Source organism: Neorhizobium sp. R1-B, from assembly GCF_004368875.1.
Taxonomy (GTDB): Bacteria; Pseudomonadota; Alphaproteobacteria; order Rhizobiales; family Rhizobiaceae; genus Neorhizobium; species Neorhizobium huautlense.
In genome coordinates this window covers 343,212-400,158 of sequence record NZ_SOEM01000004.1, presented here as the reverse complement: position 1 = coordinate 400,158, position 56,947 = coordinate 343,212, and the positions used below count along the sequence as shown (strand labels likewise).

General features: G+C 61.7%; 53 protein-coding genes (2 of these 53 only partly in view). 10 read left to right on the top strand and 43 right to left on the bottom strand.

The features are described from left to right. The 8 genes from EDE05_RS08910 to EDE05_RS08875 all read right to left on the bottom strand — a co-directional run. Positions 1–1,188: the 5' portion of a mannitol dehydrogenase family protein gene (locus EDE05_RS08910; protein WP_132409387.1), read on the bottom strand. The gene continues 294 nt to the left of window position 1, outside the view; the window shows 1,188 of its 1,482 coding nt (coding positions 1–1,188); the start codon lies at positions 1,186–1,188; its stop codon lies beyond the left edge, outside the window. 166 nt (positions 1,189–1,354) lie between these two features. Then, entirely contained in the window at positions 1,355–2,359 is a 1,005-nt protein-coding gene (locus tag EDE05_RS08905; RefSeq protein WP_105371530.1) for an ABC transporter ATP-binding protein, read from the bottom strand. Positions 2,360–2,370: 11 nt separating this feature from the next. After that, positions 2,371–3,195: a carbohydrate ABC transporter permease gene (locus EDE05_RS08900; protein ID WP_105371529.1), complete on the bottom strand. Its 825-nt coding sequence runs from the start codon at positions 3,193–3,195 to the stop codon at positions 2,371–2,373. 9 nt (positions 3,196–3,204) lie between these two features. After that, positions 3,205–4,077, bottom strand: coding sequence for a sugar ABC transporter permease (locus EDE05_RS08895; RefSeq protein ID WP_105371528.1), 873 nt, complete (start codon positions 4,075–4,077; stop codon positions 3,205–3,207). 146 nt (positions 4,078–4,223) lie between these two features. Then, on the bottom strand, positions 4,224–5,549 hold the full coding sequence (locus EDE05_RS08890; protein ID WP_105371527.1) for a sugar ABC transporter substrate-binding protein: 1,326 nt from the start codon (positions 5,547–5,549) through the stop codon (positions 4,224–4,226). Positions 5,550–5,694: 145 nt separating this feature from the next. Continuing rightward, a complete protein-coding gene (locus tag EDE05_RS08885) occupies positions 5,695–6,648 on the bottom strand; it encodes a sugar-binding transcriptional regulator (protein WP_132409389.1) in 954 nt (317 codons plus the stop codon). A 77-nt stretch (positions 6,649–6,725) separates the two neighbouring features. Next, complete coding sequence (locus EDE05_RS08880; protein ID WP_132409391.1) at positions 6,726–8,573, bottom strand: ABC transporter ATP-binding protein; 1,848 nt, start codon at positions 8,571–8,573, stop codon at positions 6,726–6,728. A 26-nt stretch (positions 8,574–8,599) separates the two neighbouring features. After that, on the bottom strand, positions 8,600–9,763 hold the full coding sequence (locus EDE05_RS08875) for a M20 aminoacylase family protein (RefSeq protein WP_132409393.1): 1,164 nt from the start codon (positions 9,761–9,763) through the stop codon (positions 8,600–8,602). Positions 9,764–10,087: 324 nt separating this feature from the next. On the opposite strand from EDE05_RS08875, the gene EDE05_RS08870 reads away from it, so the two are divergent. The 4 genes from EDE05_RS08870 to EDE05_RS08855 all read left to right on the top strand — a co-directional run bounded on the left by EDE05_RS08870 (position 10,088) and on the right by EDE05_RS08855 (position 14,133). Continuing rightward, entirely contained in the window at positions 10,088–11,797 is a 1,710-nt protein-coding gene (locus tag EDE05_RS08870) for a peptide ABC transporter substrate-binding protein (protein ID WP_132409395.1), read from the top strand. A gap of 77 nt (positions 11,798–11,874) precedes the next feature. After that, complete coding sequence (locus tag EDE05_RS08865) at positions 11,875–12,885, top strand: ABC transporter permease (protein ID WP_132409397.1); 1,011 nt, start codon at positions 11,875–11,877, stop codon at positions 12,883–12,885. After that, a complete protein-coding gene (locus tag EDE05_RS08860) occupies positions 12,878–13,804 on the top strand; it encodes an ABC transporter permease (protein ID WP_105371522.1) in 927 nt (308 codons plus the stop codon). The genes EDE05_RS08865 and EDE05_RS08860 overlap by 8 nt, the downstream gene beginning before the upstream one ends. 131 nt (positions 13,805–13,935) lie before the next feature. Continuing rightward, the gene (locus tag EDE05_RS08855) at positions 13,936–14,133 is read left to right on the top strand and encodes a CsbD family protein (protein WP_105371521.1); all 198 of its coding nucleotides are present in this window, start codon (positions 13,936–13,938) and stop codon (positions 14,131–14,133) included. Between the two features lie 242 nt (positions 14,134–14,375). On the opposite strand, the gene EDE05_RS08850 is transcribed toward EDE05_RS08855, so the two are convergent. After that, a complete protein-coding gene (locus EDE05_RS08850; RefSeq protein WP_245422809.1) occupies positions 14,376–15,380 on the bottom strand; it encodes a sensor histidine kinase in 1,005 nt (334 codons plus the stop codon). A gap of 193 nt (positions 15,381–15,573) precedes the next feature. After that, a complete protein-coding gene (locus EDE05_RS08845) occupies positions 15,574–16,368 on the bottom strand; it encodes a response regulator (RefSeq protein ID WP_105371520.1) in 795 nt (264 codons plus the stop codon). A 169-nt stretch (positions 16,369–16,537) separates the two neighbouring features. Here EDE05_RS08845 and EDE05_RS08840 point away from each other — a divergent pair, with 169 nt between their 5' ends. Together EDE05_RS08840 and EDE05_RS08835 are read left to right on the top strand one after the other, a co-directional pair. Next, a complete protein-coding gene (locus EDE05_RS08840; RefSeq protein ID WP_105371591.1) occupies positions 16,538–16,720 on the top strand; it encodes a NepR family anti-sigma factor in 183 nt (60 codons plus the stop codon). After that, the gene (locus EDE05_RS08835) at positions 16,717–17,283 is read left to right on the top strand and encodes an RNA polymerase sigma factor (RefSeq protein WP_105371519.1); all 567 of its coding nucleotides are present in this window, start codon (positions 16,717–16,719) and stop codon (positions 17,281–17,283) included. Before EDE05_RS08840 ends, EDE05_RS08835 begins: the two co-directional genes overlap by 4 nt. A gap of 58 nt (positions 17,284–17,341) precedes the next feature. Here EDE05_RS08835 and EDE05_RS08830 read toward each other — a convergent pair whose 3' ends face one another. The 21 genes from EDE05_RS08830 to EDE05_RS08730 all read right to left on the bottom strand — a co-directional run bounded on the left by EDE05_RS08830 (position 17,342) and on the right by EDE05_RS08730 (position 39,183). Continuing rightward, a complete protein-coding gene (locus EDE05_RS08830) occupies positions 17,342–17,797 on the bottom strand; it encodes a hypothetical protein (RefSeq protein ID WP_105371518.1) in 456 nt (151 codons plus the stop codon). Continuing rightward, positions 17,797–18,144, bottom strand: a complete 348-nt coding sequence (locus EDE05_RS08825) for a DUF883 family protein (RefSeq protein ID WP_105371517.1) — start codon at positions 18,142–18,144, stop codon at positions 17,797–17,799. The genes EDE05_RS08830 and EDE05_RS08825 overlap by 1 nt, the downstream gene beginning before the upstream one ends. A gap of 279 nt (positions 18,145–18,423) precedes the next feature. Then, on the bottom strand, positions 18,424–19,821 hold the full coding sequence (locus EDE05_RS08820) for an amidase (protein ID WP_132409399.1): 1,398 nt from the start codon (positions 19,819–19,821) through the stop codon (positions 18,424–18,426). Between the two features lie 22 nt (positions 19,822–19,843). Continuing rightward, a complete protein-coding gene (locus tag EDE05_RS08815; RefSeq protein ID WP_132409401.1) occupies positions 19,844–20,662 on the bottom strand; it encodes an ABC transporter permease in 819 nt (272 codons plus the stop codon). Continuing rightward, a complete protein-coding gene (locus tag EDE05_RS08810) occupies positions 20,659–21,609 on the bottom strand; it encodes an ABC transporter permease (protein WP_132409403.1) in 951 nt (316 codons plus the stop codon). Before EDE05_RS08810 ends, EDE05_RS08815 begins: the two co-directional genes overlap by 4 nt. A gap of 270 nt (positions 21,610–21,879) precedes the next feature. Next, the gene (locus EDE05_RS08805) at positions 21,880–23,409 is read right to left on the bottom strand and encodes an ABC transporter substrate-binding protein (protein WP_132409405.1); all 1,530 of its coding nucleotides are present in this window, start codon (positions 23,407–23,409) and stop codon (positions 21,880–21,882) included. Between the two features lie 141 nt (positions 23,410–23,550). Continuing rightward, positions 23,551–24,480, bottom strand: a complete 930-nt coding sequence (locus EDE05_RS08800; protein WP_132409407.1) for a LysR family transcriptional regulator — start codon at positions 24,478–24,480, stop codon at positions 23,551–23,553. A gap of 29 nt (positions 24,481–24,509) precedes the next feature. Then, positions 24,510–25,259: an ABC transporter ATP-binding protein gene (locus EDE05_RS08795; RefSeq protein WP_105371511.1), complete on the bottom strand. Its 750-nt coding sequence runs from the start codon at positions 25,257–25,259 to the stop codon at positions 24,510–24,512. Then, a complete protein-coding gene (locus EDE05_RS08790) occupies positions 25,256–26,101 on the bottom strand; it encodes an ABC transporter ATP-binding protein (RefSeq protein ID WP_112799212.1) in 846 nt (281 codons plus the stop codon). Before EDE05_RS08790 ends, EDE05_RS08795 begins: the two co-directional genes overlap by 4 nt. Further along, the gene (locus EDE05_RS08785; RefSeq protein WP_105371509.1) at positions 26,098–27,030 is read right to left on the bottom strand and encodes an ABC transporter permease; all 933 of its coding nucleotides are present in this window, start codon (positions 27,028–27,030) and stop codon (positions 26,098–26,100) included. Before EDE05_RS08785 ends, EDE05_RS08790 begins: the two co-directional genes overlap by 4 nt. Continuing rightward, entirely contained in the window at positions 27,027–28,094 is a 1,068-nt protein-coding gene (locus tag EDE05_RS08780; protein WP_105371508.1) for an ABC transporter permease, read from the bottom strand. Before EDE05_RS08780 ends, EDE05_RS08785 begins: the two co-directional genes overlap by 4 nt. Positions 28,095–28,111: 17 nt before the next feature. Then, positions 28,112–29,755: an ABC transporter substrate-binding protein gene (locus tag EDE05_RS08775; protein ID WP_132409409.1), complete on the bottom strand. Its 1,644-nt coding sequence runs from the start codon at positions 29,753–29,755 to the stop codon at positions 28,112–28,114. 47 nt (positions 29,756–29,802) lie between these two features. Then, positions 29,803–30,852, bottom strand: a complete 1,050-nt coding sequence (locus EDE05_RS08770) for a dipeptidase (RefSeq protein ID WP_105371506.1) — start codon at positions 30,850–30,852, stop codon at positions 29,803–29,805. A gap of 88 nt (positions 30,853–30,940) precedes the next feature. Then, positions 30,941–31,618, bottom strand: coding sequence for a phosphoribosyltransferase (locus EDE05_RS08765; protein WP_105371505.1), 678 nt, complete (start codon positions 31,616–31,618; stop codon positions 30,941–30,943). 9 nt (positions 31,619–31,627) lie between these two features. Beyond that, positions 31,628–33,415: an adenine deaminase C-terminal domain-containing protein gene (locus EDE05_RS08760; RefSeq protein WP_165924126.1), complete on the bottom strand. Its 1,788-nt coding sequence runs from the start codon at positions 33,413–33,415 to the stop codon at positions 31,628–31,630. Next, positions 33,412–34,335 carry a nucleoside hydrolase gene (locus tag EDE05_RS08755; protein WP_105371504.1) on the bottom strand — a complete coding sequence of 308 codons (924 nt, stop codon included), beginning with the start codon at positions 34,333–34,335 and terminating at the stop codon, positions 33,412–33,414. Before EDE05_RS08755 ends, EDE05_RS08760 begins: the two co-directional genes overlap by 4 nt. 12 nt (positions 34,336–34,347) lie before the next feature. Further along, positions 34,348–35,373 carry an ABC transporter ATP-binding protein gene (locus tag EDE05_RS08750; RefSeq protein WP_134100653.1) on the bottom strand — a complete coding sequence of 342 codons (1,026 nt, stop codon included), beginning with the start codon at positions 35,371–35,373 and terminating at the stop codon, positions 34,348–34,350. Then, complete coding sequence (locus tag EDE05_RS08745; RefSeq protein WP_105371502.1) at positions 35,366–36,148, bottom strand: ABC transporter permease; 783 nt, start codon at positions 36,146–36,148, stop codon at positions 35,366–35,368. Before EDE05_RS08745 ends, EDE05_RS08750 begins: the two co-directional genes overlap by 8 nt. Next, entirely contained in the window at positions 36,145–36,987 is an 843-nt protein-coding gene (locus EDE05_RS08740; protein ID WP_105371501.1) for an ABC transporter permease, read from the bottom strand. Before EDE05_RS08740 ends, EDE05_RS08745 begins: the two co-directional genes overlap by 4 nt. 106 nt (positions 36,988–37,093) lie before the next feature. Further along, complete coding sequence (locus tag EDE05_RS08735) at positions 37,094–38,116, bottom strand: ABC transporter substrate-binding protein (protein WP_105371500.1); 1,023 nt, start codon at positions 38,114–38,116, stop codon at positions 37,094–37,096. Further along, positions 38,113–39,183, bottom strand: a complete 1,071-nt coding sequence (locus tag EDE05_RS08730; RefSeq protein ID WP_165924127.1) for a LacI family DNA-binding transcriptional regulator — start codon at positions 39,181–39,183, stop codon at positions 38,113–38,115. The genes EDE05_RS08735 and EDE05_RS08730 overlap by 4 nt, the downstream gene beginning before the upstream one ends. Before the next feature lie 145 nt (positions 39,184–39,328). Between EDE05_RS08730 and EDE05_RS08725 the strand changes: the two genes are divergently transcribed. Then, complete coding sequence (locus EDE05_RS08725) at positions 39,329–40,756, top strand: amidase (RefSeq protein WP_105371499.1); 1,428 nt, start codon at positions 39,329–39,331, stop codon at positions 40,754–40,756. A 257-nt stretch (positions 40,757–41,013) separates the two neighbouring features. On the opposite strand, the gene EDE05_RS08720 is transcribed toward EDE05_RS08725, so the two are convergent. Further along, positions 41,014–41,937, bottom strand: a complete 924-nt coding sequence (locus tag EDE05_RS08720) for a LysR family transcriptional regulator (protein WP_105371588.1) — start codon at positions 41,935–41,937, stop codon at positions 41,014–41,016. Positions 41,938–42,037: 100 nt separating this feature from the next. Here EDE05_RS08720 and EDE05_RS08715 point away from each other — a divergent pair, with 100 nt between their 5' ends. From EDE05_RS08715 to EDE05_RS08705, 3 genes are all read left to right on the top strand, one after another. Continuing rightward, complete coding sequence (locus EDE05_RS08715) at positions 42,038–43,213, top strand: acyl-CoA dehydrogenase (protein WP_105371498.1); 1,176 nt, start codon at positions 42,038–42,040, stop codon at positions 43,211–43,213. Between the two features lie 182 nt (positions 43,214–43,395). After that, positions 43,396–44,832 carry an NAD-dependent succinate-semialdehyde dehydrogenase gene (locus EDE05_RS08710; RefSeq protein ID WP_132409413.1) on the top strand — a complete coding sequence of 479 codons (1,437 nt, stop codon included), beginning with the start codon at positions 43,396–43,398 and terminating at the stop codon, positions 44,830–44,832. A gap of 128 nt (positions 44,833–44,960) precedes the next feature. After that, positions 44,961–46,067 (top strand): DNA alkylation repair protein, encoded by a 1,107-nt coding sequence (locus EDE05_RS08705; RefSeq protein WP_134100650.1) that lies wholly within the window; start codon positions 44,961–44,963, stop codon positions 46,065–46,067. A 19-nt stretch (positions 46,068–46,086) separates the two neighbouring features. Here EDE05_RS08705 and EDE05_RS08700 read toward each other — a convergent pair whose 3' ends face one another. The 11 genes from EDE05_RS08700 to EDE05_RS08650 all read right to left on the bottom strand — a co-directional run. Then, positions 46,087–46,701 (bottom strand): N-acetylmuramoyl-L-alanine amidase, encoded by a 615-nt coding sequence (locus tag EDE05_RS08700; protein WP_105371495.1) that lies wholly within the window; start codon positions 46,699–46,701, stop codon positions 46,087–46,089. A gap of 197 nt (positions 46,702–46,898) precedes the next feature. Continuing rightward, positions 46,899–47,921: a sulfate/molybdate ABC transporter ATP-binding protein gene (locus EDE05_RS08695; protein ID WP_105371494.1), complete on the bottom strand. Its 1,023-nt coding sequence runs from the start codon at positions 47,919–47,921 to the stop codon at positions 46,899–46,901. Next, complete coding sequence (gene cysW / locus EDE05_RS08690; protein WP_112799242.1) at positions 47,918–48,805, bottom strand: sulfate ABC transporter permease subunit CysW; 888 nt, start codon at positions 48,803–48,805, stop codon at positions 47,918–47,920. The genes EDE05_RS08695 and cysW overlap by 4 nt, the downstream gene beginning before the upstream one ends. Before the next feature lie 2 nt (positions 48,806–48,807). Continuing rightward, entirely contained in the window at positions 48,808–49,629 is an 822-nt protein-coding gene (gene cysT, locus EDE05_RS08685; RefSeq protein WP_105371492.1) for a sulfate ABC transporter permease subunit CysT, read from the bottom strand. A gap of 79 nt (positions 49,630–49,708) precedes the next feature. After that, positions 49,709–50,707: a thiosulfate ABC transporter substrate-binding protein CysP gene (gene cysP / locus EDE05_RS08680; RefSeq protein ID WP_105371491.1), complete on the bottom strand. Its 999-nt coding sequence runs from the start codon at positions 50,705–50,707 to the stop codon at positions 49,709–49,711. 215 nt (positions 50,708–50,922) lie between these two features. Further along, positions 50,923–51,162: a hypothetical protein gene (locus EDE05_RS08675; RefSeq protein ID WP_105371490.1), complete on the bottom strand. Its 240-nt coding sequence runs from the start codon at positions 51,160–51,162 to the stop codon at positions 50,923–50,925. 585 nt (positions 51,163–51,747) lie between these two features. Next, positions 51,748–52,635: a 3-hydroxyisobutyrate dehydrogenase gene (mmsB, locus tag EDE05_RS08670; protein ID WP_105371489.1), complete on the bottom strand. Its 888-nt coding sequence runs from the start codon at positions 52,633–52,635 to the stop codon at positions 51,748–51,750. An 80-nt stretch (positions 52,636–52,715) separates the two neighbouring features. Continuing rightward, on the bottom strand, positions 52,716–53,795 hold the full coding sequence (locus tag EDE05_RS08665; RefSeq protein WP_105371488.1) for an enoyl-CoA hydratase/isomerase family protein: 1,080 nt from the start codon (positions 53,793–53,795) through the stop codon (positions 52,716–52,718). A gap of 221 nt (positions 53,796–54,016) precedes the next feature. Further along, the gene (locus EDE05_RS08660; RefSeq protein WP_132409415.1) at positions 54,017–55,612 is read right to left on the bottom strand and encodes a GMC family oxidoreductase; all 1,596 of its coding nucleotides are present in this window, start codon (positions 55,610–55,612) and stop codon (positions 54,017–54,019) included. A 13-nt stretch (positions 55,613–55,625) separates the two neighbouring features. Continuing rightward, on the bottom strand, positions 55,626–56,624 hold the full coding sequence (locus tag EDE05_RS08655) for a branched-chain amino acid ABC transporter permease (protein ID WP_105371487.1): 999 nt from the start codon (positions 56,622–56,624) through the stop codon (positions 55,626–55,628). 1 nt (position 56,625) lies between these two features. Then, positions 56,626–56,947, bottom strand: partial view of a branched-chain amino acid ABC transporter permease gene (locus EDE05_RS08650; RefSeq protein WP_105371486.1) — the 3' end only. 566 nt of this gene lie beyond the right edge of the window; 322 of the gene's 888 nt are visible here — the last part of the coding sequence; the start codon falls outside the window, past its right edge; its stop codon occupies positions 56,626–56,628.

The window sequence follows — 56,947 nt, the reverse complement described above, 5'->3', positions numbered from 1 at the left end:
GCCCTTGGCGAGCCGGTCGCGGGTGGACGGCAGGATGAATTTCGGCTGCCGGTTGGAACCGTCCTGCGCCAGCCGCGGAATGGTGTCGCCGATCTTCGGGTTGAGGAAACGGCGCTCGATCAGGCCGTAATAGTCGTTGAGATCGATATCGGGCACCGGCGGCACGATCGGGATGATCTCGTCCTTTTCCAGCTTGGCGAGGAACGCGCGGATCAGCGGATGCTCCATCGCCTCATGCACGAAATGGATGTCGAGAAGTGCTGCCGGATAGGCGATTGCCGCGTGGCCGCCATTCAGGATGCGGATCTTCATCAGCTCGTAGGGCGCAACATCGGGCACGAACTGGACGCCGACCTCTTCCAGCCGCGGCCGGCCGGAGGGAAAATTGTCCTCCATCACCCATTGCTTGAACTCTTCGCAGAAGACCGGCCAGTTGTCGTCGATATCGAAATCGTTCCTGAGGATGTCGATCTCGCGCTGGCCGGTCGCGGGCGTGATGCGGTCGACCATCGAATTGGGAAACGCGACGTTGTCGTGGATCCAGCGGGCAAAGTCCGGATCGGCAAGTTTTGCGAGCCCGATGACGGTGTTCTCCGTCACCTCGCCGTTTCCGGGAATGTTGTCGCAGGACATGATGGTGAAGGGCGCAATACCCCTCGCCTTCCGCTCTCTGAGGCCGGCAAGGATGAGGCCGAAGACGGTTTTCGGACTATTGGGATTCCTGCTGTCCTCGACGATCGCCGGATGGGCCGGGTTGAAGTGGCCGGCGGCATCGATGAAATAGCCCCCTTCGGTAATCGTCATCGAGACGATTCGGATCGTCGGGTCTGCGAGCTTCTCGATCAGCGCCGCGGTTTCGCCCGGAGCGATGATATCGGTCATTGGCGCGGTGACGCGGGCGGCGGTCCTGTTGTTGTCCTGTTCGACGACGGTAGTGAGGAAATCCTGGGCCGCGAGCTTGTCGCGCATCGCCGCATCGGATGGCATGACGCCCGCGCCGATGATCGCCCAGTCATGTGCCTTGCCGGTGTTGAACAGGTCGTCGAGGTAGATCGCCTGATGGGCACGGTGGAAATTGCCCACCCCGAAATGCAGGATGCCGGGGGTCAAACTCTTCGGATCATAGGCCGGCACGGCGGCGGTGCGCGCCACGTCTTTCAAGCTCGCCAGCGAAAGTTTTACCGTCATTATCTTAACTCCAGTATGGCCTGAGAAATCCCAAGCCAATAATTCAGACCAAGACCTGGACCCCGATTGAAAGCCGCGGTCGGCAGGCGTCTTGCACTCCCCTCGCCGTCATCCTCGGGATTGTCCCGAGGATGACGGTGGAGAACACAGCGCCCCCGTCGCAATCTTATCCCCGGATCGCCAGCCCCTTGTCGTCGAAACGATGCAGCTTGGACTCGTCCGGGGTCATGTAGACCGTATCGCCATGATAGGCGCCGAACTCGCCGTCGCAGCGCGCGGTGATGGGACCGATGCCGTCGACATCGAGGTGCAGGAACGTATCGGCGCCGAGATGTTCGGCGACCTTCACGGTGCCGCGCCAGGTGCCACTGTCCTTCGAGAGGCCGAGGTGTTCCGGACGGATGCCGGCGGTCCTGGCGCTCCTCGACTGGGCATAGGCTCCGTCGATGAAATTCATCTTTGGCGAACCGATGAAGCCGGCGACGAAGAGGTTGCGCGGCGACTTGTAAAGGTCGAGCGGCGAGCCGACCTGCTCGATATTTCCGCGGTTCAAGACGACGATCTTGTCGGCCATGGTCATGGCCTCCACCTGGTCATGGGTGACGTAGACCATCGTCGTCTTAAGCTGATGATGCAGATCGCTGATTTCGAGCCGCATCGTGCCGCGCAGGGCCGCGTCGAGGTTCGACAGGGGCTCATCGAACAGGAAGGCAGAGGGTTCGCGCACGATGGCGCGGCCGATCGCGACACGCTGGCGCTGGCCGCCGGAAAGCTGCGAGGGGCGGCGCTCCAGATAGTCGGTGAGGTTCAGAACGCGGGCGGCGGCCTCTACCTTCTTGTCGATCGCCGACTGCTCCATCTTCGCCATCTTCAGCGGGAAGGCGATGTTCTTCCTGACGCTCATATGCGGATAAAGCGCATAGGACTGGAAGACCATAGCCAGGCCGCGCTCGGCGGGTGCTGCGTGGGTGACGTCCTTGCCGTCGATCAGGATCTGGCCGCCGGAAACGTCTTCGAGACCGGCAATCAGCCGCAGCAGCGTGGACTTGCCGCAGCCCGACGGGCCTACGAAAACGACGAATTCGCCGTCGTTGATCTCGAGGTCGATCGAAGGGATGACCTTCGCTTCGCCGAAGACCTTCGACACTTGTCTGAGCGTGATGCTGCCCATATCCGTATTCCTTACTTAACCGCGCCGAAGGTCAGGCCGCGAACGAGTTGTTTCTGGCTGAACCAGCCGAGGATGAGGATCGGCGCGATCGCCATGGTCGAGGCCGCCGATAGTTTCGCCCAGAAGAGGCCTTGCGGACTGGAGAACGAGGCGATGAAGGCCGTCAGCGGCGCCGCATTGGTTGTCGACAACCGGATCGTCCAGAAGGCTTCGTTCCAGGCGAGGATGATGTTCAAGAGCAGCGTCGAGGCAATGCCGGGCACCGCCATCGGCGTCAGCACGTAGACGATCTCCTGCCAGAGGCCAGCGCCGTCCATGCGTGCCGCTTCCAGGATCTCGCCCGGAATCTCGCGGAAATAGGTGTAGAGCATCCACACGACGATCGGTAGGTTGATCAGCGTCAGCATGACGGTGAGCCCGATGCGAGTGTCGAGCAGCCCGAAATCGCGGAACATCAGGTAGATCGGCACCAGCACCGCCACCGCCGGCATCATCTTGGTGGAGAGCATCCACATCAGGATGTCCTTGGTCCGCTTGGTCGGCGAGAATGCCATGGCCCAGGCCGACGGGATCGCGATGATCAGCGCCAGGATGGTCGAACCGACCGCCAGCACGACCGAGTTCATGAACGGCTTGAAATAGTCGCGTTGCGTCTGCACCGTCACATAGTTCTCGAACGTGCCGGACGGGATCAGGCTGAAGCCGGCGATCGCTTCCGGCTCCGTCTTCACGCTGGTGATCAGCGTGTAGAGGATCGGGAAGAAGATGATGAGGGCGACGATCCAGGCAAAAACCGTGGCGGTGACCTTGTGTCTTGTCGTGACATTGCGAGCCATATCCGTCTCCTATCGATCCAGGTTCTTGCCGACGGCGCGCATCAGGAAGAAGGCGACGATATTGGCGAGAACGACCGCGATGATGCCGCCTGCCGAGGCGCCGCCAACGTCGTAGCCGAGAAGCGCCGTGCGGTAGATCAGGAAGGCGAGGTTGGTGGAGGCATAACCCGGGCCGCCATTGGTGGTGACGAGGATTTCCGCGTAAACCCCAAGCAGGAAGATCGTCTGGATCAGGATGACGACCGTGATGGCGCGGGCGAGATGCGGCAGCACCAGATAGATGAAGCGGTTGAAGAAATTGGCCCCGTCCATCTCCGCCGCTTCCTTCTGTTCGCCGTCGAGCGACTGCAGCGCAGTGAGCAGGATCAGGGTGGCGAAAGGCAGCCATTGCCAGGCGACGATGACGACGATCGAAAACAGCGGATATTGCGCGAACCAGTCGACGGGCCGGAGACCGAAGAACTTGGCGATATCCGCCAGCACACCATAGCCCGGATGCATGATCATGTTCTTCCAGATCAGCGCCGCGACCGGCGGCATGACGAAGAAGGGCGAGATCACCAGGATGCGGACGATGCCCTGGCCGAAGATCGGCTGGTCGAGCAGAAGCGCGATCGCAATACCGCCCACCACGGTGATCAGCAGCACCCCGCCGACGATGACCAGCGTATTCCAGATCGACTGGAAGAAGGCCGGATCGGTATAGAAATACTCGTAGTTGAAGAAACCGGTGAAGCTCACATTGGCGGGATTGAGCAGATTGTAGTTCTGGAACGAGAACCACAATGTCATCGCCAGGGGAACGATCATCCAGACGAGAAGAAGCAAGACGGAGGGCGCCATCATCAGGCGCGCCAACGTTTTCGTGTTTTGCGTTGCCATATCGACGCCCTCCCTCTGTTGCCCCGCGCCTTTTTTCTTTGGGAAGGAGACCGGCGCAGGAACATCGCTGCCTTTGTTGTATCAGTGACGGATTGTAGCTTGACCGCCCGGTGGAAAAGAGGACCGGGCGGCCGATGCTCGGGAGGTTACTTGATGTAGCCGGCGCGGGTCATTTCGCGCTTGGTGGCCGACTGGGCCTGTGCGAGCGCATCATCCACCGAGGACTGCCCGGCGACCACCGCGGAGAAGAGCTGGCCGACATTCGTGCCGATCGCCTGGAATTCAGGGATCGCGACGAACTGGCCGCCGGTGTAGGGCACCGGCTTGACAGTCGGCTTGGTGATGTCGGCCGCACCCATCGCTGCAAGCGTCGGAGCCGCGAAGGCTGCGGCCTTCTTGTATTCGGCGTTGTTGTAGAGCGAGGTGCGGGTGCCCGGAGGAACGTTCGCCCAGCCTTCCTTGGACGCGACGAGCTGGGTGTATTCCTTGCTGGTCGCCCAGGAGATGAACTTCTGAGCCGCGTCGCCCTTCTTGGAGGAGGTCGGGACGGCAAGGTTCCAGGACCACAGCCAGTTGCCGTGGTTGTTGACGCCTTCCTTGCTCGGGAAGAGCGCATAGCCCACCTTGTCGGCAACGGTCGAATCCTTCGGATTGGAAACGAAGGAAGCCGCAACCGTGGCGTCCATCCACATGCCGCACTTGCCCTGCTGGAACAGCGTCAGGTTCTCGTTGAAGCCGTTCGAGGAAGCGCCCGACGGACCGGCATCCTTCATCAGATCGACGTAGAACTGAAGAGCGGCCTTCCATTCCGGCTGGTCGAACTGCGGGTTCCACTTTTCGTCGAACCAGCGGCCGCCGAAGGAATTGGTTAGTGCCGTAACAAAGGCCATGTTCTCGCCCCAACCGGCCTTGCCGCGCAGGCAGATGCCGTTGATGTCGTTGGCGCGGTCGGTGATCTTGCGGGCAGCATCGCCGATGAATTCCCAGGTCGGGTTTTCCGGCATCTTGAGGCCCGCTTTGTCGAACAGGTCCTTGCGGTACATGATCATCGCGGACTCGCCATAGAACGGCGCGGCGTAAAGCTTTCCGTCGACCGTCAGACCGCCCTTGATCGCCGGCAGTATGTCGTTGGCGTCGTATTTGTCGCCGAGCTTGTTGAGCTCCAGCAGCCAGCCCTGTTTCGCCCAGATCGGCACTTCGTAGTTGCCGATCGTGAGGATGTCGTACTGGCCGCCCTTGGTGGCGATGTCGGTGGTGACGCGCTCACGCAGCACGTTCTCTTCCAGCGTGACCCAGTTGATCTCGATATCCGGATTGGCCTTGGTGAACTCCGAAGTCAGGCCCTGCATGCGGACCATATCGCCGTTGTTGACGGTAGCAATCGTGAGAGTTTCAGCCGAAGCCGCGGTGGAGAAAATGCCGGCAAACGCCAGCGCCGAGCAGGCGCCCAGCAAAACCGTCTTCAATGTCATATCTTCCTCCCAGAAGATGAGTAACGAGCATTCGCTTTGCTCGTGGGCAATTACTCATCAACCCACACAGAAAGTCAATCGCCTTTCGTCGCTGCACTGCAGCGGAGACGGGACATGCCATTGATTCAACAGTGGATAATTTTGCTCAAGCGGAGAGCAATTGCTCTGCAGTGGCTTCATCCGTGATGATGCCATTGATGATTTTGCCCTTCAGGGCGCCGGAAATTGCCGCAAACTTTTTTCTGCCCAGGGCGATTCCGATAACCGAGGACCTTTCGCGGGATGGGATCGGCACACTGGCGACGCGATCATTGATGGAATTGCCGAGCAACTGCCCTTCGCGATCGTAAATCCAGCCGCAGATCTCGCCGGCAGCGCCGCTCTTGACCAGGTCCAGCATCTCCTCCTTGCCGAGGAACCCGTCGATGCACAGAGGACCGTCGACGCCCAGTTCGCCGATGCCGACGAATGTGACGTCCGCCTGAGCGCCGAGTTCCAGTGTTGAACGAACCAGCGCTTGGCCGTGCAGCGTTTCGCGCTCCGCCGCCGACGAACAGAGGACCGGCAGCGGCATCGGGAAATGCCGTGCCTTGATCGCGTCCGCCATGGAGAAGATGACGTTGTAGTAAGCGGCCGAGCCGTCCGGGCCGATATTGCCGGTGAGCGAGACGATCCGGTGCTGCAGACATTCCATCGGCGGCAATTGGTCGACGGCCGCTTTCAGCGTACGGCCTGTTCCGATGGCGATGATGATCGGGTCCGGACGCTTGAGCCAGCGCTCGATCTCGGCAGCAGCCGCTTCGGCGATGCCGACCGTGCTGGAGACGCCGGCAGGATCGCTCGGCACGACCTCCGAATGGCGCAGGCCGTATTTCTTGCGCAGCGCTTCGGCAAGTTCCAGGCAGGCCGCTATCGGATGATCGAGACGCACCTTGATGAGACGTTCGGCAACGGCGAGCGAGACCAGCCGCTGTGCCGATTGCCTCGAGATGCTCATGGCCGCGGCAATCTCGTCCTGGGTGCGCCCCGCAACATAATAGAGCCACCCGGCCCGCGCCGCATCATCGAGCCGTCCTTGCGTATCAGACCGTTTTGCCATGGCAGAAAATCTCCTCCGCGCGTTGCTGCCACGTTTTGCGAGTTTCTGTCAAACGGGTGTAAAGGCGATAGGAAACCTCAAGCCACCTGCACCAGATGCCCCTCGCCCACTTCACGATATTCCCGTCTCGGCGGCACGTAGCCGACGGGGCGGATCGGGCTCTTGATTTCGTCCGTCGACATGTTGCGCTTGACCCTGCGGCGCGAGGGATCGGGGATCGGCACGGCCGACATCAGCTTGCGGGTGTAGGGATGTTGCGGATTTTCAAATACCGCCGCCCGCGGGCCAATCTCGACGATTTCGCCAAGATACATGACGGCAACCCGGTGGCTGACCCGCTCCACCACCGCCATGTCGTGGGAAATGAACAGGAAAGCGAGGTTCAAGCTCTGCTGCAGGTCCAAAAGCAGATTGCAGACCTGCGCCTTGATCGACACGTCGAGTGCGGAGACCGCCTCGTCCGCCACGATCACCTTCGGATCGAGCATCAGCGCCCGGGCGATCGCAATGCGCTGGCGTTGGCCGCCTGAGAATTCGTGCGGAAAGCGTTTCATCATGTCGGCGGAAAGGCCGACCTTGTCCATCAGGCTCGCCGCCTTGTCGCGCGCCTGTTGCTTGGTCCCGAGATTGTGCTCGATGAACGGCTCCATCACCGCCGACCCGATGCTCATGCGCGGGTTGAGCGAGGCGAAGGGATCCTGGAAGACCATCTGGATCGAACGGCGCATCTTGCGCAGCGTCGGCTGGTCGAGCTTCATCACCTCATAGCCGTCGAGCATCACCTCGCCGCTGGTCGGCGTGATGAGACGCGTGACCGAGCGGCCGGTGGTCGACTTGCCGCAGCCCGATTCGCCGACGAGCGACAGCGTTTCGCCTTCGAAGAGGTTGAAGGAAACCTTCTCCACCGCGTGCACGGCGCCGCTTTTGCGGCCGAAAAGGCCGGAATGGATGTCGAAGCGGGTGGTTAGATCCTTGACATCGAGGATCGGCGTCTTTCCCTTGGCGACCGTGTCCGAGACATCCGCTAGCGCCTGCTGTTCGCCGGTTTTCACGTCGATGATCGGGAACCGCAAGGGAAGCTTACGCTCGCCCATCGACCCGAGCCGCGGCACGGCAGATAGGAGCGCCCGCGTATAGGGGTGTTTGCCGCGATGGAAGATATCGTCGGTTTCCCCCGTCTCGACGGCGTCACCCCGATACATGACGATGGTCCGGTCGGCGACTTCGGCGACGACACCCATGTCGTGGGTGATGAAGAGAACCGACATGCCCTCCTCTTCCTGCAGCACCTTGATGAGGTCGAGGATCTGGCCCTGGATGGTGACGTCGAGCGCCGTGGTCGGCTCGTCGGCGATCAGAAGCTTCGGCTTGGAGGCGAGCGCCATAGCAATCATCACGCGCTGGCGCATGCCACCCGAAAACTGGTGCGGATATTCGTCGAAACGGCTTTTCGCGTTCGGAATCCGCACCTTTTCGAGCAGGCGGATCACCTCCGCCTTGGCTTCGGCCTTGGAAATCTCCGTGTGGACGGTGAGAGCTTCGGCGATCTGCTTGCCGATCGGAAAGATCGGGTTGAGCGAGGTCATCGGCTCCTGGAAGATCATCGAGATGTCGTTGCCGCGCACCTGCCGCATCTGCTCTTCGGGAAGGGACAGAAGCTCCCGGCCGTTGAGGAAGACCTGTCCTTCGATCCGGCTCGAATTCTTCGGCAGGAGCCGCATGATCGAAAGCGACGTGACGCTTTTTCCCGAGCCGGATTCACCGACGATCGCCACCGTTTCACGCGGCGCCACGTCGAAGGAAATATTGCGGACCACCGTGCGCCATTCGTCGTTCACGCGAAACGAGGTTGACAGATTACGCACCGAAAGGACCGGGGTCACCGAACCGCCGCCCTGTTCCATTGCAGTTCCCGAAAGCAGCATGGAAAATTCTCCTTGAGGTTCGGATGTCAGGCGGCGAGTGCTGTTTCGGCGAGCGTCACCCAATAGCTGACGCCGTAGGGAATGGCCTCGTCGTTGAAATCATAAGCCGCATTGTGGAGGCTTGCGGTATCGCCGTTGCCGATGAAGATGAAAGCGCCGGGACGGGTTTCCAGCATGTAGGAGAAATCTTCCGCTCCCATATGCGGCGGAACATTGGTGTGCACGGCTCTGGAGCCCGCAACCTTGCTGGCGATCTCCACCGCGAAATCGGTCTCCTCGTCATGATTGAAGGTGACGGGGTATCCGCGGCTATAGACGATCTCCGCGGTCGCGCCATGGGCGATTGCGGTCGACTGGGCTACTTCCGTCAGTCGTTTTTCGGCAAAATCACGGGTTTCCGGAAGCAGGGTACGCACCGTGCCGGCCAGCTTGACATAGGCGGGAATGACGTTGCTCGCCTCGCCGCCGTGGATCGATGCGACGGTCACCACGAGCGACTTCAGAGGATCGGTCTCCCGTGAGACGATCGACTGCAGCGCAACGACGATATGCGAAGCCGCGAGCACCGGATCGATCGAAAGATGCGGCTGCGCGGCATGGCTGCCGCGGCCATGGACGGTGATCTCGAACGTGTCGGCAGCCGCCATGGTCGAACCCTTGCGGATCGCAAAGCTGCCGACCGGCAAGCGCGGCTCGTTGTGCATGCCGAATACCTGGGCGATGCCGAACCTCTCCATCAGGCCGTCGTTGATCATCGCCAGCGCGCCGGCGCCACCCTCCTCCGCCGGCTGAAAGATTACCGCCACCGAACCCTTGAAATTGCGGGTTTCGGCGAGATATTGGGCAGCACCGAGCAGCATCGCCGTATGGCCGTCATGACCGCAGGAATGTGCCTTGCCGGGCGTCTTGGAAGCCCATGGTTTGCCGCTTGTTTCGAGGATCGGCAGCGCATCCATGTCGGCCCGGAAGCCTATGACAGGCCCCTCGCCCTGGTTACCCTTGATGACGGCAACGACTCCGGTCTGGCCGATGCCCGTTTCGACAAGGTCGCATCCGAAGGATCTCAGCTTTTCGGCAACGAATTTGGAGGTCTCGTGAACGTCGTAGAGCAGCTCCGGATTCTGGTGCAGATGGCGCCTCCATTCGGCGACTTGATCCTGCATTTCCGCGACGCGATTGATGACTGGCATGATCGAGACCTCGTTGTCTTTCTCTGTTTCCCACTCTGTTCGGGGCGGATATTGCGACGCATAAAGCAGGTTTTGCAAGCTTCAATTTTCCGACTTGAACGGAAAATAGGCCTATGCTTAGATGGCTCAAATTTTGATCATGCTCGCGTCAGGCGACACGGTTTAACTTGTTTTGAAGATAATTTTCGAGGAGGATAGAAGGAAAAATCGTCCTGCGAAGTCAACAAGTTACAAAAAGCCTTCGCGGACCCCAGGCTCCAAATTCCGGCATGACCGGAAGGCCGTCAACACAACTCATAAGAGAACGACAAGGGGAATAATAGCATGAAAAACCGCAAACTTCTTCTGGCTGGCACGGTTGCCGCGCTTGCCTTCGCCGGCTCCGCCGCCCATGCCGAGCGAGGCACCGACGGCGACCTGAAGATCCTCTTCTGGCAGGCCGTCTCCACCCTCAATCCGTACCTCTCAGGCGGTACCAAGGAAGTCTATTCATCCTCCATGGTGATCGAACCGCTCGCCCGTTACGACGAGAAGGGTGAACTCGTGCCGATGCTGGTCACCGAGATCCCGACGATCGAGAACGGTGGCGTCGCCAAGGACCTGCTCAGCATGACCTGGAAGCTGAAGTCCGGTGTGAAGTGGTCGGATGGCACGCCTTTTACGGCAGAAGATGTCATTTTCACCTGGAAATATTGCGTCGCGCCGGATGGCGGCTGCGCGCAGAAAGCCCAGTATGAAGGCGTCACGAGCGTCGAAGCTCCGGATCCGATGACCGTCAAGATCACTTTTTCCGAACCGAAGCCCTATCCCTACAGCGCCTTCGTCGGTGCCCAGTCCCCGGTAATTCAGAAGAAGCAGTTCGAAAACTGCGTCGGCGCCAAGGCTCCGGGCTGCACGTCGGCCAACTTCGGTCCGATCGGTACCGGTCCCTTCGTCGTCAAGGAATTCAAGCCGAACGACGTCATCACCTTCGAGGCCAACAAGAACTATCGCGATCCCGCCAAGCCGGCGTTTGCAACCGCGACCCTGAAGGGCGGCGGCGATGCCGCTTCGGCCGCACGCGCCGTTCTGGAAACGGGCGAGTTCGACTATGCCTGGAACATGCAGGTCGAGCCGGAAGTGCTGGCCACCATGCTGAAAGCCGGCAAGGGTCAGCTCGTGACCTCCTTCGGCACCCAGGTCGAACGTATCAACCTCAATTGGTACAACCCGGATCCGAAGCTCGGCGACAAGCGCTCCACCAAGGAAGCAGGCCCGCATCCGGCCCTGAAAGACCCGGCTGTCCGCCGCGCGCTTTCGCTGGCGATCGATCGCAGCATCATCGACGAGGCCGGTTACGGCGAAGCTGGCAAGCCAACCTGCAACATCGTCCCGGCACCGGAAGCCTATGCATCCACCAAGAACGACAGCTGGTGCCTGAAGCAGGACATCGATGCGGCCAACAAGCTGCTCGACGATGCCGGCTGGAAGAAGGGCGGCGACGGTATCCGCGCCAAGGACGGCGTGAAACTGTCTTTCCTCTACCAGACCTCGACCAACTCCGTCCGTCAGGCGACACAGGAACTCGTCAAGGACATGTGGTCTCAGATCGGCGTGGGTGCCGAACTGCGCAACGTCAGCGCCTCGGTCTTCTTCGGCGGTGATCCTGCAAGCCCGGACACCTTCCAGAAGTTCTATGCCGACGTCGAAATGTACACCAACAACTTCGATGGCACCGACCCGGAAAAGTACCTGGCCGAATGGCTCTGCGACAAGGTTCCGAGCCCGGAAAACGGTTGGCAGGGTCAGAACATCCCGCGTTACTGCAACCCGGCTTATGACAAGCTCGTCGGCGAGCTCTCCAAGACCGCCGATATCTCCAAGCGTGAAGAGCTTGCCAAGCAGCTCAACGACATGCTGACCGAGGAAGGTGCGCATATCCCGCTCATCCACCGCGGCAGCGTCTCCTCGCATTCCGTGAAGCTTGATGGCGTTCGCATGAACGCCTGGGATTCCGAACTTTGGAACGTCGCCGACTGGTCGCGCAAGAAGTAACGACGGTCGCCGGGCCTCGCCTTTGAGCGCAGGCCCGGCGAACGCCCTTCCTTCCGCGCCAGTTCGGAGAGTTCTCGATGTTCACATACACCTTGCGGCGATTGCTTTTTGCAATCCCGACGCTGCTGGTTATCAGCTTCGTCATCTTTGCGCTGCTGGATCTTGCGCCCAGCGATCCGACCGGCGATCTGCCGTTGACGATCCCCCCGGAAGTCCGCGAACAGATCCGCGCTTCTCTCGGCCTCGATCAGCCTTTCCTCATCCGCTATCTGAAATGGCTGCAGCAATTCTTCATCAATGAACCGCTCAACATTTTCGAAAGCCTCACCGGCTGGCAGGTCGGCGACGGCGAGCGCATGCGGGTGCTCTCCTGGGCGACCCGAAGCCCGGTGGTCGATCTGATCGTCCAGCGCCTGCCGCAGACCCTCTGGGTGGTCGGTCTCGCCTATCTCTTCGGCGTCCTGATCGCCATCCCGATCGGCGTCATTTCCGCCTACAAGCAATATTCGATCTTCGACCAGATCGGCACCTTCCTGGCCATGGTCGGCTATTCCGTTCCGACCTTCTTCACCGGCGTCCTCCTGATCGTCATCTTCTCCTCCTATCTGCAATGGTTTCCCTCGGTCTACGACACCAATCTGAGGGTCACGGACTTTGGAAGTTTCGTTGCGCAAATGAAGCAGATGATACTGCCCGTCACGGTCCTGGCTCTCTTCAACGCGTCCCAGATCACCCGTTTCGTGCGGGCCTCGATGCTGGACAACCTGCATCAGGACTATGTGCGGACCGCCCGCGCCAAGGGCGTCAAGGAAAAGTCCGTCCTGCTCATCCATGTGCTGCGCAACAGCCTGATCCCTGTGGTGACGGTCATTGCGCTCGGCGTCCCGACGATCTTCTCGGGCGCCATCATCACGGAGCAGATCTTTCGCGTAAATGGCCTCGGCCAATTGCTGATCACTGCCGTGCAGGGGGCGGATATCCCGCTCGTGCAGACGCTCACCTTCATCTTCGCGGTGCTGATCGTGCTCTTCAACCTCATCGCCGACGTACTCTACGGCATTCTTGATCCGAGGATCCGTTATGACTGATGCGACCATCGTAACCGCACCGCCCGCCAAGGCCGCCTCGCCCGCTCGTTCCGCCCTCGTCGATATATGGCGACAGTTTCGCGCTCACAGAGGCGGCGTCGTCGGGCTTATCGTCTTCACGTTCATCGTGACGGCGGTCTTCGTCGGCCCGTATATCCACCGGGTGGCCCCGAATGCCATCAACATCCGCGACAAGAACCAGTGGCCGTCGCTCGCTCACCCGTTCGGCACCGACAATCTGGGCAAGGACATGCTTGCCCAGGTGCTCGCCGGCGGACGCATCTCGCTTGCCGTCGGCATCACCGCCATGCTGCTGGCGCTCTTCCTCGGAACGCTGGTCGGTGTCGTCTCCGGCTATATCCGAAGGCTCGACGGCCCGTTGATGCGGATCACCGACCTGTTCCTGGCGCTGCCGCTCCTGCCTTTGCTGCTCGTCATCATCATGCTGTTCCGCGACACGCTCCGCGCCGCCTTCGGACCGGAAACCGGCATCTTCATCCTGATCGTCTTCGTGATCGGCATCACCAGCTGGATGCATACCGCCCGTATCGTCCGCGGCGACGTGCTGGCGGTAAAAAGCCAGGAATTCATCCTGGCGGCGAAATCGAGCGGTATGCGGGAGTACCGGATCATCCTGAGGCATATCCTGCCCAACGTGCTGAGTTCCATCATGGTCTCGGCCACGCTCGGCATCGCTTCGGCGATTATCACGGAGTCGGCTCTTAGCTTCCTGGGCCTTGGTTTCCCCTCGGATTTCCCGACCTGGGGACGCCTCCTGTTCGACGGCGCAAATTTCCTGCAGCTCACACCATCGCGCGTGCTCTGGCCGGGCCTGGCGATCTCGCTCACTGTGCTCAGCGTCAATTATATGGGCGACGCAATCCGCGACGCGCTGGATCCAAGGGCGTTGAAACACTGATCCGCCCCCATGCACCCAGATGGCGGCTTCGGCCGCCATTTTTGTTTCATCCTCCGTCGGAACCAGCTCAGGGATCATCTCGTTCAATTGCTTGGTGGAATGACCCACCCCACAAACACGGGAGCAAGACGATGAACTGGAATCAGGTGGAAGGAAATTGGGAACAGTTCAAAGGCAAAGTTCAGAGCCAGTGGGGCAAGTTGACCGGCGATGATCTGGATGTCATCGCGGGCAACCGCAAGCAGCTCGCCGGCAAGATCCAGGAACGCTACGGCAAGGCACAGGACGAGGCCGATCGGGAAGTCGACGACTGGCTCCGCCGGCACTGAATTTTTTTTCGAGGGTCCCGGAACCTATTCCGGGACCACTCGTTATAGCAGTGTTCGAAGGCAACCCCCCGTCCCCCGCCCTACAAAAGCCTTCGGACATACTCTTCAATCCCCCTCGAAGAGACGAACTGGCTCGGCTCCGTCAATCGGAACCGGGCCAGCTCAGTTTTGTGGGCAAACAATGGGTAGCCGGTGGCCTCCATCACGACGGCAGGCTGGGCGCCGAAATCTCCGCTATCTTCTCAGTCGTTGGCGCCTTCCAGAGGGAAAACGAGCCTGTAGCTGATGCGGTCATAGGCGATGACATATTGAGCCTTGCCGTTGACGGCAGCCGGGACGACGCGCTCCAGCACTGTGCTGCCGAAATGCGCCTTCAACGCCTCTTCATGCTCCTGCGAGTTGACGGCTGCTTCCAAAACCTCGTCCCAGACGATCTCCAGCACGTCATGGCCGTCGAGTTGCATCCGCCCGCAGGTGATATTGATGACGCGGCCGCTGCGCAGAAGCGACCCGTGGCTTACCGCATTGACGATCAGTTCGTGCAAGGCGAGCCCGAGATGCAGCGATGCATTCGGCGTCAGCAGCACGTTGTCGCCCTCGACACGCACCAGATGTTTGTTTTCCGGCAGGTATTTTTCCGTCTGCTGCTGCACGAGCTCGAAGAAATAAGCGCCGCGCCAGCTGGAATCGGTAATCAGGTCCTGGGATTGCGAAAGCGAATAGAGCCGCCCCCGGAACTTGTGCAGGAAAAGCTCGAGAGAGCCGGAATAACGGGCCGTCTGCAGCGCAATGCTCTGGATGATCGCAAGCAGGTTCTTGGAGCGGTGGCTGACTTCTCTCAACAGCGCCCGCAGCAGCCGCTCGCGATGGCGCTCCTCCGACCGGTCGATAATGGTGGTGACGAGGTGGATGCCGCGCTTTGAAAATTCCACCGCCTGCACGCGAAATTCGTAGACCTGCTCGGTTCCGACGGTGATTTCGATATGGCCGTTTTTGCCCGGCTCGGTGATGGCCGACTTGAGAGCCTTAAGCTTGGCGGCTACGTCTTCGCCAAAGAGGCTGATATCGCTCGGCGTCGTCACGTGCTCGGTTGCCCAGACCTCCGGAAGGTTTGTGACGAAGAGATAATTGAGGCGGGAATCCTGGATGATGACGCTCACGCCGAGATCCACGAGTGCCGGCATGAAAAATTCACGCAGTTTGTCATCGCTCTGACCAGCCTGCTGCCATGTCAGGGGATGCGACAATTTCCTCACTCCGTTGCGGACTTCCGGGGAAACCGGGGTGCCCGCTGGAGAGACCCCGGATTTGCAAGTTTGGCATTTATAGGACGTCGCAAGTGCTGGAACAACCCGGCAGCGACGACATCAGCTGCCGCTAAAGGAGTAGGCAGGGTCGCGCCAGCTGGCGACGACCGCTGTTCTCCTTGCGTCGCGCAGATCACGCAGCCGCCTTCACCGCCTCGTTGAAGAAGAGCGCCTGGCTGATCAGTGCCTTCACCATGTCCGGATTGAACGGCTTGGTGACGAGGAAGGCAGGCTCCGGGCGTTCGCCGGTCAGGAGCCGCTCCGGAAAAGCGGTAATGAAGATGACCGGCACACTGGACGACTTCAGGATTTCATTGACGGCGTCGATACCGGAGCTGCCGTCCGCAAGCTGGATATCGGCAAGCACCATCTTCGGATGAGACGTATTGAAGAGCGAAATCGCTTCCTTGTGGGTGCGCGCGATGCCCGTGACACGGTGTCCGAGGTCCTGCACCATCTGCTCGATATCAAGCGCAATCAGCGGTTCGTCTTCGATGATCATGATCTCCGTTGCAACCTGGCGGGAGATCTCGCGGGTCGCTTCATCGAGCAGGCGGTTGACTTCGCTGACGCTGACATCCAGCACCTCGGCTGTTTCCTCGATACTGAAACCTTCGACCGATATCAGCAGGAAAGCGTGCCGGGCCTGCGAGGGCAATGTCGACAGATTGGATGCCGCACGTTGCTCCCACGCGAAAGGCGACTCGATCGGCCGGATTTCGATGTTGGTGGAACCAAAAATCGTGACGAATAGTTTATAAAGCGAGACACGGTCCTTGGACGTTTCCGGGAATATAGAAACGTCTGCGATCAGCGCTTCCAGGACCGCAGCGACATAGGCGTCTCCCGAGGTCTGAGATCCGGTGACTGCCCTTGCATATCGACGCAGATAAGGAAGGTGAGACGCAACGCGTGTGGTAAGTGACATACAAAATCTCCCCTGATGCCCGACGGGCAATTGACCCATTATGAACGTGGGCAAGTAAAAAAAGTTCCGGAAGGGGGAACTTATTTTCCTCCCAGGAATTCTCATGCCCGAGATATCGCAACAGGCTGCCCGCGTGATGAGTGAAGAAGAAGATAGAAAAAAAGATGATATGACGACAATTCAACCCCACGAAGTCAGACCTGGAGCGGTGCAGCCTAACGCTTCCATTTCTCGCAAACTGCGCGAATTCTACGATGCCGTGCAAGAGGAAGGAATTCCGGACCGTTTTCTCGACCTTCTTGAGCGCCTGGAGCAGGCCGAGAGAAACGCAAAGCCGGTGAAAGTAAAATGAGCAAAGAAGACGAGATCGACGATCGCGGCTTCAAGCGCGACCTCCTGGCGTCGCTGCCCAATCTGCGCGCTTTTGCGGTATCCCTGACCGGCCGGCACGACAAAGCCGACGACTTGGTGCAGGACACGATCATGAAGGCCTGGGCCAACCAGTCCAGCTTCACTGCCGGGACCAACATGAGGGCCTGGCTGTTTACGATCCTTCGCAACGAATTCTACAGCCAGATGCGCAAGCGCGGCCGCGAGGTCCAGGACAGCGACGGCCTCTTCAGCGAGCGTTTTTCGGTGCATCCGGAGCAGTATGGCCGCCTCGACCTTCAGGATTTCCGCAAGGCTCTCGACAAGCTGCCCGACGATCAGCGTGAAGCGATCATTCTAGTGGGAGCTGCCGGCTTTGCCTATGAAGAGGCCGCCACGATCTGCGGCTGTGCCGTCGGCACGATCAAGAGCCGTGTCAGCCGGGCCCGTACCCGTCTTCAGGAATTGCTCGGCGTCTCCGGCGAAGGCGACTTCGGTCCCGACCCGGACCACGCCGCAATCACCGCCCGCGCCTTCGGCAGCTGAAAATCAAGCGGTTGATCAACAAGGAAAAGCGGCCCCCGAAACCGGGGGCCGCTTTTTATTATTCGGCCGGTTCGTCAGCATGACGCTTGGCCGGCGCCATCTGTCTCGTCAACAGGAAACCAAGGCCGGCCGCAACCGAAACAAACAGGAGCGGCCGCGACTTTACGATCAACGGCAGTGCCGAAAGTGCCGCGGTTGCCATCAGCGCCTTGCTGCTGTTGGCTGCCGCTGCTTCGCGTTTGCGCCTCGCCTCAGCCCGATTTGCCGTCGCGACCCAGAAATACATAATGAGAGCCAGGACGAGCGCGCCGCCTGCGACGACCAGCAAGGCCATCGGCATGCCCCACAGGCCACCGAGATAGACGGCGAGCGCCGCGACCACCAGCGCATAGGCCGTCAGCAGGAACAGCAGTGCGAAACCATAAAGAATTGCGTTTCGCCTGAACCGGCTCATGAACGCCGCGATGTCGATCGCGGCGAGCGAAGCCAGGAGAGGCCCAAGTCCCGTCATCATCAGCGGCGCGTCATCAGTGCGAACAGGAATCCGACGCCTGCGGCGATCGCGACGGCCTGAATGGGGTTTGTCCGGATCTGACGCTCGAGGTCGCGCTCCAGCGATACGGCCTGTTCGCGGGCGGCCTCCACCATATGCATGGATGCGTCGGCCGCCTCGTGGGCAGCGCGGCGCGCCTTGCCGCGCACTTCGCTTGCCTTCTCGTTGCCGACGGTGGCGACAGAGCGGGCGAGCGAGGCGATGTCCTCCCGAAGCTGCTGCAGCTGCGCTTCGATGTCCTTCGAAGCGGCAGAGTTCTGGCCGTTGCCGCTGCGGGCGAATTCGCTGGTCGGATTGGCAGTGGGCATATTCGATCTCCTCGGTTTATCGGTTCTTTGAAGCACTCAGGCCGCGATCCGGCTTTGCGAAAAATCAAATGACGCAGAAGTGGGTGAGCAGATCGGTCACCGGAATCCGGTCATCCAAGGCCACAGGAATATACCTCTCATCTTCACCCCTCCTCGACAAATACGTGACGAGCGCGCGGCTTTGCGGTCCCGTTTCGGACTGCCCGCGTTGAACGCGGCAGAAACGTGATTGTTCCGAGACAAGGTATGGAGCAGAAGACCTGCCGATGAATCGTAGGATCAGTTCGTGGCGGGCGGCTCCGGCCAGCGAGCGATGCCGCCAGTCCATTCTTCGAAGGCTCGGGAGAGCTTGAGGACGAGCATGTCGTCGAAGCGCGGCCCGACGATCTGCAGGCCGATCGGCATGCCGGATTTCGAGAAGCCGCAGTTGATGGACGAAGCCGGCTGCTCCGACATGTTCCAGGGAACGGTAAAGCCGATATGCTCGAATGGCAGCGCCGGATCGTTAGTGGGTGACGCCCATTCGGCCGGATAGGAAACGATCGGATTGGTAGGCGAGATGACCGCATCGACGGTTGTAAACAGCCTGCCGCAGGCCTTGCGCATCTCGATCGTCTGATTGAAGCCGCGCACTGCCTCGACGCCGGAAACAGAAGCGCCTCCTTCCGCCCATTGATAGATATAGGGCAGGATCAAGGCTCTGCGCTCCTCCGGCATCTTCTCGATATCGCCCCAGAAGCGTGAGCGCCAGAAATTGTCGAGCCCATCGAGCATGACGCGGGTCATCACCGGGTCGACCGGGACGACGATGGCGCCCGCCTCCTCGAAACGTTTGGCCGCCGCGACAACCGCATCGCGGACCTCGTCGTCGAGCGGCAGACCGACACCCGCGTCGAGCATCAGCCCGATCCTCATGCCCTTCACATCCAAGTGGAGGTCGAGCCAGTCGAAGGCGTTGGGCGGCAGGCTGGTGCCGTCACGCCAGTCCGGCCGCGAAAGTGTCGCCATGGACATGGCGGCATCCTCGACCGTTCGGGTCATCGGACCGGCGCAGCGGCCGACGTAATAGGGATCGACCGGGATCCGGCCCTGGCTCGGCTTGAAACCGAAAAGGCCGGTCCAGCCGGCCGGCAGACGCACCGACCCGCCGATATCCGTGCCGATATGCAAAGGTCCGAAACCGGCCGCACCGGCCGCCGCTGCTCCGGCGCTCGACCCGCCCGGATTTTGTGTCAGATCCCAGGGGTTGCGGCTCAGGTGATGGAAGCTCGAAAGGCCGGAGGAGAGCATGCCGTAGTCCGGACACGTGGTCTTGGCGAAGATCACCGCGCCGTCTTCCCGGCAGCGTGCGGCGATCGGCGCGTCCTCGGCGGCCGGCACGAGTTCCACCGCAGCCGTACCGAGCGGTACCGGCTGGCCCTTGGTGGCGATTAGTTCCTTGAGCGTGACGGGCACGCCGTCGAGGGGACCGAGCGTCTCGCCCTTCATCCATCGTTCGGTGGAGGCGGCGGCCTGGCCGCGCGCGCTGTCCGGATCGTAGAGATAAAGCGCCTGCACATGCGGCTCGAAAGCCGCAATGCGGTCTTCGACCGCCTGCCAATATTCGGAAGGAGAGAGCTTGCTGGCCGCATAGAGGCCCTGCAGCTCGCGGATGGTCAGTTTCAGGAGGTCGTTCATCGCAATATCTTCGTTCTTGAAATCAGGAATTGTCGCGCGGATCGAGAAGGTCCCGCAGCCCGTCGCCCAGCATGTTGAGGCCGAGGACGGCGAGCGCGATGGCAAGGCCCGGCATCAGGGCCAGCCATGGTGCCTGGCCGAGAAAGGTCTGGGAGTCGGCAAGCATCCGGCCCCAGGTCGGCGCCGGCGGCGGCATGCCGAGACCGAGAAACGAAAGCCCCGCCTCCGTCAGGATCGCAAGCCCGAGCTGGATCGTCACCTGCACGATGATCTGGTTGGAGATGTTCGGCAGCACGTGGACGAGTGTGATCTTGGCTTTCGATCGTCCCATTCCCACCGCCGCGGCCACATAGTCCCTTGTCCAGATCTGCAGCGCCGCACTCAGCGTCAAACGGGCAAAGACCGGCACCATGAAGACGCCGATCGCGACGATCGCGGTGAACCGGCCGGAGCCGATGAAAGCGCCGAGCATCATGGCTGACAGGATCGGCGGCACGGCAAAGATGATGTCGCAGCCGCGCATGACGATGAGTTCGAGCCAGCTGCGCCGCATGGCCACGACGACGCCGACCATGGTGCCGATGCTGGCGCCGAGCGCCACGGCAAGAATGGAGGTGGACAGCGAATTCCAGGCGCCGACCATCAGCGCGGAGGCCACGTCGCGGCCGAACTGGTCGGTACCGAGCAAGCCGAATTCGAGCGGCGCCTTGAGCTTGTGGACGATGTTCATCTTGGTCGGCGGCAACGGCGTCCAGACGAGCGAGAGGAGTGCCACGGAAAACAGCCCCAACGAGATGAAAAGCCCGATCAGCAGGACGGGACGGCTAAGCGTTTTCCTCATCGCGCACCCGCCCTCAGGCGCGGGTCGATCGCCAGGTAGGCGAGATCGACCACGAAATTCATGAGGATCACCAGACCTGAGAAAAACAGCACGACATCCTGCATCACCACGATATCCCGCTGGGAAAGCGCCTGATAGGCAAGCCGTCCGAGCCCCGGCAGATTGAAGACGTTTTCCACCAGCACGGCGCCGGCAATCAGGAAGGTGAATTGCAGGCCGAGCATGGTGACGACAGGCACCAGCGCGTTCGGCACCGCATGCCGCCAGATGGCGGTGCCGTCGCTCAGGCCCTTGGCGCGCGCAGTGCGGACGAAATCCTCGTTCATCACTTCAAGCACCGCCGCCCGTGCCACCCGCGTCAGCACACCCGCCTGCGGCAAGGCGAGTGCCACCGCCGGCAGGATGAGAGCCTTGAGGCCGGCGGACAATCCGGCCTCCCAGCCGGGGAAGCCGCCCGCCGGCATCCAGCCAAGCATGGTGGAAAAGAGAATGATGAGGATCAGCCCGACCCAGAAGGCCGGCACCGCAATGCTGATATAGGAGAACAGCCCGGCGGCAAAATCGAAGGCGCCGTTATGCCTGCGTGCCGCCTGCACGCCGAGCGGAACGGCCACGAGAACGGAGATGACGATCGCGATCAGCGCCAGCGGGAGGGTGACGCCAAGCCGTTCGGCAATCAGACCGGCGACAGGCACCCCGTAGGTATAGGACTGGCCGAGGTCGCCTTGCAGGACGCCGCTAAGCCAGGCGAGGTATCGCACCGGCAGCGGCTGGTCGAGGCCGAGCTGTTTCTGGAGCGCGGCAAGCGTTTCCGGACTGGCCGACGTGCCGAGCATGATCGCCGCCGGATCGCCGGGCAAAAGGTCCATGACCGTGAAGATGATCAGGGAAACGACGAGAAGCGTCACGACGAGGCTGAGAAAGCGGCGGATAAGGATGGAGATCATGGGGAGACCTCCCGATTTTGAACGATCCTCATTCCTGTGTTTGTCATAGCGACGAGGGTACGGGAAGCGGTACGGCAAGCTCCCACCGATCTCCCCCCTTGAGGGGGAGATGTCACTGAAGGTGACAGAGGGGGGTAGCAACGGCGCGGCAAACACGATGGCTCAAGAATATGCTGAGAGGTTACCCCCCTCTGCCCTGCCGGGCATCTCCCCCTCAAGGGAAGAGATCGATATGCCGCACGCACCCCACTCCAACTCATCGCTCAGGCTTCACTCTTCCCAATGAACATCCGTGAGGACGTTCGACGGGATCGGCTCGTTTTCCCAGAGCCCCTTCACCTTGGCGTTCCAGACGCCGAGTTTCGGCATCACGAAGAGGTAGAGCGCCGGCACGTCACTGGCGAGAATGGTCTGCGCCTCGCCGTAGAGCTTTTCCTGCTCGGCAGGGTCCGAGGTCCCCTCCACCTTTTTCAGAACCTCGTTGAAGATCGGGTTCTTGTAGTTGAAGTAGTAGGGATCGCGGGCATAGATATCGATGTCCATCGGTTCGGCATGAGCGACGATCGTCATGTCGTAATCCGCGGCCTTCAGCACGTCCGCCACCCACTTGGCGGGGAATTCGGTCGTTTCGATATTCATCGTCACGCCGATTTCGGCAAACATCGCCTGCAGTATCTGCGAGGTCCGCTGCGCATAGGCCATCTGCGGCGCCTTGATGGTGAAGGTAAATCCATCAGGATAACCGGCCTCCGCAAGCAGCGCCTTCGCCTTTTCCGCGTCATAGGCATAGACGCCGGTCAGATCCTTGTAGCCGCGGTCGTTCGGCGTGTAGTGGCTGCCGATCGGGGTCCCGAAGCCGGACCATGCTCCTTCCACCACGGTCGCGCGATCAACCGCCATCATCAGCGCCTGCCGGACCTTCTTGTCGCTGAACGGTTTGCGCGTGTTGTTCATCCCGGCAACCACCTTGAGCTCGGTATTGCCGATCACGGTCGCAAGCGTCTTGTCGCCTTCGAAGGACTTGATGAGTTCCGGTGCAGCGAATTCCGGAAACGCATCCACATCGCCGGCCTTGAGCGCAGCCGCCTGGGCCTGCGGATCGCTGATAAAGCGGAATGCGGCCGTGTCGAGCTTCAGCGACACGGCCTTGTTCCAGTAGTCGGAATTTCTGGCGAGATCGACCTTCGATCCCTTTGCCCAGCTTACGAACTTGAATGGGCCTGTACCGATCGGAGTCGTCTTGTTCTCAGCCGCTGATCTCGGTTCCACAATGCTGGAGGACGGCCAGCCCAGCCAGTAGAGCAGGCTGCCAGCCGGCTGCTTGAGCTTGAGGACCAGTGTCGATGCATCCGGCGTCTCGATCGTGTCGATCGAGGCGAAATAGCGCTTCTGCGGATTGACGGAATCTGCGCCGCGAGCCCGGTCGATCGAAAATTTCGCGACGGAGGAATCGAAAGCGGCGCCGTTGTGGAATTTGACCCCCTGACGCAGCTTGAACGTGTAGGTGAGGCCGTCCGGCGAGATCTGCCAGCTTTCGGCAAGCTGCGGCTGCACCTTGCCGGCCCTATTGATGGTCGTCAGGCCTTCGAAGATGTTCTGCCAGGTCACCTGGCCGATGGCGACCGGTGCGGCGATGGTCGGGTCGAGACCCGCCGGCTCGATCGTCATGCCGACCGTGATTGCAGTCTTGGGCGCCGCTTCAGCACCCCTTTCCGCGAGGAAAGTACCCGCGGCCACAGCCAGCGCGAATGTCGCGCCTTTCAGAATCGTAGCCGAGTTCAAGAACGTCATCCTGCCCATCAATGTCCCCTTTTGGTTCACGATCCGGCCTGATCGGCACCTGCAGGATCGCTCTTTAACCGGAGTGTGTCATTTCGCAGGTGCACACACAATGCAGATTTTTGTGTTCTCTGTGTAGCCGAAATCGATACACAAACACGTTTAGCTCGCCGCTTTGCGGGCCGCCGGCTTGCGGTTGCCGGCGCCCCGCATGAACCCTTCGATGAAATCGACGAGCTTGCCGGCCGCGAAGGAAAGCTGCCGGTCCGGCGCGACGCAGAGATCGATCGGAGTACGCACACCCTTGCCGGCCGCAATCGGTACGGCGACGAGCTGGCCCGTATCGATCTCGCGCTGCACGGCAAGCGCTGGCAACAGCGTTATCGCGGCGCGGCGCAGCACCAGTTCCTTGAGCATTTCCAACGCCCCGGTGACGAAGACCGGGTCAAGTTCCAGTCCGTCTCTGGAAAAGATCTCCTCGAAAGCCTGTCTCGCGCCAAAACTCTTGTCCGGCAGCGCAAGCGGCATCTGGGCGAGATCGCGCAACGTCATTTCCCTGGCTCCGGCCGCCGGGTGATCGGCCGCCATGATGACGTCATAGGTGATTTCGGAGCGCAGCCGCACCTTCACGCCGGATATCTTCGGCGCAAAAAGCGTCACGACGAGATCGGCTTCGGCGGCAGCCAGCGCCTCCACCGCCTCGCGGGCGCTGGTGATCGTCACCTCGAACCTCAGCTTCGGATATTTTAGGCTGAACTCCGCCAGAACCGGCGCAAGGAGATTGGCGACCGTCGCTCCATTGGCATAGATCACCACCCGCCCGCGTTGAAGCCCCTGCAGGTCGTCGATGAGCTGATGCACATGCTCCAGCTCCCGCAGCGTCCGCCCTGCCCTTGCCGCCAGCAGCTCGCCGGCGGCGGTCAGCTTGATGCCGCGATTGCTGCGCTCGACGAGCGGCGTCCCGAAATAATGCTCGAGGTTCTCGATCTGCCGCGACACGGCGGTGGCAGCGACATTGAGGTTCTCTGCCGCCGCCCGCATGGAGTTCGTCCGCACCAGTTCATCGAAATACATAAGCGCGCGAAGCTGCATGCGACCCTTGTCCTGTCAAACCTGCCCTGTCAGCCGCGGCGGAAACCTTCGCTGGCAACAAGCAGCTGGCGGGTATAATCGGCGGAAAACTCGCGCTTTTCCAGCGCTTCGACCGGCATGGTTTCCACCACCTTGCCGGTCTTCATCACCGCCAGCCTTTCGCACATGTGGCTGATGACGCCGAGATCGTGGCTGACCATGACGAAGGTGAGGTTCCGGTCGCGCCGCGCCTGCTCGAGAAGGTTCAGAATTTCCGCCTGGATCGAGGCGTCGAGCGCCGAGGTCGGCTCGTCGAGGAGCAGGATCTTCGGCTCCAGGATGAGAGCCCGGGCGATCGCGATGCGCTGCCGCTGGCCGCCGGAAAGCTGGTGCGAATAGCGGAAACGGAAACCCGATCCCAATCCCACCTCGTCGAGCGCCCGGGTGATCCTCGCCTCGATATTGTCGAAACCGTGGATGACGAGGGGTTCCAGCAGCAGGCGGTCCACCGTCTGGCGCGGATGCAGGGAGCCATAGGGATCCTGAAAGACCATCTGGACGGTCTGGTAGAAGTCCTTGTCGCGCCGCCGCCCGGAATAGGAGCGGCCGTTGACCGTGAGCGTACCTTGGGAAAACGCTGTCAGACCCGAAACGGCCCGCAGCAGCGTCGATTTGCCGGAACCGGACTCGCCGACGATCCCGAAGGACTCGCCCACGCCGACATCCAGGCTGACATGGTCGAGCGCCGGAAAGCCGTCATAGCTGACGAGCATGTCGCGGATGGAAATCGCAGAGGTCATAGCGCCCACTCCCGCTTGCGATCAAGCACCGGCAAGGGGTGCCGGTCGGAGCCGATGGTCGGCAGGCAGTTCAAAAGCCCGCGTGTATAGGGATGTTGCGCATCGGCAAGGTTGGCGGACGGCAGCTCCTCCACGATCTTGCCGGCATACATGACGATGACGCGGTCGCAGAAGGAGGAAACGAGCCTCAGATCGTGGGAGATGAAGATCAGCCCCATTCCGCGCTCGGCCACCAGCTTGTCGAGGATCGACAGGACTTCGAGCTGCACGGTGACGTCCAGTGCCGAGGTCGGCTCGTCGGCAATCAGCAGCTCGGGGCCGCAGATCAGCATCATGGCGATCATCGCCCGCTGTCCCATGCCGCCGGAAACCTCGTGCGGATAAAGGCCGAACACCCGTTCCGGATCGCGGATCTGCACCGCCTCCAGCATGGCGAGCGCCCGGCTCTTCGCTTCCGCCGAGCTTACCTTCTCATGGGTCTTGAGAGTTTCGACGATCTGCCGGCCAATCGTCGAAACCGGGTTGAGCGAATATTTCGGGTCCTGCAGGATCATCGCGATCCGCTTGCCCCTGAGCGCCCGGCGCTCGGTCTTCGGCATGGCCAGAAGATCCCGATCCCCAAAGGCGAGCTTCCTTGCGGTGATCTTCGCGTGGCCCGGCGTCAGCCCCATGATGGCGCGGCCTGTCTGCGACTTCCCGGAACCGGATTCGCCGACGATGCCGAGCCGTTCCTTGCCGAGCGTGAAGGAGACGCCGCGCACCGCGTTGACTTCACCGGTACGCGTCGGGAACGTGACGCGAAGATCCTCGACCGTCAGGAGCGGGCTTGGTGATCCGGTCATTGGCCGGCCTCCTTCGGATCCAGCGCGTCGCGCAAGCCGTCGCCCAGAAGGTTGAATCCGAGGCTGACGATCAGGATCGCAAAGCCCGGCATGGCGGCGACCCACCACTGGTCGAGAATAAATCGGCGGCCGGATGCGATCATCGCCCCCCATTCGGGAAGCGGCGGCTGGGCGCCGAGCCCGAGGAAGCCGAGGCCGGCGGCGATCAGGATGATGCCCGCCATGTCGAGCGTGACGCGGACGATCAGCGAGGAGAGGCAGAGCGGCATGACGTGACGCAGGACGATGCGGAAGGGCGACGCGCCCATCAGCTTCACCGCGGCGATGAACTCGGAATGGCGGAAGGTCAGCGTTTCGGCACGGGCAATGCGGGCATAGGGCGGCCAGGACGTGACGGCGATGGCGAGGATGGCATTCTCGATGCCGGGGCCGAGGGCCGCCACCAGCGCAAGCGCCAGCACGAGTTTCGGGAACGCAAGGAAGATATCGGTGATGCGCATTAGCACCGCATCGATCCAGCCGCCGGCATAACCGGCAACCGTACCGACGATCAGCCCGATCGGAGCCGCGATGACCGCCACCAGCACGACCACGAGCAGAGTCAACCGGGAGCCGTGGATGAGACGCGAGAGGATGTCGCGCCCCTGGTCGTCGGTTCCGAGCAGATAGCCTGCTGTTCCAGGCGGCAGCAGGCGTGCATTGCGCAGGTCCCCCTGCACCGGATTGTAAGGCGCCAGCACGTCAGCCAAGGCCGCGACCACAAGCAGAAGGATGAGGATGCCGAGCCCCACCAATGCCAGCCGGTTTTCCGCAAACCGCCGCCAGACGATATAGGCACGTCCGAGCCGCGCCTGCTTGCGCGAGGTCGGGCGGTCGGAGAGCAGCCATTCGCGGCTATAGGGTCTCGTTTCGGGTTCCACGATGCTCATCGGTTGCGAGTCCTCGGGTCAAGCGTGCGGTAGAGGAGATCGGAGAAGATGTTGATGCCGACGAAGACCGACCCGATGATCAGGGTGCCGCCGAGCACCGCGTTCATGTCCGCATTCTGCAGCGAATTGGTGATGTAAAGGCCGAGCCCCGGCCACGAGAAGATGGTTTCAGTCAACACCGAACCCTCCAGCAGGTTGGCGTAGGAAAGGGCGATCACGGTCACCAGCGGCACCGCTGCGTTTCTCAGCGCGTGAAACCAGATGATGCGGGCCTCGGAAAGCCCCTTCGCCCGCGCGGCCACGACATACTCCTGCGAAAGCTCGTTCAGCATGAAGGAGCGGGTCATGCGGCTGATATAGGCGAGCGAGAAATAACCGAGCAGCGATGCCGGCAGGATGACATGCCGGAACACGTCCCAGAACACATCCCATTGTCCCTGCCAGGCTGCATCCAGAAGGTAGAAGCCGGTGATCGGCGTGAAGGTATATTCGTAGACGATGTCGATGCGGCCCGGATAGGCAACCCAGTTCAGTCGCGCATAGAACAGCACCAGCGACAGGAGCCCGAGCCAGAAGATCGGCACCGAGTAGCCGATCAGTCCGATCACCCGCACCACCTGGTCGGCGATGCTGCCGCGCTTGACGGCGGCCAGCACTCCGAGAGGAACGCCAAGCAAGGCTCCGATTAGCGTACCGATCGTTGCAAGTTCGATCGTCGCCGGGAAAACCCTCGCGATATCCGTCATCACCGGATTGGTGGTCAGCACGGACGTGCCGAAATCGCCCGAAAGGGCCTGTTTCACATAGAGGTAGAACTGCTGGTAGAGCGGCAGGTTGAGCCCCAGCTCCTCCCGCACGCGCTCGACCACATGGGCAGGCGCGCGATCGCCCACAATGGCGAGCGCCGGATCGATCGGCACGACGCGGCCGATGAAGAAGGTGACGGCCAGGAGACCAAAAAAGGTGGTGACCGCGGTGACCACGAAACGCAGCACGGCGGTCAGCAACGACGAGGCACGGCGCCTGTTGCGCCGTGTCGCGATTGTCGAATCGGTGAGGGTCAAGGAACCGGCCCTTCCGGTTATTCCTTGGAGACCGTATAGACGAAGTTGGTATCGAAGCTCGGGCCCAGCTTGAAGTTCTTGAGCTTGGAGGAATAACCCGCGACTTCCGTCTGCTGGAAAACGATCACGAACGGGCTCTGGGCCAGCACCTTTTTCTGCAGATCCTCGTAGGTCGCGGCACGCTTTGCGCTATCTTTCTCGAGCAGCGCGCCCTTTGAGGCGTCGCTCAACTCCTTCGGCACGTCCCAGGCATTGCGCCATGCGAGCGTCTTGTTCTTGCCTTCGTCGGAATTGTCCAGGTTGATCGTAAAGGTCTCCGCATTCGAGTTCGGGTCGAAATAGTCCGAGCCCCACTGACCGATATAGATGTCGTGCTGGCGGGCGCGATACTTGGTCAGCGTCTGCTTGCCGTCGCCGGGGATGATGTCCATCTTGATCCCCGCCTGGGCGAGCGTCTGCTGCACGCTTTCGGCAATCCCGGTAACCGGCTGGGTGTTGCGGACATCCATGGTGACGGTGAAGCCGTCCTTCAGGCCCGCCTTCGCCAGCAGCTCCTTGGCCTTGGCGACGTCCAGCTTGTACGGATTTTCGTTAAGCGCCCCAAGCTGTCCCTTCGGCAGGAAGGTCTGATGGATTTCGCCGATGCCCTTGATCAGCGTGGCGCCGATCGCATCGTAGTCGACCAGATATTTGATCGCCTCGACCACTTCCGGCTTGGCAAGGTTGGGATTCTTCTGGTTAAGGCTGAAATAGTACAGCGTGCCCTTCGGAGCCGAGGTCGTGGAGATGCCTTGCTTCTTGGTAACCGCATCGAGGTCGCCCGGCTCGAGGTTGCGCGCAATGTCGATGTCACCGTTTTCAAGTGCCAGCCGCTGGCCCGCGCTTTCCTTCATATGGCGATAGATCACCCGCTTCAGCGTCGGCTTCTCGCCGAAGTAATTCGGGTTGGCTTCCATGATCACCGCCTCGTTGGCGCGCCATGCAAGCACCTTGTAAGGTCCCGAACCGGCATAACCGGTCTTCAGGAATTCGTTGCCGAAATCGGTATCGTATTTGTATTCGGCGCTGGGCGTGACCTTCTTGGCCTTTTCCATCACGACCTTCTTGTCGACAATGGACGCAACCGTCGCGGTCAGCACGTTCAGCACGAAGCTCGGTGCATAGGGCTTGTCAACCACGAACACGAAGGTGTTCGGGTCGGATGCCTTCGCTTTTTCGGCCACGTTGTCGCCGGTCAGGCCGAACTGGGTGAGAAGGAATGCCGGCGACTTGTCGAGCTTGACGGCACGCTCGAACGAGAAGGCGACGTCGTCCGCCGTGATCGGGTTGCCGGACGCGAATTTCAGGCCCGACTTGAGCTTGAAGGTATAGGTGAGCCCGTCGTCGGAAACGGTCCAGCTGTCGGCGAGTTCGCCGACCACCTTCGACGTGTCGCTCGGATCGAGCATGACGAGCTTGCTGTAGCTGTTGGCGGTCACTTCCGCGGTCGACAGTTCGAAGGCTTCGCCGGGGTCAAGGCTGATGATGTCGTCGATCGCGAAGCCTTCGACCAGCGTGTCGGCGGGCGTCACCGCGAAGGCCTGCGGTGCGGCCATCAGCAATACGGAAAGGGCAGCGCCGGTCGTAAGCACGCGAAGGCTTTTGTTCAGCGAATGAATCATGGTCGTTGTTCCCTGTTTTTCCTTTTTTGGACCCCTGGAGAAGCAACCTATTCGTGCCAGGCCTTCCCCAAAACTCTCAGCCAGTTTTCCCGGCACATCTTTATGAGTTCGTCGTCAGCGTATCCCTCAGTTTTGAGGGCCGCAACCAGATTCTGATTGCCCGCAGCATCCTGAATCTCTTCGGGAATCGACGCTCCGTCGAAGTCCGAGCCAAGTGCCACGTGATCGATGCCCATGCGGTCGACAAGGTGGTTCACATGACGCACCATGTCGGAAAGCGGCGTCGATACATTGTCGCGCCCGTCGGGGCGCAACATCGTGACCGCATAGTTGAGCCCCACCAGGCCGCCGCTCTCCTTGATCGCGTCGAGCTGCTTGTCCGTCAGGTTGCGGGCGACCGGCGTCAGCGCATAAGCGTTGGAATGGCTGGCGATCAGCGGCTGGTCGGTGGTCCTCGCCACATCCCAGAAGCCCTTTTCGGTGATATGCGCAAGATCGATGAGGATGCCGAGCCTGTTGCAGGCCCTGACGAGTTCAAAGCCGAGATCGGTAAGCCCCGGGCCGGTGTCGGGCGACATCGGATAAGCGAAAGGTACGCCGTGCCCGAAGATGTTGTGCCGGCTCCAGACGGGTCCGAGCGAGCGCAGGCCGGCGGCGTAGAAAACCTCCAGATTGTCGAGGTCGGGATCGATCGCCTCGCAGCCTTCCATATGCATGACGGCGGCAAAGATGCCGTCCTCCATTGCCTGACGGATTTGGGCGGACGAACGGCACAGGCGCCACGCTCCCGCACGATCGAGACGGAGCGCAATCGCGGCCTTCTCCAGCGCGATCGCCAGCGAAGGAAGGTGATCGAGCGGCGCGGAAAGCGGCGTTTCGTAGCGGCCGTTAGCGTCGGGCTCCTTGAGAACGAGGTCACCTGACGGAATATAGATGGCGCAAAGCCCGCCCGCGAGGCCGCCGGCCTTGGCGCGGGGGCCGTCGATATGGCCGCTGGGCGTACCGTTCATGAACTCGGAGACCGGGTCGCCACCCGCCTTCATGGTTCGCCAGAGGCGTAGAAGCACGTCGTTATGGCCATCGAACACCAGTTCCATGAAGCTATTCCCGATTTTGTGAGAATCCCGCGGTGAGTGATCTGTCGATCCTATTCAGACATCAGCCTTTCGCAAGGCACAAAACGCCTCAGGCGGTCCAGATCCCCTCGCCCGCCTTCTTCAGCATCGGCGTCCTGAAGACCCCGACGACGCGCGGGCGCCATTGAGGGCCGAAGCCGTCGAGCCGGTCCTGCCAGCGCTCCGATTGCAGCATGGCGGCACCGACTGCCACCGGCTCGATCCCGAGCGATGCCATCAGGGAAAGGCCGGAGACGATCGACGCGCCGCTTGATATCACGTCGTCCACCAGGGCGACGCGCTTTCCTTCAATGAGCGGCAGCATGCGCGGATCGACGTAAAGCCGCTTCTGCTGTTCGGGCGTCGTGATCGAGGATAGCGGCACCGACAGGCCTTCGTCGTACCAGAACTTCTTCGAGGTCCCGAGCGGCACATAGCGGGCGAAACCGAGAGACCGGGCGACGGCCGCCGCCAGTGTCAACCCGAGCGTCGGCAGGCCGACGACTACCTCCGGCCGATGCGCCGCAAGCTTCGGAGCAAGATCTGCGGCAAGCGCGTCCTGAACGTCGAAGCTGGCCTGGTTGATGATCAGCGACGCCAGCGCATGCTCCCCATCGGCGAGAGGACGGATCGGCAGCCTGATCTGGCGGCCGTCGTCGAGCGTGGCGGGAAAAAAGCCGGAGAACGGTCCACCACGATCGAATGTGCCCGCCGGGTGGACGTCCTGCCAGAAATCGTGCGGCTGCATGCGCGTTTCCTATTCGAGCACTTCGAGGATCGGCGATTCCATGAGCGTGCCGGTGGCGACATCGGCAATGCCGCGATCGGTCTGATGCGGACCTGCATTGCAGGCAAGCGTCGCGCCGAAACAGGCTTTGAAGATTAGGTAGGGCGGCTGCCAGTCCACCACGCGGTCCATGGCCGCGCGGATTTTCTCAAAGCTCGCGGAAACCTCCTGCATCGAGGCCTGCGAGACGAGGCCGGAAAGCGGAAGAGGCAGCAAGGCTTCGATCTTTCCGCCGATTGCCACCGCCATTCCGCCGCCCGCGGTTATCACCGCATTGGCGGCCGCCGCCATGTCGGCGGGATCGGACCCGAAGACGGTGAGGTTGTGGCTGTCATGGGCGAGCGTGGTTGCGAAAGCGCCCTTCCATTTGCCCCAGCCGGTGAGGAACCCAAGACGGGTGCGGCTGTCGGCGCGGCCGTGGCGGTGGGTCACGGCGATCAACGTCGCGCCCTCCGGGGGTACCACATAGCCGTCGACGACATCCGCATCCGTCTGCCCCCAGTTCGTGAAACGCGGGCGATCGATGGTCGCGAGCCGCACCTTCCTGCCCGTCGCGGGAAGCCTGAAATCCTCGGCCTGGAGGGGCTCAAGCTTGACCGAGTCGCGAAGCAGCGACGGGTCGGCGGCAAACAGATCGATCGTCATGGCCCCGGCCCGCGCGGCCAAGGTGCCGCTTGCAAAGACCTGGCGCGCGCGGAAATCCTTGAGATCCTCGAACAGCACGATGTCTGCCCGCCGACCGGCGGCGATGAGGCCGAGGTCGGCACGACCAATCCTGACGGAACCGTTCAAGGTGGCCGCCTGCAACGCCCATTCCGGTTTCATCCCATAGCGGACGAGCCGGCGCACCACATCGTCGAGACCGCCGTTCTTGGCGAGATCGTCCGGAAAGACATCATCCGTCGCGAGCGTCACGGTCTGCGGCAGCTGGCCGAGTCCATTGAGCGCCTGGACGAATTCCGGCAGCAGGTGGTCATGCGAGCCGCGCAGCTCGATTGTAAGGCCTGCGCGCAGTTTGGCGATCAGATCCTCGCCCGAGACGAGCTCGTGGTCGGAGGTCACGCCTGCCGTCATGAATGCCTGGAGATCCGGTCCCGCGAGGCCGCGCGCATGGCCGCAAACGAGTTTCTCCGAGGTCAGCGCGGTTTGCACGATGGCACTGATGCGAGGTTCGCGGTCGATGACGCCGCGCATGTTCATCACCTCGGCAAGCCCGGCGATCTTCGGCCAGAAAAGCATCTCCTCGATGGCCGAGACGTCGAAATCGGCTCCTGCCACCTCGAAACCGGGAGCGGAAGGGACCGAAGACGGTGCCAGCACGACGGCCCGAAGCGGCAGCAGCTTGACCGAATCCAGCGCCCAGCCGACCCCGTCGATGCCGTGCACATTGCCGAATTCGTGGGGATCCCAGACGACTGTCGTGACGCCGCGCGGCAGGACGGTGCCGGCATAGGTCGCAGGCGTCACCATCGAACTCTCGATGTGCATATGGGTATCGATGAGGCCTGGCGAAATGAAGGTGCCGGACGCATCGACGATCTCAGCCGCATCGGACCGGCTGCCGGCCTCATGAACGCTGGCGATCAACGGGCCGATGATGCCGATGTCGGCAGGGCGTAGCTCGCCGGTCACCACGTCGACCAGGGTACCGCCGGTTATCAGGATGTCGAACGGACCGTCGCCTCGCGCGGCCGCCACCGCGCGGTCGCGCAACCCGGGCTCTGTAAACTCCTGTACGGTCGCTATGATGCTCTTCACCAGCTTGCCTCCGCGCGCAATGTTTCGAGGATAACGGTTCTTGCCTTCTCGACGTCGATCTCGACGCCGAAGGCTGCATTGAATTCCCCACGGCCGGCCCGCGTCTCGATGACGGTGCGTCCGCGCGTGAATGTTCCCGCAAGCTCCACGTCGAGGCGAGCCTTTCGCCAGATGACTTGTTCGGGATGAGCGAAGGCGACCGCCGCCACTGCATCGTAGAGTGGCATGGCCGGGCGGCCCCGGCTCGTGGCAATGGCGACGAACCCGGCGAGCAGATCGGCGAGCAGCGCCGCATTGCGCCCTCCCGCAGCTCGGATCGGCGCCACGTCCTCGGGCGCACAGAGAACCTGGCGACAGAGATCGAGATCGATCATCCGGAACGGGATCCCGTGCGCCAAAAGGATTGCCAGCGCTTCGGGATCGGCGAAGGCGTTGAATTCGGCGGAAGCCGTGTGATTGCCGGAAGTCACCCCACCGCCCATCCAGGTGAGATCGGTGATCCTGTCGGCTAGATCCGGCCGGGCAAGCGCCACGGCGGCGATATTGGTAAGCGGGCCGAGTGCCAGGACGCGCCGTTCTCCCTCATCCTTCTCCAGCCAGGCGCAAAGCGCTTTAAAGGCATCGTTGTGGAAGGTATCGGCGAACTCGGGAAGGTGGAGACCAGTCGTCGGCATGCCGGCATCGCCCAGAACGTTGGCCGCCGTTTCCAGCCGGCCAAGTGCGGGAGCGGCGCGTCCGGCATGAATTGGGAACGGCCAGACGAAGGCTGACGCTGCGCCGGCGGCGTTGTGGCGGACACGCTCCAGCGGCGCATTGCCGAAGACGAGCGAAACACCGTCGATCGCAAGTCCCGCATGCGCAGCCACCATGACCGCTGCTATGTCGTCGAAGCCCATGTCGGTATCGATCCAGATGCCCATGTCAGCGACGCCTTACGAAAACTTGGAAAGGAGCGCGGCCTTTTCGGCCGGCAGGTCGAAGAGAAGATCGGCACCGAGCGGGTGAGCGGACAGACCTGCCTCGACCTCCGCCTTGATCGGGCCGAGCGAAGTATCCAGCAGATATTCCCGGCTATCGCCGGCAAAGGATGTGCCGCGCACAGTGCCCCGGAAAGGACCAGTTCCCAGGGTCACCATACGCGGCCGCCAGGCGAGACCCGCCGCTGAAGGGGCCTCGCCTGAGAGTTCGATCAGGCCGCCGCTCGTCCTGAGCCTGCCGCCTTCAAGAGGAAAGATGTTTTCGAAGCCGACGAAATCGGCAACGAAAGACGAGACGGGGCGGTTGTAGATGTCCTCCGGTGATCCGATCTGCTCGATCGCCCCGCCCTTCATCACCACGATCCGGTCGGCGAGCGCCAGCGCCTCGGCCTGGTCGTGGGTGACGAAGATCATCGTCACCCCTGTTTCCTTCTGGACGCGCTGCAGTTCGGTGCGCATTTCGAGACGCAGGCGGGCGTCGAGGTTCGAGAGCGGCTCGTCGAGCAGCAGCACCTTCGGCTCCATGACCATGGACCGGGCCAGCGCCACGCGCTGCTGCTGGCCGCCCGAAAGCTCCGCCGGGTTGCGGTTCGCAAAACTCGACAGGCCGACGGATTTCAGGCCGGCCTGAACCTTGGCATCGAGATCGGCACCCCGCATTCCCTTGAGCTTCAATCCGAAAGCGACGTTTTCATAGACGGAAAGATGCGGGAACAGCGCATAGGACTGGAACACCAGGCCGACGGCGCGCTTGTTGGCCGGCACCCAGGTCATGTCGGCACCGTCGAGACGGACATGGCCGCTTTTCACCGGCAGCAGGCCGGCGATCGCGCGCATGGTCGTCGTCTTTCCGCAGCCGGACGGGCCGAGAAGCGCGATCAGTTCGCCCTTCCTGATGTCGAGATCGAGATCGGCGACCGCGACCGTGTCGCCATAGGCGAGCGTCAGCTTTTCGAGCGAGAGGTAGGACGCATCAGACATAGCGGGAAAATCCGAGAAAACGTTCGGCGGCAAAGACGATGCCGATGGAAAGAAAGGCGAGCAGCGAGGAAAGTGCGGCAACCGACGGATCGAAGACGATCTCCATATAGGCGATCATGTCCACCGGAAGAGTGCGCACGCCCGGCCCGGAAAGGAAGAGCGACACCGGCACCTGGTTGAAGCTGGTGACGAAGCCGAGGATGAAGGCCGACATGATGCCGCCGCGGATGTTCGGCATCACCACCCGGAAGAAGGCACCGAGCCGCGACGAGCCGAGCAGCACGGCGGCCTCCTCGATATCGGAGCGCAGGTTGTCGAGGCTGGCGGAAACGACCCGCACCGCATAGGGCAGCACCAAAGCCGTATGGGCGACGAACAGCGCCAGCGTTATGCCCACCTGGAAGGGGACCACGATATAGCGCAGGAGCGCCAGGCCGACGATGATGCCCGGCACAATGATTGGCGCGGAAACGACGGTGCGGACGATTTCCGCGCCCGGCAGCTTGTAGCGCGACAGGGCATAGGAGGCCGGAATGCCGAGCACCAGCGCCGCCGCTGTGCCGCCGATCGCCAGAAACAGGGACATGGCGAAACTTGCCTGGAAACTCTCGACCGTGAAGACCTTGGCGATCCAGCGGAGGGAGAAGCCCTGCGGCGGGAAATTGAGCGTCTCGCCGGCCGAGAAGGAGGCTGCCACGATGATCAGGAACGGCCCGATCAGGAAGCCGAGCACCAGAACCAATGTAATGGGGATGAAGAGGCTGCGCGCATTCATGGCCGGCTCCTCATCTTGTTCCTCGCGGTCGCAACGCGCTTCAGGAGAATATTGGCGGCAAAGCTCATGACGATCAGGATGAAGGCGATGACGCTCGCCGAGACGAAATTGTTGGAGACCGAAACCTGCTGGTAGAGCAGCGTTTCCAGCATCAGCACTTTGGAGCCGCCGAGGATGGCCGGCGTGATATAGGCCGTCAGACAGCCGGTGAAGACCAGCGTGCCGCCGATGACAAGACCCTCCTTGGTCAGCGGCAGCACCACTTTCCAGAACACCTGGAACCAGTTCGCGCCGAGTACCCGGGCGGCAGGAATGGCGTCCTTCGGCATGTTTTCGAGCGCCGAGATCAGCGAGATGATCATCAGCGGCAGGAAGAGCTGCAGAAGGCCGATGAAGATCGCCGTCTCGGAGAACAGGATGCGCAGCGGCACTTCAGTAATCCCCAGAGCCTGAAACGCCTGGTTGACGATGCCGGTGCGGCCGAGGATGACGATCCAGGCGTAGGTGCGAGCCACCGGCGAGATCATCAGCGGCAGCACGACGAGCCCCGTCATCCGGCCCTTGGCGCCGGGCTCCAGGCTGACGATCGCGAATGCCGCCGCATAACCGATCACCGCCGAGACCACCGTCACCAGCGCTCCGAGCTTCAGCGTGCGCAGGAAAACGGTCTGGTTCAGAGAATTGGAAAAGAAATCCGTATAGGCCGAGATCGTCCAGCCGCCAGCGGAACTGCGAAATCCGTCGGAAAGCAGGATCACCACCGGCACGAGGAAGACCGCCGCGGCGAAGAGCGCGGCGGGCAACGCAAGTGCAAGCGCTTCGGCCCTGTTTTGAAACATCTGAAGTGACCCTGTTCCGCAGAAAGTAGGGATGCGGACAGGCATTCGCGCGCTGCCCGCATCCCTCAGCCTTGGGAGGCTATCTCGTAATTACTTTATGGATTGCTTATTGACCGACCGCCTCGTTCCAGCTCTTGATCCAGCCGGCCCGGTTGTCGAGTGCGACGGCGGATGGAATGAGCTTCAGGCTTTTCGCCGTTTCCTCGCCATAGGTAAGGTTATTGGCGGCGGCTTCCGACAGCTTCACCTCCTTGTTGGCCGGGCTGTCGATCATCTTTTCAGCCACCTTGGTCTGAACGTCCGCCGAGAGCCAGAAGTCCATGAACTGCAACGCCAGGTCGCGGTTCTTGGAACCCTTTGTGACGACCATGACGTTCATGCCGCCGGTCTGGCCTTCCTTCGGAGTGGCCCAGGCGATCGGCATGCCGAGCTTGGTGAACGGCGCCCAGGTGAAGCGGCCGATCGGCGCTGCCCAGATTTCCTCCTGCTGCATCAGTTGCACGAGCTGCGAGGACTTTTCGTAGAAGGTGACGATCTCGTCCTTCTTTTCGCCGACCGCCGCGATCGCCGCCTTCAGGTCCGGCGTATCCTTGCCGAGCGCCTGCCCCAGCATGTAGAGCGCCGGCGGCCCCTGGTTGGTGGTGACGTTCGGCCAGGCGATATGGCTTGCATATTCCGGCTTCAGGAGATCTGCCCAGGATTCGATCTTCATCTTGTCGGAACGATAGGCGATCGAGGTGGCGTAGAACGTGTAGCCGACGCTCATACCGTCCTTGTTCGGATCCTTGGCGATGTCGTAGAGCTTGTCGAAGTTGGAGAGCTTGGACGTGTCCACCTTGTCGATCAGCCCGGCGCGCGAAGCGGCCAGCGCATCGGCCATGGAGACGACCGCCATATCGACCACCGGATTGGCCTTGTTGGCTTCCATCTTGGCGATGCGCTCGACGCTGTTGCCGGTCTCCACGACAAGCTTGCAGCCGCAGACCTTTTCGAAGGGATCGTAGATGATCTGCTTGTATTCGTCCTGCGCCAGCGCATAGACGGAGATTGTCAGCGTCTTTTCCTGGGCCTGAGCCGCCCCTGTGGCGAGCATCAGAACAGCGCCCGATGCAAAAATGACCTTTTTCATCGCGTAAGTTCTCCTGCTGTCGGTTTTATCGTTGAGGTTTGGGCATGCGAATTCGGAACGCCGCTCGACTGGCGGACGATAAGCTGCATGGGCACGCGGTCCCGGGCGGACGAGACCTTTTCCGCCGTCTCCGGCTCGATGCCGCCGGCAGCCTCGATGGCGCCGGTAAGGGCTGCAACCGCCAGATCGGCGATTTGTGCCATGTCCATGCGCATGGTGGTCAACGCCGGAGTGACCACGGGCGACCAGACGAGATCGTCGAAGCCGGTGACGCTGACCATTTCCGGCACGCGAATGCCCGCGCGCTGCAATTCGGTAAGCGCCCTCAGCGCCGAAAGGTCCGAAACCGCCGCAAACGCAGTAAACCCGGCCCTCGCCTTGGCCACGAGACCGAGAGGACAGCCTTTGCCTGAAAGAGCCTCCACCTTTTCGATCCACAGGGTTTCGCATTCGACTTCGGCGCCGAGGCCCGCCTTCAACCCGCCGATCCGGTCGTTCTGCACGTTGGAGGAGCTGCCCGTCCCGATCAGCAGGACCTTTCGATGTCCGAATGCGGCCAGATGCCGGCCCATCTGCGCCCCGCCATCCCAATGGTCGGCGGAAACGGTGTTACCGGGGGTCGACGGCGTATCGATGACCGCGACGGGACAACCGACATCGGCGATCCGCGTGCCGCGCCGGGGTACGATGACCATGCCGTCGACGCCGCGTTCGAGAAGCCGGTTGATCGCCTCGGTCTGCTGGCCGATATCGCCGCGGGAGTCGGCAATCAGCACGCCGAAGCCGGCATTCGAGGCGGCATTTTCGATCGCCTGGGCGATCTGCGGGAAAAGCGGATTGGCGATGTCAGGCAGCACCAGACCGAGCACTCCGGTGCGGCCGGTCCTCAGCGCCCGCGCCGTCAGGCTCGGCACATATCCAAGCTCCGCCGCCTTGGCGCGGACCTTCTCGACGAGTTCCGGAGATACCCTCCCCTTGCCGGAAAGCGCATTCGACACGGTCGCCGCCGACACACCCAGTGCGGCCGCAATCGCGCTCATGTTCGATCCGGTTCGGACAGCCTTCATCAGGGACCCTGCTTAAACGTTTAATCAGGATAGAGGGGCCGTACTGTTTTGTCGAGTCGTTTACAGGCCTCTCGCAACTTGTCCCGGGCTTCTTGACTTTTTCAGCTTCCCGGAAGGAAATCCAGACCGCCATCGGGAGACAGATATGCAGGACGAGGAAATTACCGGGCTTTCCGCCATTGAGCTTTCGGAGGCGATCCATGATGGCCGGCTCTCCTGCATCGATGCAATGAAAGCCTATCTCGCACGGATCGGGAAATTGAACCCGGCGATCAACGCCATCGTCAGCCTTCGCGACACTGGCGCCCTGCTTGCCGAAGCGGCCGCCTGCGACACGGAACTGGCCGGAGGGACTTCGCGCGGCTGGATGCATGGCTTTCCGATCGCCATCAAGGACCTCTGCGAGGTAAAGGGCATCCGCTGCACCTACGGTTCGCCGCTCTTTGCCGATTTCGTGCCTGATAAGGACGAGGTGATGGTCGAGCGGATCCGCGCGGCGGGCGCGATCATCATCGGCAAGACCAACACGCCCGAACAGGGCTTCGGCTCGCAGAGCTACAATCCGGTGCACGGCACGACGAAAAATCCCTACGATGCGACCAAGACCGCTGGCGGCTCGAGCGGCGGCGCAGCCGCAGCCCTTGCCGCGCATCTGCTGCCGGTGGCCGATGGCAGCGACATGATGGGGTCGCTGCGCAATCCGGCGGCGTTCAACAATGTCGTCGGTTTCCGTCCGAGCTACGGCCGCATCCCCTCGTCGCTGAAGCTCGAACTCTTCATGGGTCAGCTTTCGGTACTCGGTCCGATGGGGCGCACCGTGCGCGATGCCGCCGCATTGCTCTCCACCCAGGCCGGCTATGATCCCCGCGACCCGCATTCGCTGGCGACCGAAGACCTGACGCCTGAAATCCGCCATGACTTTTCCGGCACCCGCATTGCCTGGCTCGGCGATCTCGGCGGCTACCTGCCCTTCGAACCCGGCGTGCTGGAACTCTGCAGCGCCACCCTGCCCCTCTTCGAACGGCTCGGCTGCAAGGTCGATGATCTCGTGCCGGATTTCGACATGGCGGATGTCTGGCGGTCCTGGACGACGCTCCGAAGCTGGCTCGCCGCCAATGGCATGCGCGACAGCTACGACGATCCGGAAAAGCGCGCGCTTATGAAGCCGGAGATCATCTGGGAAATCGAACGCGGCCTCGAGATGACCGGACGCGAGGTGCATTTCGCCTCGAAACGTCGCAGCGCCTGGTATCAATATATGCTGGCGCTTTTTGAGCGCTACGACTACCTGATCCTGCCGTCGGCTCAGGTTTTTCCCTTTGATGCGGACATTCATTGGCCCAAGGAAATCGCCGGCCACACAATGGATACCTATCACCGCTGGATGGAAGTGGTCATCGGCCCCTCGATGGCTGGGCTGCCGGTCGCCGCCATGCCCGCAGGCTTTTCGCAAAAGGGCCTGCCGACCGGCATCCAGATCATCGGCCGACCGCGGGCGGACAAGGCGGTGCTGGAAATGGCACTTGCTTATGAAGCTGGGACGGATTGGTTGGATATGAGGCCGAGGCTTTAGCCGCGAGGGCGCAACGGGCTCCCTCTAATCTCCCCCCTTGAGGGGGAGATGTCACGAACGTGACAGAGGGGGGTGCCGCCGCAAACTCAACAGCAGAGGGAGTATGCCACCATACCCTCCTCTGCCCTGCCGGGCATCTCCCCCTCAAGGGGGGAGATCGACATGCCGCACCGCTTTGCCTTGCTCAGCCCTTTTGATTCAACCGGTTGAGCCTAAGCCTCTGCCCTTGCGGGGAGGATTAAGGCCACCTCAGCGCCTTACCACCCCACCACCTCTTCCTTTTCCCGATACCGCCCGACCTCTTCCAGCAACCACGCCCGAAAGGCCACCACCGGCCGGAAATCCTTCTTGCTCATTGGCGCCACCGCATAATAGGCGCTCGGGCTCCTGACCTGATGCGGAAACGCCTCGACCAACTGCCCGCTCGCGAGCTCTGAGTCGATCAGGAAAAGCGGCATCAGCGCCACGCCGAGCCCGGCGATGCACGCCTGCGCCACATTGCCGAACTGCTCGAAGCGCATGCCCTGCGACGGCGTGCCGGTTATGCCGAGGCTTTCGAACCAGTGGCTCCAGGCACCCGGTCGTGAGGCCATGTGCAGGAGCGGCAGACGCAGGAGGTCTTCCCCCTTGCCGATCGGATGCGTCTTGAGAAAGGCGGGTGAAGCGACCGGCGCCACCATCTCCTCCATCAGGAAGGTGCATTCGGCGCCCGGCCAGTCTGGCTCGCCGATATGGATCGCCATGTCGATGCCGTCCCGATCGAAATCGAAGACGCCGATGCGGGTCGCGAAATTCAGCGTGATCTCCGGATGACGCGCGACGAAATGCGGAATACGCGGCATCAGCCAGCGGGTACCGAAGGTCGGCAGGATCGCGATATTCAGCTGGTCGCTATGCCGTTTGGTCATGGCGGCCAGCGACGCGGAGCGGATCTGCGCGAGTGCGCCGGCAACCGCCTTGGCATAGTCTGCGCCCGCTTCGGTCAGCACCACGCCGCGGCTGGTGCGGTCGAAAAGCAGGATGCCCAATTGCTCCTCCAGCCCGGAAACCTGGCGGCTGATCGCCCCTTGCGTGAGCGACAACTCGTCCGCCGCACCGGAAAAACTGCCTAGCCGTGCAACGGAATCGAAGGCGGCGAGAGCCGAGGTGGAAGGAAGGAATTTTCTCGAAAGGTTCACCATGGTGCTATTACTATAGATCATGGCGGATTGAGTAAACGGTGCTTGCTCTCAGCCCCGCTGCGGCGATAATTCCTTCAACTTTGAAATTGGAGGCAGACCCTTGGCTTTTTCCTGGAGCGATCCCTTTCTCATCGAAGACCAGCTGACCGACGAGGAGCGGATGATCCGCGACGCGGCGGCCGCCTTTGCCAAATCCGAACTCCTGCCGCGCGTCCAGGAGGCCTATCTCGATGAAACGACGGAGCCCGAGCTTTTCAGGCTGATGGGCCAGACCGGCCTGCTCGGCGTCACGCTGCCGGAAGAATACGGCGCGGCCAACGCCTCCTACGTCGCCTACGGCCTCGTTGCCCGCGAGATCGAGCGCATCGACAGCGGCTACCGCTCGATGATGAGCGTCCAGTCCTCGCTGGTCATCTACCCGATCTACGCCTATGGCTCCGACGAACAGAGACAAAAATACCTGCCGGGCCTCGTCTCCGGCGAGCTGATCGGCTGCTTCGGCTTGACCGAACCCGATGCCGGCTCCGATCCGGGCGGCATGAAGACGCGCGCGGAAAAAATCGAAGGCGGCTACCGCCTGCGCGGCTCCAAGATGTGGATTTCCAACGCCCCGATCGCCGATGTCTTTGCCGTCTGGGCAAAATCGGAAGCCCATAACAACGAAATCCGCGGCTTCGTGCTGGAAAAGGGCATGAAGGGCCTCTCGGCGCCGAAGATCGGCGGCAAGCTCTCGCTGCGCGCGTCGATCACCGGCGAGATCGTCATGGATGGCGTCGAAGTCGGCGAGGATGCGCTGCTGCCTGGCGTTTCGGGACTGAAGGGTCCGTTCGGCTGCCTGAACCGCGCCCGCTACGGCATTTCCTGGGGCGTCATGGGGGCTGCCGAAGACTGCTGGTTCCGCGCCCGCCAGTATGGCCTGGACCGCAAGCAGTTCGGCAAGCCGCTCGCCGGCATGCAGCTCTACCAGAAGAAGCTCGCGGACATGCAGACCGAGATTGCGCTTGGCCTGCAGGCCAGCCTGCGCGTCGGCCAGCTGATGGATCAGCACAAGATGGCCCCGGAAATGATCTCAATCGTCAAGCGCAACAACTGCGGCAAGGCGCTGGATATCGCCCGTCAGGCCCGCGACATGCACGGCGGCAACGGCATCCAGATCGAATTCCACGTCATGCGCCATTCGCAGAATCTGGAAACCGTCAATACCTACGAGGGCACCCACGACGTCCACGCGCTGATTCTGGGCCGTGCCCAGACCGGCATACAGGCCTTCTTCTGATCCGCTTTCAACCGGCATTTGAGCGCAGGCGCGGGCTTCCCGCGCCTGCGCTTTTATTAGTATTACTTTTTCGCCAGCCCATTGATTGGGGACGGCTTTTATCTTACGTCAGCACCGGAATTTCCATCTGCCTCGGCGATCCCGACTACGCCGATCCCCCTTTGATCATGAAAGTGGACCTCATGCAGACCTATCCTGACGTAAAGCTTTTCATCAACGGCGAATGGCGCGATGCCATCGGCGGCGAGACCTTGTCCGTCGTCGATCCAGCAACCGAAGAGGTGATCGGCAAGATCGCCCATGCCCGCAAGGCCGATCTCGATCTGGCGCTGGAAGCGGCAGGCAAGGGCTTCAAGATCTGGCGCGATACCTCGGCCTTCGAGCGCTCGAAACTGATGCGCAAGGCCGCCGACATCATGCGCTCGCGCGTGGAAACCATCGCCTATATGATGACGCGCGAACAAGGCAAGCCGCTCGCCCAGTCGAAGATGGAAGTCATGGGTGCGGCCGACACGATCGACTGGTTCGCCGAGGAAGCCCGCCGCACCTACGGCCAGATCATCCCGGCCCGCTTCAGCGGCGTCTCGAACATGGCGATCAAGCTGCCGGTCGGTCCGGTGGCCGCCTTCACGCCCTGGAACTTCCCGATCAACCAGCTCGTCCGCAAGCTTTCCGCGGCACTCGCCACCGGTTGCTCCATCATCGCCAAGGCACCGGAAGAAACGCCGGCTTCCCCGGCCGAACTGATCCGCGCCTTTGCCGATGCCGGCATTCCGGCAGGCGTCGTCAATCTGGTCTACGGGATCCCGGCCGAGATTTCCGAATACCTGATCCCGCATCCGGTCATCCGCAAGATTTCCTTCACCGGCTCCACGCCCGTCGGCAAACATCTGGCGGCGCTCGCCGGCAGGCACATGAAGCGCGCGACGATGGAACTCGGCGGTCATGCCCCGGCGATCATCTTCGATGACGCCGATCTCGAAAAGGCGATCGAAGTAACGGCGGCGGCGAAGTTCCGCAATGCCGGCCAGGTCTGCGTCGCGCCGACCCGCTTCCTCGTGCAGGACGGCATCGCCGACAGGTTCATGGAAGGTTTCGTCAAGGCCGCGCGGGCAATCAAGGTCGGCAACGGCCTGGAAGACGGCGTCACCATGGGGCCGCTTGCCAACGACCGCCGCATTCCTGCCATGGAAGAGATGATCCATGATGCGGTATCGAACGGCGCCGAATTGAAGACCGGGGGAAAACGCATCGGCAACAAGGGCTATTTCTTCGAGCCCACCGTGCTTGCCGACGTGCCGACCTCGGCGAAGGTGATGAACGACGAGCCCTTCGGCCCGCTTGCAATCGTCAACCGCTTCTCGCATTTCGAGGACGCGATCGCGGAAGCCAACCGCCTGCCCTTTGGTCTCGCCTCCTACGCCTTCACGGGCTCGGTCAAGACCGCTCACGCCCTCGGGCGCGAGATGGAAGCCGGCATGCTGACGATCAACCATAACGGTCTTGCCATTCCGGAAGTGCCCTTCGGCGGCATCAAGGATTCCGGCTACGGCACGGAAGGAGGTTCGGAAGCGGTCGAAGCCTACCTCGAAACCCGCTTCGTCAGCCAGATGAGCTGAACGCGCACCCGCCGACAAACCAACCACAACCGGCCGACGCCTCAAGCATCGGCCGGTTTTCTTTTGCCCTTGCCTCCCCCAGACGAGTCGAATAGCAAAACAAAAAGGGAACATCTGAAGGTGAGGACATGGCCGAGACTGAAGCCGAAGCAGCTCCGCTGCTGAAGGAAATCTTCAATCGCGAACGCCTTAGACACTTTGCAGCCGAAACCGCCGCAATCTATCCCGCATTCGACTGCGAGAAGTTTCTCGCGCTGGCCTCGGAAGGTCTCGACGGCCTCAGCATTATGCAACGGCTCAGGCAGATCGCGGTCGCCTACCACCATGTCCTGCCCGGCGGTTTCGAACGAAACCTCGAAATTCTCCGCGCGCTCGCGCCGCGCATAGACCACGGCTTCGCCTCCATCACCCTGCCGGAATACGTGGCCCTCTACGGCCACGACCATTTCGATCTCTCCATGGATGCACTCGCCTTTTTCACCCGCTTCGGCTCCTCGGAATTTGCCGTGAGGCATTTCCTCCTGAAGGACCTCGAGCGGACGCTCAAGGTCATGCAGCGCTGGTCGCTCGATGAGAATGAGCATGTGCGACGCCTTTCGAGCGAAGGCTGCCGGCCTCGCTTGCCCTGGTCTTTCCAGTTGAAGGCGCTGATCGCCGACCCCTCACCGGTCGCGCCGATCCTCGAAAACCTGAAGAGCGATCCAAGCCTCTATGTCCGCAAATCCGTCGCCAACCACCTGAACGACATCACCAAAGACCACCCGGAATGGGTTTTCGACACGATCGCGCATTGGGATCAGAACGATCCCCGCACCGGCTGGATCATCAAGCAGGCACTCAGAACGCTGATCAAAAAGGGGGATTCCCGCGCCCTCCATCTTTTCGGCGTGGGCCACAAAGCGGAGGTGACGGTCGATGCCTTTGCCGTAACGCCCCCCGCAGTGAAGCTCGGCGGTTCGGTAAAGATCGCAGCAAGGCTCACGTCGACCGCCACTGAACCGCAGAAGCTCGTCATCGACTACGCCGTCCATTATGTGAAGAAGGCCGGCGGCACGTCGAAAAAGGTCTTCAAGTGGAAGGAGATCACGCTTGCGTCCGGAGCAGCCTGCGAGCTTTCGATCAGCCGCGCCATCCGAAATTTCACCACGCGTGTGCACTATCCCGGGCGGCACCCGGTCGAACTCATCGTCAATGGCGAGGTTCTGGCAACGAGCAGCTTCGAACTTCTGCCTTGACGCAGTTGCCAGTCCCGGATCAGGTATGGCGCCCGAGGATACGCGACCGTACGGAATTCATTGGGAAGGCCGGACCGGGGTCCGACTTTCGCGGCCACGAGATGTCGTCATGGCCCAAAATGTCGAGGAAGTTGTATTTTGCATGCAGTGCGTGGGCGACCTCGATCAGCCTGTCCAGCTGCTTCTGCGGATATGTATGCCAGCCGCGCACAGGCCCTCCCCGCTCGTGAGCTGCCTCCATGACCTCGCCATCCGGGATTTCCTTGCCGAACCACGTCGTGAACTTGCCGTTCGCAAGTTTTGTCAGAACACCGCCGTTGGAAAGTTCAATGCCTATCGAATGACTGTTGAGGCCGGCGATTTCTCCCCACTGGCTCCGCCCGGCATGCCAGGCGACACGATTGAACGGCACGATCTGCGCCACCTTTCCGTCCCGCCCGATGAGGAGGTGGACCGACGCCTGGGTCTCCTTGTCGCGGGCAAGCGACTGAAGGTCTCCATCGAAAGAGGCCCCGGCGGTATAGTGGATGACCAGAAAACGGGGATCGAGCGCCCCGCCCATTTTGGTCGTGCCCTCATCGAGAATATCGACGCCCTGCGAAACAAGTTTATGGTTTGCGATTGAAAACGACATGCGCCCCTCCAAGCGTAGGTGGCGCCCCGTGAACGCCGGCAGTCGGATCGCTCACGCAAAGGAGAACCCTGGCGCGCGGCGAGCCGGCGACCTCCAGAAGGGTGACAACGATAGCTGACGACATGCGGGGCAGGTATGCTTACGCAACAACCTTCGCATACAGTATCAATAATTGCAAATGCAATTTTAATACAACTTTAAGTAAGCAGGAACACTTTCGCCCGCCGCAATGTCACGAAGCCGCCATCCCCTGCTTTCACGAGGCGTTCCGGCTCGACATCGAATTCCAGATGCTCGCCAGTCTCGGCCGTCGCCAACACCCGGCGACCGTCGGCGCGGTCGAGTACGCGGATGATGCTGGCGGGAATGCCGGGGCCTTGCAGCGACCAGTCGAGATCGGTCGGACGCGCATAAAGCTCGGCCTTGCCGTTCGCCAGGCCGGAAACCTCGATCGCGGCGCCGCTGGCATAGGCCCTGCCGTCGCGCACTTCGGCAGCGATCACGTTGGCATCGCCGAGGAATTTCATGACGAAGGACGATTTCGGATCACGGCAGACCTCTTCCGGGGTGCCCTGCTGGACGATCTGGCCGTCTTTCAGGATCACAACCCGGTCGGCAAGGTCGAGCGCCTCTTCCTGGTCATGGGTGACGAAGAGCGTGGTGATGCCGAGTTCCGAATGGATCTCGCGCAGCCAGCGGCGAAGGTCGCGGCGGACATTTGCATCGAGCGCGCCGAACGGTTCGTCGAGCAGCAGCACCTTGGGATCGACCGCAAGTGCGCGGGCAAGCGCCACACGCTGCCTTTGGCCGCCGGAAATCTGCGCCGGAAACCGATCGCCGAGGCCTTCGAGGCGAACCAGACGCAACAGATCCAAAACGCGGGCGTCGATCGCCGCCTTTTCGCGTTTCACCCTGGACACCTTCATGCCGAAGGCGATGTTTTCCGCGACCGTCATATGCGGAAAAAGCGCATAGTGCTGGAAGACGAAACCGACGCCGCGATCGCGCACGGGAATATCGGTCGCATCCTGATCGCCGAAATAGATGTGGCCTTGATCCGCATATTCGAGGCCGGCGACCATGCGCAGGATCGTCGTCTTGCCGGAACCGGATGGCCCGAGCAGCGCGACGAGTTCACCGCTTTCGATCTCCAGCGAAACATCTTTCACCGCACGGAAGGTTTCAAAAGTTTTGACGACGTGGTCGAGGCGGATTTTCATGAGGTTTTCTCCGCAGTATTGGCGGCAAGTGCCGGACGTCGGATCCGGCCCGCCCCCTGGCGCTCCAGCGCCACCTTGGCAATGATGGTGAAGACGGCGATCAGCGCCAGGATGGAAGCCGAGGCGAAGGCACCTGCCGCCTGGTAGTCGTGATAGAGCAACTCGATATGGAGCGGCAGCGTATTGGTCTGGCCGCGGATATTGCCCGAAACGACGGAGACGGCGCCAAACTCGCCCATGACGCGCGCATTGCAGAGCACGACGCCATAAAGCAGCGCCCATTTGATGTTCGGCAGCGTCACCGAGAAAAAGGTCCGCCAGCCGGACGCGCCGAGGGAGGTCGCCGCCTCTTCAAGATCGCGCCCCTGAGCCTGCATCAACGGGATAAGTTCGCGCGCGACGAAGGGTGCGGTTACGAACATCGAGGCCAGAATGATGCCGGGGATCGCGAACAGGATCTTGACCCCATATTCGTCCAGCACCGGCCCGAATATGCCCTGCAGGCCATAGACGAAAAGATAGGCGACGCCGGCGACGATCGGGGACACGGAGAACGGGATCTCGATCACAACGAGCAGGAAACGCTTGCCCCAGAAATCGAACTTGGTGATCGCCCAGGCGGCTGCGATGCCGAAGACCGTATTGACCGGCACGGCGACGAGCGCCGCAAGCACCGTCAGCATGATCGCGTGGCGCGTATCGGGATGGGTGATCGTATCGCGATAGACCGCCCAGCCTTTGGCGAAGGCTTCGACGCCGATGATGATCAGCGGTGCGAGGATCAGGAAGGCGCCGAGGACGAGCACCACGCCGATCAGCAATCGGCGAAAGAGCGGCTGGTCGCCAACGCGCGGCGGCTTGCGGCGGGTAGCGGGAGTGCTCATCGTCAACCCCTCGCCGTGTAGCGCAGCGCCCGCGACTGCATCCAGTTGGTGAGCGCGAGCATGAAGAACGCTGTCAGGAGGAGGACCGACGCGATCGCAGCAGCGGCCTGATAGTCGTATTCCTCGAGCCGGATGAAGATTAAAAGGGCAGTGATCTCCGTCGACATCGGCTGGTTGCCGGCAATGAAGATGATCGCCCCGAACTCACCAAGCGCCCGCGCGAACGAGAGCGAGACGCCGGCCAGAAGCGCAGGCGTCAGGAGCGGCAGGATGACCTTGCGAAAGATCGCCCAGTCCGAGCCGCCGAGCGATTGCGCCGCCTCTTCCAGCGCCGGATCGAGATCCTCCAGCACCGGCTGCACCGTGCGCACGATGAAAGGCAGCGAGGTAAAGCACATGGCGATCATGATGCCGAGCGGCGTATAGGCCACCTTGATGCCGAGATCGCCGAGGATCGAGCCGAACCAGCCGTTGGTGGTAAACAGCGCCGTCAGCGCAATGCCGGCCACCGCCGTCGGCAGCGCGAAGGGGAGATCGACCATGGCGTCGACGATGCGCCAGCCGGGAAAGCGATAGCGGGTCAGCACCCAGGCGAGTGCGAGGCCGAAGAAGAGATTGAAGACTGTGGCGCCCAGCGCCGAAAGCACGGTGACGCGGTAGCTCGCGAGCGCCCGGCTGGATGAGACGATCCTCCAGTAATCCTCGGGCCCGAGGCTCGCCGCCTTGAAGACGAGCGCCGCCAGCGGGAGCACGACAATCAGCCCGACATAAAACAGGGTCACGCCCAGCGACAATGGCAGTCCGGGCAGGACATTGCGTCTCACGCAGCTACTTCCTTTTTTCACGGCAAAGCCCGGCGAAGAGAATCCGCCGGGCAGGATCAAATAATGTCAGGGTGCCGGATTAACGGCTGCCGTAGAGCTTGTCGAGAGTGCCGCCGGACGCGAAATGCTCCGACTGGATCTTCTGCCAGCCGCCGAACACGTCGTCCACCTTGACGAGCCGGATTTCCGGGAACTGGCTCTTGAACTCTGCCGCCACCTTCTCGTTGTTGATGCGATGGCCGAACTGCGCGGCGATCCGCTGGCCTTCCTCGGAATAGAGGAAATCGAGATAGGATTTGGCGAGCGCTTCGCTGCCGTGCTTCTTGGCGACCTTGTCGACGATGGCAACCGGGAATTCCGCAAGCAGGCTGACGGATGGCGTGACGGCCTCGACCTTGTCGGCGCCGTATTGTTTGGCGATTCCGCGGGTTTCCGCTTCGAAGGTGATCAGCACGTCGCCCGTCTCGCGCTCCACGAACGTGGTCGTGGCGGCGCGACCGCCGGTATCGAAGACCGGAACATTGTCGAAGATCTTGGCGATATAGGCTTCGATCTTTTCCTCGTCGCCGTCATAGGCTTCCTTGGCCCAGGCATAGGCCGCGAGATAGGTGTAGCGGGCGTTACCCGAGGTCTTGGGGTTCGGGAAGACGGCATGCACGTCGTCACGCGCCAGATCGCCCCAGTCCTTGATGTTCTTCGGATTGCCGGCGCGCACCAGGAAGGACGGGAAGGAATAGAAGGGCGAGGCGCTGTTCGGGAATTCCTTCTGCCAGTCGGCCGAAACAAAGCCCTGTTTGACCAGGAAATCGACGTCCGTCACCTGGTTGAAGGTTACGACATCGGCTTCCAGCCCTTCGACGATGGACCGGGCCTGCTTGGAGGTACCGGCATGCGACTGATCGATCGTGACGCCCGGATGGCTCTTGATGAAGGCCTCGTTTTCTGCCGCGAAGATTTCACGGGCGATGTCATAGGAGGCATTGAGGAGTTTGTTCGGCTGCTGGGCGAGCGCAGGCGTTACGAAAAGCGCGGCCAGGGGGGCGACAAGCGCGGTGCCGAGGATAAGGAGGCGGTGCATGGATTTCTCCGGTGTTCGAGACTGACGGAGAAACTACCGGGAGACACGACGGACCGCGAGGAAGGGGGGACCCCGCCAGATGGCGAGCTTGGAAATTTTTCTCCATTTCAGCATCATTTGGCGGAGCTTTTACCCCTGTTTTACAATGCCCCCTTTGGCCCGCGCCGAAAAGCCCAGGGCTTGAATGCGCCACGGGCTCTCGGCGGACAGGTACCTTAGCGCCACTGACGGCCGTCGGCGCCGCTCTGGCAGCCGTAAGGGGGCAGAATATTGCCGAAGGTTTCGTGCAGCCTGTCGCATCCCCATTTATTGATGGGCCCCGGCATCCGGCTGTTCAGTTCGATGCCGATCTCCTCATACGCCGTTTCGCTGTTGGTCACGTATCTGTGCCAACGGAAGCCGATGACGGCAATCAGTGCGATCATGGCGATCGAAATCAGCTTGATAACTTTCATATTATTTCTCCGTGCATAAAATAAGCGGCCTCAAGACTGCCGAGACGGCGCTTCCGGTTTGCGCCCGGAAGCGGCCATCCCCTCTTTATGATTGCTCTGAAAAAGTCCAGCGCTGATCGGCTATCGATTGCAATCCCCAACCCGGATCAACCTTTTTGGTCGGCGAAGTATCCCGAAGCGTTTCCCATTTCGTCCACGAAATAAGCCGCAGATGCCCACGGGGATATTCGAAGATCTCTCAAAAAATAATCCTCCACCCCTTCAATGACTTCCGTCGAACGAGCCGCTCTTTTCGTCCCCCTCCCTCGCCGCCGCGCCACAATCATCCCGTCATCGGATGGGAACCGGGTTCGCGAACCGGCCTCCTCCTCGGGTTCTCGGCTCGGTTCCGGTGATGGTCGTGAAAAGTGGTCTGACGAGGGCTGGGAAATCCTCGAATGATCGCCGAAGCGGCCGGGGCAGGCAGACAAAATCTACCTTCTACCCGCATCACCCACTGCCTGCCCCGTTCCCGACCATGCCGGTGCTGCCGGCGTGGCCAAACGTGTTGGCGAAGCCCGCCTGCATCAGAAGATCGGATCCACCCTAGGCACCCGCCTTCTCCCGCAGCATCTGGATGATCGCGGAAAAGTCGTCGCCGCCATGCCCGGCTTTCTCAAACTCCGCATAAAGCTCGGACGCGTGACGCCCGAGCGGCGTGGCGGCCCCCGTCTGCCTGGCTGCCTCCTGCGACAGCGTCAGGTCCTTCAGCATCAGCGCGGCGGCGAAGCCGGGTCTATAATCGTTGTTGGCGGGCGAGGTCGGCACCGGCCCCGGAACCGGGCAATAGCTGGTGAGCGACCAGCACTGCCCGGACGAGGTGGAGGCGACGTCAAACAGCGCCTGATGCGAAAGACCGAGCTTTTCCGCCAGCCCGAAGGCCTCGCAGACGCCGATCATCGAAATGCCGAGGATCATGTTGTTGCAGATCTTCGCCGCCTGCCCGGCCCCGGGGGCACCGCAATGAACGATCTTCTTGCCCATGGCTTCCAATATGGGTTTTCCCATTGCGAAAGCCTTTTCCGAACCGCCGACCATGAAGGTCAGCGTCCCGGCCGCCGCTCCGCCCGTGCCGCCCGAGACCGGCGCATCGAGCGCGCTGCAGTTCATCACCTCCGCCAGCTTGTGCGCCTTGCGGGCGCTTTCCACATCGATGGTGGAGCAGTCGATGACCAGCGTGCCCTCAGGCAAAAGCGTCGTCAGATCGCTCCAGACCGCCGTGACATGCTGGCCTTTCGGCAGCATGGTGATGACGCATTCGGCATCGCTGACGGCTTCCGAAAGTGCGCCGGCGGCCTTGATACCGGCTGCTGTTGCGGCCTTTACGGAAGCCTCCGACAAATCGAAGCCGCGAACCTCGTGGCCCGCCTTCACCAGATTGGCGGCCATCGGTCCGCCCATATTTCCAAGGCCCACAAACGCGATCTTGGTCATCTTTCCCTCCCGTCTGTTCTTCTTCCTGCCGTTTGGTCGTTATCCCGAAACCCGCTTCCATTTTCGGGGCGCGGCCCGATCTATAGCCGATGGTCCGCAAACAGAACCGGATGCCGCACGGCGAGATATTTTTCGAGCTCCGCCTCGCCCACCTCTTCGAGCGTTAGAGGCCGCCATTTCGGGTTCCGGTCCTTGTCGATCACAGCCGCCCGAACCCCCTCGTAGAAGTCATGGTTGTGCAACAGTTCCGAAGCGACCGTGAACTCGCGCTCCAGGCATTCGACGAGGCTCGAGCTTCCACGCCCCAGGCGCAGCAGCCGCAAGGCCAGTTTCAGGCTCGTCGGCGAGCGTTTGGCGATCACTTCGCGGGTCTTCACCGCGAAAGCATCATCCTCCTTATTCAGAGCTTCGACAATCTCCTCAACGGTATCGAAACCAAAGCAGCGGCTGATCAAATCGCGATTGGCCTGAAGCTGGCTCTCGCCCGGCACGACCGCAAACCGATCCATCACCGCGCGGACCTGCTCGTCCGAAGCGCCACCCTTCAGTTCGCCGAGTGCTTCGACCAGCGCATCGAGCCGTTCGGACGGTACGCAAACATCGGCAAGATCGGCATAGATTGCGTCAGCCGCACCGATCATCTCGCCCGTCAGCCCCATCCACGTACCTGTTTCGCCCGGAGCGCGCGGCAGGAGCCAGGTGGCGCCGACATCCGGCACATAGCCGATGCCGGTTTCCGGCATGGCGAGTTTCGTCCGCTCGGTGACGATGCGATGCTTGCCGTGCGAGGCGACACCGACGCCACCGCCCATGACGATGCCGTCCATCAACGCGACATAGGGTTTGCCGTAATGGGAAATAGCGTAATTGAGCGGAAATTCCTCGCGCCAGAAACGCGTCATCTCAGCGTCCCTGGTCCTGCCCATCTCGTGGATGACGCGGATATCTCCACCGGCGCACAGGCCCCGCTCGCCCTCCCCCTTCAAAATTACGCAGGAAATGTCCGGATCGCCCGCAAACTGCTCCATTGCCGCCTTCATGGTCCGTACCATGGAAAGATTGAGGCTGTTCAACGCCTTCGGCCGGTTGAGCCGGATAATGGCGGCCGAGCCGATACGATTGAGCAGGATTTCATCGGTGTGGTTTGCGGTATCGGGCATGCTGCTTCCTTCTCCTTTGGGTGTTCGGCGCGGGAGATTTTCCCTTCTCCCCAGCGGGGAGAAGTGCCGAGCGAATGCGAGGCGATGAGGAAGCGCACGGCAGAACGCCCATTTCGAGACCGAGGACTTTGCCCCCTCATCCGGCCCTTTGGGCCACCTTCTCCCCGCGGGGGAGAAGGTAACATCGCACCGTCCAAACTCTCTACATTCGACATCCCACCCTACCTGTTATCCGCCAAAATCATCTCGGCCGCCTTTTCGGCGATCATGATCGTCGGCGAATTGGTGTTGCCGGAGGTTATATTGGGCATGATCGAGGCATCGGCGATACGCAATTTCCCAAGCGCCCGCATTTTCAGCCGTGGATCGACGACACTCTCCGGATCGGCGCCCATGCGGGCGGTGCCGACCGGATGGAAGATGGTCGTGCCGATATCGCCCGCGGCTCTTTCGAGATCGGCTTCCGTCTCGTAGCTCGGGCCAGGCTTGTATTCTTCCGGATGATAGCGCGCGAATGCGGGCTTGCGGACGATTTCCCGGGTTAGCCGGATCGACTTCACGGCAACGTGCCGGTCGGCCGGCGCGGAAAGATAATTCGGATGAATTGCCGGAGAAGCGGCAAAATCCGGGCTTTTCAGATGCACCGAACCGCGGCTTTCCGGGCGAAGGTTGCAGACGCTGGCAGTCATGGCCGGAAATGCATGCACCGGGTCGCCGAACTTGTCGAGCGAGACCGGCTGCACGTGATATTCGAGATCCGCCGTTTCCTTGTCCGGTCCGGACTTGGTGAAAATGCCAAGCTGGCTCGGCGCCATCGACATCGGCCCGGAGCGCTTGAATGCATATTCGAGGCCGATCGCGGCCTTGCCGACCAGGCTCGATGCCTTTTCGTTCAGCGTCGGAACGCCGGTCACCTTGTAGACCATGCGCAGCTGCAGGTGGTCCTGCAGGTTCTCGCCGACGCCCTTGACCTCCTTGACCACATCGACCCCCGCATTCTGCAGGATATCGCCGCGGCCGACGCCGGAAAGCTCGAGGATATGCGGCGTACCGATCGCGCCGGCGCTGAGCACGGTTTCTTTTGCCGCATAGGCCTTCTTGGTGACGCCGTCGTGCTGGAATTCGACGCCCTTGACCTCGCCGTTTTCGATGATCAGCCGCCGCACATGCGCCTTCGTCAGCACGGTGAGGTTCGAACGTTTCATCGCCGGACGCAGGAAGGCCTTGGACGCATTCCAGCGGATGCCGGAGCGCTGGTTGACATCGAAATAACTGGAGCCCTCGTTGTCGCCCCGGTTGAAATCCTCGACGATCGGGATGCCGGCCTCTTCCGCCGCCTTCTGGAAGGCATCGAGCACCGCCCAATGGAGACGCTGCTTTTCGATCCGCCACTCGCCGCCGGCACCGTGCATCTCATCGGCGCCTCGATAGAAATCCTGGCTCTTCTTGAAGATCGGCAGCACGTCGTCCCAGCCCCAGCCGGTGCAGCCCATCTGCCGCCACAGATCGTAGTCCCGCGCCTGGCCGCGCATGTAGATCATGCCGTTGATCGAGGAGCAGCCGCCGAGGATCTTTCCGCGCGGATAGGAGAGCGAGCGGCCGTTCAGCCCCTCTTCCTTCTCAGTCGTGAAGCACCAGTCGGTGCGCGGGTTGTTGATGCAGTAGAGATAGCCGACCGGAATATGCACCCAGTGGTAATTGTCGTTGCCGCCCGCTTCCAGGATCAGGACGCGATTTGCCGGGTCCTTCGACAACCGGTTGGCGAGGACGCATCCGGCGCTGCCGGCGCCGATGACAATGTAATCGTAATTTTCCATTGCTTGTGACCGTTCAGCGCCGATGCTCGAAGCCGAGCTTGCGGCCGAGGCGGGAGGCATAGAATTCGCCGATAAGGCCCCGCCGGAACAGGAGGACGCAGACCATGAAGACGACACCGGTGATGATCGTTACCGGGAAATCCGAGGTCGCCAGATAGTTCTGCAGGGTGACCACCAGACCGGCGCCGAAGATCGGCCCGATCAGCGTGCCGATGCCGCCGAGCAGCGTCATCAGGATGACTTCTCCGGACATCTGCCAGGCGACGTCGGTGAGCGTCGCGAACTGGAAGACCAGCGCCTTGACGCCGCCGGCAAGGCCCGCCAGCGCCGCGGACATCACGAAGGCGCCGAGCTTGTAGCGTGCGACGGAATAACCAAGCGAGGTGGCCCGCGCCTCGTTCTCGCGGATCGACTTCAGGATCATCCCGAAGGGCGAGTTGATGAAGCGCCAGATCACCACCATGCCGATCAGGAACACCGCCAGCACGAAGTAATACATATTGGTCGACTGGCTGAGGTCGATGAAGCCGAAGAGATGCCCGCGCGGCACCGACTGGATGCCGTCCTCGCCTTTGGTAAATTCCGCCTGCAGGCAGAAGAAGAAGAACATCTGAGACAGCGCAAGCGTGATCATCGCGAAATAGATGCCCTGCCGGCGGATTGCCACGTAACCCATGACGAGGCCGAGCAATGCTGCGCCGACGACGCCGGTCAGGACGCCGAGCTCGGGCGGGAAACCCCATTCCTTCACCACATGGGCGGTGAAATAGGCAGCCCCCCCGAAGAACGTCGCGTGGCCGAAGGAGAGCAGCCCGGTATAACCGAGCAGCAGGTTGAAGGCACAGGCAAACAGGGCGAAGCAGAGCAGCTTCATCAGGAAGATCGGGTAGAAGAACAGCGGCGCGAGAAGGAGCAGGATCAATCCCGTGGTGAGGAAGATCGCGTAGGTCATCGACGCGGTGGCCGACCGTTCGGCGCGCGGTTTGGCTGCGGTATGGGTCATGTCGCTCATCTTACGCATCCCGTCCGAAGAGGCCGGCGGGCCTCAGCAGAAGCACGATCGCCATGATCACGAAGATCACGATATTCGAGGCTTCCGGGTAAAATACCTTGGTGAGGCCCTCGGCGATGCCGAGCATGTAGCCTGTGACGATCGCGCCCATGATCGAACCCATGCCGCCGACCACGACCACCGCGAAAACGACGATGATGATGTTCGAACCCATCAGCGGCGAGACCTGGTAGATGGGGGCCGCGAGCACGCCGGCGAAGGCCGCGAGCCCCGCCCCGATCCCGTAGGTCAGCGTCAGGAGCACCGGCACGTTGACGCCGAAG

What these genes read in the sequence shown, in the direction of transcription:
- EDE05_RS08905 (WP_105371530.1), bottom strand. Translation starts at nt 2,359, where the DNA reads ATGGGCAGCATCACGCTCAGACAAGTGTCGAAGGTCTTCGGCGAAGCG.
- EDE05_RS08900 (WP_105371529.1), bottom strand. Translation starts at nt 3,195, where the DNA reads ATGGCTCGCAATGTCACGACAAGACACAAGGTCACCGCCACGGTTTTT.
- EDE05_RS08895 (WP_105371528.1), bottom strand. Translation starts at nt 4,077, where the DNA reads ATGGCAACGCAAAACACGAAAACGTTGGCGCGCCTGATGATGGCGCCC.
- EDE05_RS08890 (WP_105371527.1), bottom strand. Translation starts at nt 5,549, where the DNA reads ATGACATTGAAGACGGTTTTGCTGGGCGCCTGCTCGGCGCTGGCGTTT.
- EDE05_RS08885 (WP_132409389.1), bottom strand. Translation starts at nt 6,648, where the DNA reads ATGGCAAAACGGTCTGATACGCAAGGACGGCTCGATGATGCGGCGCGG.
- EDE05_RS08880 (WP_132409391.1), bottom strand. Translation starts at nt 8,573, where the DNA reads ATGCTGCTTTCGGGAACTGCAATGGAACAGGGCGGCGGTTCGGTGACC.
- EDE05_RS08875 (WP_132409393.1), bottom strand. Translation starts at nt 9,763, where the DNA reads ATGCCAGTCATCAATCGCGTCGCGGAAATGCAGGATCAAGTCGCCGAA.
- EDE05_RS08870 (WP_132409395.1), top strand. Translation starts at nt 10,088, where the DNA reads ATGAAAAACCGCAAACTTCTTCTGGCTGGCACGGTTGCCGCGCTTGCC.
- EDE05_RS08865 (WP_132409397.1), top strand. Translation starts at nt 11,875, where the DNA reads ATGTTCACATACACCTTGCGGCGATTGCTTTTTGCAATCCCGACGCTG.
- EDE05_RS08860 (WP_105371522.1), top strand. Translation starts at nt 12,878, where the DNA reads ATGACTGATGCGACCATCGTAACCGCACCGCCCGCCAAGGCCGCCTCG.
- EDE05_RS08855 (WP_105371521.1), top strand. Translation starts at nt 13,936, where the DNA reads ATGAACTGGAATCAGGTGGAAGGAAATTGGGAACAGTTCAAAGGCAAA.
- EDE05_RS08845 (WP_105371520.1), bottom strand. Translation starts at nt 16,368, where the DNA reads ATGTCACTTACCACACGCGTTGCGTCTCACCTTCCTTATCTGCGTCGA.
- EDE05_RS08840 (WP_105371591.1), top strand. Translation starts at nt 16,538, where the DNA reads ATGACGACAATTCAACCCCACGAAGTCAGACCTGGAGCGGTGCAGCCT.
- EDE05_RS08835 (WP_105371519.1), top strand. Translation starts at nt 16,717, where the DNA reads ATGAGCAAAGAAGACGAGATCGACGATCGCGGCTTCAAGCGCGACCTC.
- EDE05_RS08830 (WP_105371518.1), bottom strand. Translation starts at nt 17,797, where the DNA reads ATGATGACGGGACTTGGGCCTCTCCTGGCTTCGCTCGCCGCGATCGAC.
- EDE05_RS08825 (WP_105371517.1), bottom strand. Translation starts at nt 18,144, where the DNA reads ATGCCCACTGCCAATCCGACCAGCGAATTCGCCCGCAGCGGCAACGGC.
- EDE05_RS08820 (WP_132409399.1), bottom strand. Translation starts at nt 19,821, where the DNA reads ATGAACGACCTCCTGAAACTGACCATCCGCGAGCTGCAGGGCCTCTAT.
- EDE05_RS08815 (WP_132409401.1), bottom strand. Translation starts at nt 20,662, where the DNA reads ATGAGGAAAACGCTTAGCCGTCCCGTCCTGCTGATCGGGCTTTTCATC.
- EDE05_RS08810 (WP_132409403.1), bottom strand. Translation starts at nt 21,609, where the DNA reads ATGATCTCCATCCTTATCCGCCGCTTTCTCAGCCTCGTCGTGACGCTT.
- EDE05_RS08805 (WP_132409405.1), bottom strand. Translation starts at nt 23,409, where the DNA reads ATGGGCAGGATGACGTTCTTGAACTCGGCTACGATTCTGAAAGGCGCG.
- EDE05_RS08800 (WP_132409407.1), bottom strand. Translation starts at nt 24,480, where the DNA reads ATGCAGCTTCGCGCGCTTATGTATTTCGATGAACTGGTGCGGACGAAC.
- EDE05_RS08795 (WP_105371511.1), bottom strand. Translation starts at nt 25,259, where the DNA reads ATGACCTCTGCGATTTCCATCCGCGACATGCTCGTCAGCTATGACGGC.
- EDE05_RS08790 (WP_112799212.1), bottom strand. Translation starts at nt 26,101, where the DNA reads ATGACCGGATCACCAAGCCCGCTCCTGACGGTCGAGGATCTTCGCGTC.
- EDE05_RS08785 (WP_105371509.1), bottom strand. Translation starts at nt 27,030, where the DNA reads ATGAGCATCGTGGAACCCGAAACGAGACCCTATAGCCGCGAATGGCTG.
- EDE05_RS08775 (WP_132409409.1), bottom strand. Translation starts at nt 29,755, where the DNA reads ATGATTCATTCGCTGAACAAAAGCCTTCGCGTGCTTACGACCGGCGCT.
- EDE05_RS08770 (WP_105371506.1), bottom strand. Translation starts at nt 30,852, where the DNA reads ATGGAACTGGTGTTCGATGGCCATAACGACGTGCTTCTACGCCTCTGG.
- EDE05_RS08765 (WP_105371505.1), bottom strand. Translation starts at nt 31,618, where the DNA reads ATGCAGCCGCACGATTTCTGGCAGGACGTCCACCCGGCGGGCACATTC.
- EDE05_RS08755 (WP_105371504.1), bottom strand. Translation starts at nt 34,335, where the DNA reads ATGGGCATCTGGATCGATACCGACATGGGCTTCGACGACATAGCAGCG.
- EDE05_RS08750 (WP_134100653.1), bottom strand. Translation starts at nt 35,373, where the DNA reads ATGTCTGATGCGTCCTACCTCTCGCTCGAAAAGCTGACGCTCGCCTAT.
- EDE05_RS08745 (WP_105371502.1), bottom strand. Translation starts at nt 36,148, where the DNA reads ATGAATGCGCGCAGCCTCTTCATCCCCATTACATTGGTTCTGGTGCTC.
- EDE05_RS08740 (WP_105371501.1), bottom strand. Translation starts at nt 36,987, where the DNA reads ATGTTTCAAAACAGGGCCGAAGCGCTTGCACTTGCGTTGCCCGCCGCG.
- EDE05_RS08735 (WP_105371500.1), bottom strand. Translation starts at nt 38,116, where the DNA reads ATGAAAAAGGTCATTTTTGCATCGGGCGCTGTTCTGATGCTCGCCACA.
- EDE05_RS08730 (WP_165924127.1), bottom strand. Translation starts at nt 39,183, where the DNA reads ATGAAGGCTGTCCGAACCGGATCGAACATGAGCGCGATTGCGGCCGCA.
- EDE05_RS08725 (WP_105371499.1), top strand. Translation starts at nt 39,329, where the DNA reads ATGCAGGACGAGGAAATTACCGGGCTTTCCGCCATTGAGCTTTCGGAG.
- EDE05_RS08720 (WP_105371588.1), bottom strand. Translation starts at nt 41,937, where the DNA reads ATGGTGAACCTTTCGAGAAAATTCCTTCCTTCCACCTCGGCTCTCGCC.
- EDE05_RS08710 (WP_132409413.1), top strand. Translation starts at nt 43,396, where the DNA reads ATGCAGACCTATCCTGACGTAAAGCTTTTCATCAACGGCGAATGGCGC.
- EDE05_RS08705 (WP_134100650.1), top strand. Translation starts at nt 44,961, where the DNA reads ATGGCCGAGACTGAAGCCGAAGCAGCTCCGCTGCTGAAGGAAATCTTC.
- EDE05_RS08700 (WP_105371495.1), bottom strand. Translation starts at nt 46,701, where the DNA reads ATGTCGTTTTCAATCGCAAACCATAAACTTGTTTCGCAGGGCGTCGAT.
- EDE05_RS08695 (WP_105371494.1), bottom strand. Translation starts at nt 47,921, where the DNA reads ATGAAAATCCGCCTCGACCACGTCGTCAAAACTTTTGAAACCTTCCGT.
- cysW (WP_112799242.1), bottom strand. Translation starts at nt 48,805, where the DNA reads ATGAGCACTCCCGCTACCCGCCGCAAGCCGCCGCGCGTTGGCGACCAG.
- cysP (WP_105371491.1), bottom strand. Translation starts at nt 50,707, where the DNA reads ATGCACCGCCTCCTTATCCTCGGCACCGCGCTTGTCGCCCCCCTGGCC.
- EDE05_RS08675 (WP_105371490.1), bottom strand. Translation starts at nt 51,162, where the DNA reads ATGAAAGTTATCAAGCTGATTTCGATCGCCATGATCGCACTGATTGCC.
- mmsB (WP_105371489.1), bottom strand. Translation starts at nt 52,635, where the DNA reads ATGACCAAGATCGCGTTTGTGGGCCTTGGAAATATGGGCGGACCGATG.
- EDE05_RS08665 (WP_105371488.1), bottom strand. Translation starts at nt 53,795, where the DNA reads ATGCCCGATACCGCAAACCACACCGATGAAATCCTGCTCAATCGTATC.
- EDE05_RS08660 (WP_132409415.1), bottom strand. Translation starts at nt 55,612, where the DNA reads ATGGAAAATTACGATTACATTGTCATCGGCGCCGGCAGCGCCGGATGC.
- EDE05_RS08655 (WP_105371487.1), bottom strand. Translation starts at nt 56,624, where the DNA reads ATGAGCGACATGACCCATACCGCAGCCAAACCGCGCGCCGAACGGTCG.